Consider the following 52,034-nt stretch of genomic DNA (forward strand, 5'->3'; position numbering starts at 1 on the left):
CAGCCGATGGAACTCGACATCGTGGCGGGGGAAGCGCTGCGCCAGTTGGTGGCGCGGGGCCTCCAAGTCGAGCGCGCCTGGTGCGGCACGCTCCTCTCGGCGCTCGATATGCGCGGCTGCTCGCTTTCGCTCCTGCGGGTCGACGACGCGCGTCTGGCGTTGCTCGACGCGCCGACGCGCGCGCCTGCCTGGCCGGGCGGGGGGCACCTGAACCGGGACATCCACCTTCCCGCCGCCCCGTCCACGGCGGTGCCGACGGAGACCTTAGGCAGCGCCGTGCCGCAACCGAGAATGGAGGCGATGCGCCGGGCCGTCCTGGCGGCGGCTGCCGCCATCGAACAGGCCGAAGGCGAACTCACCGATCTCGACGCCCGCGCGGGTGATGGCGATCTTGGCGCCAGCCTGTCGCGCGGCGCGGAAGCCCTGCGGGCCTTGCCGGACAGCGTCTGGACCAGCCCGGACCGCGCCCTGACAGCCATGGCCGAAGCGCTGCGCCGGGCGATCGCCGGAAGCTCCGGCCCCTTCTATGCCACGGCATTGATGCGCGCCGCGCGCCATCTACAGACCCATCCCGCCAACCCGCGCGAAGCGGCCCCAGCCTTCGCGGCCGCCGCGCGTGCCATCGGCGAGCTCGGCGGCGCTGGCGAGGGCGACCGCACCATGCTGGACGCTCTCCTGCCGGCCGCCCGCGCCCTGAAAGCCGCCACCGAGCGCGGCGAGACGCCTGCCATCGCATGGGCCGAGGCAGCGAAGGCGGCGGCTTCCGGCGCCGAGGCGACACAGACCATGGCCCCGCGCCTCGGCCGCGCCAGCTATCTCGGCGCCCGTGCCCTCGGCATACCGGACGGCGGCGCGGTCGCGATCTCGATCTGGCTGAAGGCCATCGCCGGCGCGCTGTAGGGGGGGCGCATTCGCAGTCGGAGGGTGAGGTAGGGGCGAGTCCTATGGCGCTCGCCCCTACATCGCCAATCCGGCTCGATCATTTCCGACTCGCGATCGAGAATATCCTGCGTCCCGCTGAGCAGAGCCCGAAACGAGTTTTCCGTCTTGCGTCTTACTGCGAGCTGGAATCAGGCGTGACAGTCAGCAACGCGACAGACCGAACCCTCGCGTGCGCCAAGCAGTTTATAATTCGAGAGTCGGTCGGTTCCTTAAACGAGGGGAAGACAAGGAAGTGCCAGCTCGCTCGTCCCTGGAAAGTGTTGCTCGCCGGCTCCGATTCTAACGCCCGCTTAGCATCCGCTGCTTCAACGGCGCAGAATGACGCTGACCAATGCCGGACTCGCAAAGGTAGCGAGGCAGTATAAACTTCAGCTTGCAGCTAAGTTCAATAAGCCTGTTTTCATGAAGATAAATGGTGCCCAAGGGCGGAATCGAACCACCGACACTGCGATTTTCAGTCGCATGCTCTACCAACTGAGCTACTTGGGCAAGCAGTTTCGCTTCATTCGAAGCATCGCTGCGTTGGTGAGGGCCTTATAGGCGGCGCGAAAAATCCTGTCTAGCCTTTTTGCATGTCGGCGAGATGAAAAAGATCCGACGATCCGGCTTGCCAACCCGGGAACCATATGGCAAACAGCCGCCATCGAAGCGCTGCGGTAGCTCAGTGGTAGAGCACTCCATTGGTAATGGAGAGGTCGAGAGTTCAATCCTCTCTCGCAGCACCAGATATCTCAATCCCTTCAAACGATTATCTACGGGTTTGGTGCTGGCGTCTGCTTGGTCGTTCACGCCTAGTGCTCGTAGGATGTCGTATGGTCTTTGGGTCGCATCCTTGCCGGTGGCGGTTTTTTTTGCTGCACTTGCGAAGGCTGATGGCTGAGACGATTGTCTGCTTCGCCTGTCTCCGCGGTCTCTGCCGCTAAGACCTCTCTTCCCTCTCGATTCCAGGCTGGCATCGACTGCTTCGCCGTCGCATCAGAGTCGGCGCGCGTTCGCTCTTCTTCGCGGAATTTAGGTCGCGGCCAAGAAACACATTTTCGCGGCTAAAAATTCAGCTGGCTCGGAACGTGCTTTCGGTAATCGTTCGTTGAGCGAATTAAATCAATCCTCCCGCGATAGCTGATGTTCGGGAGGGCAGTGCATGCGCTGGACGATCAAGACCAAGCTGGGCGTGTCGTTCTCGGCTGTCCTTTTGATGATGGCTGGAACCGGCTATGTCGGCATCAATAGCCTTTCGCTCACCAACGCGATGATGACTGGATTTGCCAGTGGCCCCTATGTCCAGACGGAGCGCGCCGGCGGTATACAAGCTGTCGTCACCGATATTCAACGCGCGACGCTGAGATTGATATTGGCGCCCGACACCGATGCGAAAGCCATGGCCAAGCAGGATCTCGCCAATGACTGGCAGATGCTGGACGAGGACTTGACGAAGCTGCTGGGCGCGATGTCCGCCACCGACCAAGCCTCGAATGCCGATCTTCGAGCACTGACCGATAAGGTCCGGGCGGCCGCCAACGAGACCGCCTCGGTCGCCGAATTCGCGGAGCCGACGGCTGGCAACAGGGCGATGAACGAGACCAAGCCTTTGTCCGACGCATTTTTGGCAAGCTCGGCCGAACTCAAGAAGGCCGTTCTTCAGTCCGACGATAAAGCAGCCCTGGCGGCGCTCAGTCTTCTTTCGGACATCCAAGTCGAGGTGCTTCGCAGCCGAACCTCGGCGATCGCGGCCGTGGTGCGGACCGACCCGGCCCAGCTTCAGCGCATCAAGAAGGATCTGACGGCCGTATACGCGAATGTGGACCAGCTTTTCACAGCGCTGCTGGCAGTGCCGGCGGGTGCCGGGCATCAGGAGCTCGTCGCCAAGACCAAGGCCTCCTGGACGGACCTTCGGACTGCGGAGGAGTCGATCGTCGAGTTCGGCCTGAACAACCATTTCGGCCGCGCACTCCAACTCAACAACGAGACGCTGACGCCGCTTGCCGAAGCGCTGGACGACCGCGCCGATAAGCTGACGGAGCAAAGCGCTGCGGTTGCGACCGCCTATCTCGATGAAGCGCAGGACAACTACCTCGCGACGCGGAACATCCTCATCGCGTTTCTGGGTGCGGCTCTTGCGATCGGGGCGGGGGCCGCGATCTGGCTTGCGGCCTCGATCGGCCGTGGGCTTCGAAAAGCCGTTCGTCTCTCCAACGATATCGGCACGGGCGATGTTTCGCAGCAGGTCGAGGTGCGGGGGAGCGACGAGGTCGCCGAACTTCTCGTCTCGATGAATGCGATGAGCGCCCAGCTTTCCGCCATTGCCACCGATGTTACGGGGTCGGCTGCGCAGGTGGCGAGCGGGTCCACGCAATCGGCCGCGACGGCCGAGGCGCTTTCGTCCGGCTCGACGGAGCAGGCCGCCGCCTCCGAGCAGGCGTCCGCCGCAGTGGAGCAGATGACGGCGAACGTGCGACAGAATTCCGACAACGCCACGCAGACCGAGAAGATTGCCGCCCAGGCTTCGCATCATGCCGAGAGAAGCGGAGTGGCCGTCGCAAGCGCCGTCGACGCCATGCGCACCATCGCCGAAAAGATCGCCGTCGTGCAGGAGATTGCGCGCCAGACCGACCTTCTGGCGCTGAACGCCGCCATCGAGGCCGCCCGCGCCGGTAGCCACGGCAAGGGCTTCGCGGTGGTCGCCTCCGAGGTTCGAAAGCTCGCCGAGCGCTCGCAGTCGGCGGCGCAGGAAATCGGGCAATTGTCGGCGCAGACGCTGGTCACTTCCGAGGAGGCGGGCCGGATGCTCGACGCGCTGGTGCCCGACATCCAGAAGACCGCCGAACTGGTGTCCGAAATTTCGGCCGCCTGCCGCGAGCAGTCGGTCGGCATCGAGCAGATCAACCAGGCCATCCAGCAGCTCGATCAGGTGACGCAGAGCAATGCCGGATCGGCCAATGAAATGTCGGCGACGGCCAACCAATTGTCCGCCGAAGCGCGACGTCTGGAGGAGCGGGCCAGCTTCTTCACGCTGGCGCAGGCTCTCAAGCCTGCGGCCACTGCGGCGGCGAGCGAGACGACCGACCATGATCTGCAGGCGAAGGTTCGGCGGTTGGAAGTGGCCAACAGCGCCCGGCCGACAGGCCGCACGTCGTCGGCCGGTCCCGCATCCGACGGCTTCGATCTGAATCTGGACGGGTTCGAGAAGTTGAGCGCCTGATTATTGCCGCAGGCCGGAGGGCGGCGAAGGTGGCTCGAAGACTCCATCGCAGCCTCCGCGAGAAGGGATCAAGCCCTTCCGGCATAGACAGAGCTGCCTGCCGGAACGGCGCCAGACGGGATGAAGCACCAAGCCTTGGCGAGGTCCTGCTCTATCTCGGCATGGAAATCATCTGTTCCGACATCGTCGGTGAGCGGATGGGCACAGGTCGGAAGGGGAAAGGTCGCTCGGTGAGGGACGGCGGCGGTCGCTTCTGTCTCCGAACCGTCCGTAACCCCAAAACCCCCTTCGAGCGATGGGCTTGAAGGGGGCCGAATGGGAGCGGGCCTCTGGGTGCCTAGCGACAGCCCGCGTCCGGGGTGCGCTACATCGCGTGGGCGAGCTTCAGGAACGCCTCTTTTTCATCGCCCTCAGTGGGGTCGGTTTCGATCTCGGAAGACGATGGGCTGCGCATCACCAGCGGGGAACCGACTTCGTCTTCGTCCCGTGACGTGTCCGCGAATGCGTTCTGCGAGGTGAGAGTGTCCATGGTCTATCTCCTTCTCTCTTCGATAGCATTGCCGTCGTGGTTGTTCGGACTAACAGGCTCCGTTCGTTGCGGTCGCATGGATCCCGCGACCTGACCGGGAGGGTGACACGATCACGGGATGTTTGGCAATGACGCAATGTGTTGATGAAAGTTGCACGCAAGGCGGGCGACCGAATGGAGATCAGCGCATCCTGCAATCGATAGTTATGATGGCGCCCCAAGATGGTCCGAGGAGCCGGGCGCGCGAAGCCAGTCGCGAAGCCCGGTCAGGCGTCGTTCTTGGGCTCAAGACGCGCAGCGATCTGATAGCCGGTTTCCAGAAGAGTCGCGTCGATCAGCGCTCGCAGCAGGTCGTAGTCGAGCGATGCGGCGAGATCGCGCGCTTGCGTGAGATGGTCGACGAGCGATCCCTCGCGGGCTTTCCGGCTCCTGTCGGGGACGGGGCGGAGCGGAGGCGCGATGTCGGAAAGATAGCCCGAGATATAGGTCAGGCGCCCGTCCGCCGTGCGGAAGCACCGAGCGCGCGAGCGCACCCATCGCGTTCCGTGAAGGATGCTTCGGAGCCGGTAGTCGACCGTCATGGAATTCTCGCCCGCCATCGCGGCTGCGATGCCGCGCGTAAGGCCGGATCGATCGTCGGGATGGATGGCGGCCTGGAAGCGCTCGAGGGCGATGCCATGCTGGCCAAGCTCGCGGGGCACGTTGATATATTCGCAGACACGCTCGCAGGCGATCACGAGATTCGTGCTGACTTGCCAGTTCCAAATGCCGATCAGGTCGAGAAGGCCCGCGCCGTCCTTCGAGTCATCGTTCATTGAGACAACCCTTGGGCCTGTTCGGCATAAAATTCTTTTCTCGGAACGAGAACGGTCCTACGAAGCTTCCAGCGCAATGTCCACCATTCGGTGAGGTGCCGAACCATTCTCCATTCGTGCTCGGCACGAAGGGGCGGGATGGGGAGGAATGGGTTCGAGCGAAAGGTTCACGACGGATGCAGGCTCTGGTGAAGGACCCGATCGATCTCCATCTCGGCAAGCGCCTCGAGGCCTTGCGGCTGGCGCAGGGAAAATCCCTCCAAAGCGTCGCGAACGAATTAGACATCACCTACCAGCAGGTCCGCAAATACGAGAACGGCGAGAACCGGATCAGTGCCAGCACGCTCTATCGTCTGGCCAGGGTTCTGAACGTTCAGCCCAGCTTCTTCTTCGAGGGGATGGAGGGCGAACCCGCGCCGAACGGCGAGGCGGATTCGCAGGAAGTTCTGGAGCCGGCCTACGAAGACCTCCTCAACCGCATCAAGGATGGCGAGGTGAGGGACGCGCTTCGCCATCTCTTTCTGCGCATGGCGAAGCTGAACTCGCTTTGAGACGTTGAAAGCGCTCGAGCTCTAGCCGCGACGACCGGCCGAGGTGAGGCCGACGACAGCGGCGCCGCTGGCCAGGACGATCGCATCCTCGACGAAGCCGCTGGAGGACTGGCCGTAGCGCGCCATGGCCCGCCGACGCAGCGCCAGCCCGAGATAGGACGCGCCGATCGCGGTCGCGACAGCGAGGATCGCGCCTTCGCCCTGCCGCCCCCTCGGCGCGAGCATGGCCCCGGCGAAAGCCGCCGTCAGGCTGCGGGCGATCAGGCCGGCCGGCACGGTGCGATCCGGGGCGGAGCGCATCTTGTCGCCCGCCATCTCGCCGGCCGCGAGCGCGGCGGTACCCCAGGCAACCAGCGGATGCGCGAGAAGCTCGACGGCCGGCCCGCCTCGCGGCAGGGTCCCACGCTGCGCCGCGCCGGACAGGAGCACGAGCGGAGTCATGGCGCGCTGGCCGGCGACGAGGCCGATGAGAAGAGAACGAAGCATAGGCGGACAATCTCCAGGTGGGATCGGGTGGACCGATCCCACAACTCGCAGAGCGGTCGATCGTATCCACGGGATGCGGAGATGGGATCGCGCCGGATCGGCGAGAGGCGCGCGATCAGCGCCGTCGGACGGCTTGAGTGCGCCGCAAGAAAAACCAAGTCGATTTCGCGAGTGCAGTGTAGGGCTTGCACCCGGAGATAGCTTGTCAGCGGCCTGTTCGGGTGAAAAGGATGGGTCCCGCTTTGATCGGTGCGAAGGGTCTGCCCATGCCGTCGTCCAGGAAACTGGTGGAATTGGAGGCACTTCGCGGTATCGCCGCGATCACGGTGCTGGTCCACCACTTCATGCTCGGCTTTACCCCAAGGTTGCATGGCCTGTCCTATCCCGACCAGCCCTGGTCCCTGTTCGGCACGCCTGCCTTCGCCTTGGTGAACGGCTCGGCGGCCGTGGTCGTGTTCTTCGTCCTGTCAGGTTTCGTCCTGTCGCTTCGGGTCCTGCGGACCGGCAGCGCGGAGGTGGCGGCCCTGGCTGCGCTCAAGCGCTGGCCGCGTCTGGCCGGTCCGGTGATCCTTACCAATGCCATGGCCGGCGGCGCGATGGCGGCTGGCCTCTTCTCCAACCCCGCCGTCGCGCCGCTCGTCCCTTCGAAATGGCTGGCCTGGTTCTACACCTGGCCGAGCGCCGGCTTCGCGGAAATTCCCCAAAGCATCTGGGAAGGCGCGACGACCTTCTTCACCGCGCACAGTCTCTACAATTCTAGTCTCTGGACCATGCGCTACGAATTCGAGGGCAGTTTCCTCGTGCTCATAGCGGCACTGCTCTGGGCAAGGCTTCCCCGCTTTCAAACGCCGATTCTCAGCGCGCTCTGGCTCGCCGCGTTTCTCGCCAGTCCCTATCTCAGCCCCTTCGTCGTCGGCGTCGCCCTTGCGACGCGGCACGAGGCGGGACCGGGGCGGGACTGGACATGGCGCGGCACGGCGGCGGCCATCGTGGCCATCCTGCTGCTCGGCGGCTATCACGAGGCCATGGTCGGCTCGCGCCCGGAAGGGCTCTATGCCCCGCTCGCCCCTCTGGCGGCATTGGACCCTCTGCGCCTGCGCGTCGTGCTTCACACCTTGGCCGCCGTGCTGGCGCTTTTTCTGTTCCAGCGCTCCGCGCCGATCCGCCGGGCCATGTCGGGCCAGGTCGGCTCAACTTTGGGCTTCCTGTCCTTCGGCATCTATCTCTGCCAGATCATCGTGATCTGTTCCGCTTCCAGCGCCGTGTTCGAGGCGACCGTGAACTGGGGCCGGGGGATGCAGATCGGCGCGACCTTCCTCGTCACAGTTGCGGGAACCCTGGCACTGGCCGTGCCGGTCGCGATCTTCGATCGCTGGTGGATGGGGCAGGTCGGCCGGCTCTTCACCCTGGGCCACGCGCGCTACAGAGCCCGAGCGGCGGCGAGCGCCTGATCGAAGCGATCGCGGCCTCCCGGGGAACCTCGCCCCTGGCCATGCGTCCTCTTTGTAAAACAAGGAGGACGACGCATGTCGAACATCATCAATCAACCGGGGCAGGACCTGCCCGAGCCGATCCTGCCCGGTACCGGGGACGATGACGCCATCGGGCGGCCGGACGGCGGACCGGGCATCGGCCCCGACACGCCGACAAGGCCCGTGGAGCCGAACCCGGCGGGCGAGCCCGACCCGACGCGCCCGGCACCGCCGGTGCCCGGAATGCCCGGCGGCCTCTGACCCACCACGCGCCGGCGCTGGCGGCGTGTCCAAGGCCCGCCGGCGCCATTCGGCCCGCTCATGAGGTTTGACGGCTGCGCGCCGGTCTGCCAACGAGTTCGCCAATCGACTTCATTCGCCTTCGGAATGACATGGCTCTCGCGCGCCGCTTTCTTCCCTCCATGTCGCTACTGCGCGCCTTCGAGGCGGCGGCGCGGCTGCAGAGCTTCACGGCGGCCGGGGCCGAGATCAACCTGACCCAAAGCGCTGTCAGCCGTCAGATCCGCGCGCTAGAAGAACTCCTCGGCGCCGAGCTTTTCATCCGCGAGCGTCAGGCGGTGCGCCTCACCGTGGCGGGCGAGGTCTATGCGAGGGAAATCCGCGAGGCTCTGCAACGCATCGCGGGCGCGACCCTGACCTTCCGCGCCAACCCGGAGGGCGGCACCCTCAATCTCGCCATCCTCCCGACCGTCGGCACGCGCTGGCTGGCGCCGCGCCTGCCCGGCTTCCTGCGCGGGAACCCCGGCATCACGCTGAACCTGACGACGCGGCTCTCGCCCTTCGACTTCCGGCTGGAGGCGCTGGACGCGGCCATCCATTTCGGCGCGGCGGACTGGCCGGGGGCCGAGCTCGATCTCCTGATGAGCGAAACCGTGGTGCCGGCCTGCAGCCCGGCGCTGGCCGAGCGCCACGGCTTTCGCGCGCCGGCCGATCTTCTCGCCGCGCCGCTTCTCCATCTCGTGTCGCGGCCCGACGCGTGGGAGCGCTGGTTCGCTTTGCAGGGCGTGTCTTTCGGCCCGTTGCGCGGCATGCTGTTCGATCAGTTCGCGACCGCCGCGCAAAGTGCGATCTCAGGAATCGGCGTGGCGGTCCTGCCCGAATTCCTGATCGAGGACGAGTTGGCGCGCGGCGACCTCGTGCGCGCGCTCAACCTGCCGATGGAAAGCGCCGAGCGCTATTATCTGGCCTCGCCCACGACGCGCGCGACCTATCCGCCGCTCGACGCCTTTCGCCGCTGGATTCGCGCCGAGGCGGCCGGTAGCGCGGGGGAGGGCGGGTAAGAGACTGTTTGGAAACTCGGTCGGGTCGGTCCGACGTCTCTTTTCAGCCGACGCTTCGTTGCCAATCCTCGCCGATGCCGCCGGCATCGACTGCGTTTGGCGCCTCGCGACGCCAGAAAATCCCTCGCCGGCCTTCCACCGCCGAGTTTCCAAACAGTCTCTAAGCCGCCTTCCCGTCTCGAAACCCTGTCTGCCCCCCAAGACGAGACAGCGTGTTGCGGATGCGAAGGCGCCGCTGGCGTCGCGCGGTCGGCTGGCCTAACGTCCCGCCCATGCGCTTCTCCGCATCCGCTCGGCGGGCTCCCGCTCATGGGTTGTGGGGAGGCGCGCGGCTCGAATTTGGCATGAGGACCTAAGCCTTGAAGGTTTTCGACGGACACAACGACGCCCTCCTGCGTATCTATCAGGACCCGACGCCCACCACCTTCCAGGCCTTTCTCGACGGTGATTCGCAGCTGCATATCGACCTCGCCAAGGCACGGGCTGGCGGGCTGGCGGGCGGGCTCTTCGCCATCTTCCCGCCTTCGCCCATGGCGGGCGACCTCAGCGACCGGATGAGCGGACGGGGCTACGATCTGCCGTTGCCCACGCCGTTGGCGCACCCAGCCGGGGCCGACGCGACGGTGGCCATGGCCTCGATTCTTCTCCGGCTGGAAGCGGCGTCGAAGGGCGGGCTCACGGTCTGCCGCAGCGTCAGTGAGATCGAGTCGGCCATGGCGAAGGGGAGTCTCGCCGCCGTTCTTCATATCGAGGGCGCCGAGGCCATCGATCCCGAGCTTCACATGCTCGACGTTCTGTTTGCCGCTGGCTTACGCTCGGTGGGCATGGTCTGGAGCCGCAACAATCATTTCGCGCACGGCGTGCCCATGCGCTTTCCCTCGACGCCCGACACGGGCGAAGGCCTGCTGGAGCCGGGCAAGCGCCTCGTGAAGCGCTGCAACGAACTCGGCATTCTTCTCGATCTGTCGCATCTCAACGAGCGCGGCTTCTGGGACGTGGCCGAACTCTCGGATGCCCCGCTCGTCGCGACCCACTCCAATGCGCATCTGCTCTGCACCGTCAGCCGCAACCTGACCGATGTGCAGCTGGATGCCGTTGCCGCCTCGCGCGGCGTGGTTGGGCTGAACTTCGCCACCGCCTTCCTGCGGGAGGACGGGCGCATGGATTCCGACACGCCGCTCGATACGATGCGCCGGCATCTCGACGCGCTTCTGGAGCGGCTGGGGGAGGAGGGCGTCGCGCTCGGCTCCGATTTCGACGGGGCGACGATCCCCGACGCGATCGGCTCCGCCGCCGGGCTTCCCGCCCTGTTCGAGCATCTGTCGAAGGCCGGCTATGGCGATGCGCTACTGGAACGGATCGCCCATCGCAACTGGCTCTCGGTGCTCGGGCGCACTTGGAAGGCGTAACGTCCTGTCCACAGCTTGTGCACTGCACGCGCTTGCCGAGTCATTAAGCATGTCATAGCGTCCTCTCGTCGGGCGCGGGGAATGCGTGCTTCGCGCCGATCCGCTCACCGAACCCGACGAGGTTGCCCGTGTCGTTTCTGTCTTCCCGCCCGTTCGCCCGCCGCCTTCTTGCCGGAACCGTGCTGCTTGGCGCGGCGACCTTCGGCTCCGCGGCCCTGGCCGAGACGCCGGCCGACACGCTGGTGATCGCCAACGGCATCGACGACATGAAGTCGCTCGACCCGGCCGAGAGCTTCGAATTCTCCGGCCAGGATCAGATCAACAATCTCTACGAGACCCTGGTCGAGATCGATCCGGCGACGTTGAAGCCTATTCCGGGCCTCGCTTCGAGCTGGTCGGTTTCAGAAGACGGGCTGACCTACACGTTCAAGATGGCGGAAGGGCGCAAGTTCGCCTCCGGCAATCCGGTGACCGCCGAGGACGCGGCGTTCTCGCTGCAGCGCGTCGTCAAGCTCGACCAGACGCCGGCCTTCATCCTCACCCAGTTCGGCCTGACCAAGGACAATATCGAAACCAGCGTAAAGGCGGTGGACGCCTCGACGCTGCAGATCGTCACCGACAAGCCCTATGCGCCGTCCTTCCTCTACAACGCGCTGACGGCGGAGGTCGGCTCGATCGTCGACAAGGCCGTGGTCATGGAACACGCCGCCGAGGATTTCGGCAACGCCTGGCTCGACACACATTCGGCGGGCTCGGGCGCCTATGTCCTGCGCGCCTGGAAGCCGAACGAGTCCGTCGTGCTCGACGCCAATCCGAATTTCGGCCACGAGGTCGCGATGAAGCGCGTCTTCGTGCGCCATGTCGTGGAGCCCGCGACGCAGCTTCTTCTCCTGCAGAAGGGCGATGTGGACGTCGCCCGCAATCTCGGGCCGACCGACATCGCCTCGGTGGAGAAGGACGCCAATCTCAAGATCCAGACCGAGCTGCGCGGCCAGGTCTACTATCTCTCCGGCAACCAGAAGGACGAGATCCTCGCCAAGCCCAAGGTCATGGAAGCGATCAAGTATCTGATCGACTATGACGGCATCACCAGCCAGCTTCTGAAGGGCCAGGAGCAGACGCACCAGTCCTTCCTGCCCGCCGGCTTCCTCGGCGCGATCGAGGACAAGCCCTTCAAGCTCGACGTCGCCAAGGCCAAGGCGCTGCTGGCGGAGGCCGGATATCCCGATGGATTCGAGACCGAGATCCTGATCCGCAACGAGAAGGAGCGCGTCGACATCGCCCAGGCGATCCAGGGCTCGCTGGCGCAGGCCGGCATCAAGGCTTCGCTCCGTTCGGTGACGGGCGCCGAGGCGCTGTCGATCTACCGCGCCCGCAACCACAAGCTGACGCTGCAGACCTGGGGCCCGGACTATCCCGATCCGCAGACCAACGCCTCGGTCTTCGCCGCCAATGCCGACAATTCGGACGCGGGCGCCTTGGTCGGCAATCTCGCCTGGCGCAACGCCTATGCCGCCACGGAAACGACGCCCATGGTGGCGGCCGCCGTGGTGGAAAAGGACGAGGCCAAGCGCGCCGCCCTCTACGAAGAGATGCAGCGCCACGAGCAGATGGCTTCGCCCATCGCGGTCCTGTTCCAGCGCTCCGAGCAGCCGGCGCTGCGCAAGGGTGTCGACGGGTTCAAGACCGGTGGCGCCGTCGCCTCGGCCTTCTACTGGACCGTGACCAAGGCGGCGAAGTAGTCCCTTGCGACCCATCGGCATGAGGGCGGGTCTATGAGCCCGCCCGTTCTCGACGAGCCGGCGCTCGATCCCACGCGCGCCCCGACCGGCGGGGGCCTCGGCATCCCCCGCGCCCTCCAGCGCGGCGGGGGCCTCCTGTTTAGCCTCGCCATCACCCTGTTCGGCCTCCTCTTCGTCACCTTCCTGATCGCCCGCGTAGTGCCGCTCGATCCCGTGCTGGCCGTGGTCGGCGATCGCTCGACGCAGGCGCAGTACGATGCGGCGAAGATCGCGCTCGGCCTCGACCAGCCGCTGCCCGTGCAGTTCGTGCGCTATCTCGGCGATGTCCTGACCGGCGATCTCGGCCGCTCGAACCTCACCTCGCGCCCCGTGGTGGAGGACATCCGCGCCGCCTTTCCTGCGACGCTGGAACTCGCCACGCTCGCCACGCTGATCGGCGTCCTGCTCGGCGTGCCGGCCGGGGTCTTCGGCGCGGTTTATCAGGGGCGCTGGCCCGATCAGGTGATACGTGTCGTCGGGCTGCTCGGCTATTCCATGCCGGTCTTCTGGCTCGGACTGATCGCGCTTCTCGTGTTTTACGGACAACTCGGCTGGGTCGGCGGGCCGGGACGGCTCGATGTCTCGTTTGAGCTGGCCTACGAGTTCGACGTGACGCCGCTCACCGGCTCGATCCTGATCGACTCCGCCCTGTCCGGCGCTTGGGACGTGTTCTGGAACGCCCTGTCGCATCTCATCCTGCCCGCGCTGGTGCTCGGCTACTTTTCGCTCGCCTACATCTCTCGGATGACGCGGTCCTTCATGCTCGAACAGCTCAGCCAGGATTACGTCACCGCCGCGCGGGTGAAGGGCGTGTCGGAGCGGCGCGTCGTCTGGGTCCATGCGCTCGGCAACGCCATGGTGCCGCTCGTCACCGTCATCGCGCTGTCCTATGCCGCGCTGCTGGAAGGGTCGGTGCTGACCGAGACGGTCTTCGCCTGGCCCGGCCTCGGGCTCTACATCACGCAGGCGTTGTTCGCCGCCGACTTCAACGCCGTGCTCGGCGGAACGCTGATGATCGGCGCGGCCTTCATCGTGCTGAATCTTCTCTCCGACGTCGTCTACACGCTGGTCGATCCGAGGGCGCGATGAGCGAAATGACACGGACTTCCGGGTGGCTAGGCTGGCTGACCAGCGACAGCCCGCGCTCACGCTTTCAGGCGCGCGCCGTTTCGCTCTGGCAGGGCTGGCTGACGCTCAGGAGCAACGCCCTGGCGATGATCGGCCTTGCCCTGATCGTCCTTCTCCTGCTCATGGCCGCCTTCGCGCCCTGGCTCGCCACCCATGCGCCCAACATCCAGAACCTCGACACGCGGCTTCTGCCGCCCGGCGCCGGCCATTGGCTCGGCACGGACGAACTCGGCCGCGACGTCTGGAGCCGGCTCGTCTACGGCGCGCGCGTCACGCTCTACGTCGTGGCGCTGGTGGCGCTCACCGCTCCGGTGCTCGGCCTCGTGATCGGCACCGTGGCAGGGACGCTGGGCGGCTGGACCGACCGTGTCCTGATGCGGATCACCGACATCTTCCTGGCCTTTCCCCGCCTGATCCTGGCGCTCGCCTTCGTGGCAGCGCTCGGCCCCGGCATCGAAAACGCCATTCTCGCCATCGCGCTCACCGCTTGGCCGCCATATGCCCGCGTCGCCCGGGCCGAGACGCTGACCGTGCGCCGCTCCGACTATATCGCGGCCGCTCGGCTTCAGGGCGCCGGGACGCTGCGCATCATCACCGGCCATATCATGCCGATGTGCCTTTCCTCGGTGATCGTGCGCGTCACGCTCGACATGGCCGGCATCATCCTCACCGCCGCCGGCCTCGGCTTTCTCGGCCTCGGCGCGCAGCCGCCGCTGGCCGAATGGGGCGCCATGATCTCCTCGGGGCGGCAATATCTGCTGACGCATTGGTGGGTGGCGACCATTCCCGGCATCGCCATCCTGCTGGTCAGCCTTGCCTTCAACCTGCTCGGCGACGCGCTGCGCGACATTCTCGATCCCCGGAGCGCGAAGCAATGAGCGCGGGCGAGGAAACCATGCGCGAAGCATTGAGCGCGGGCGAAAAGACCATGCGCGTCGAAGGAAAGATGATGTCCAACGCCGGCGAGCCTCTCTTGGAGGTGCGCAACCTTCGCGTCGGCTTCGACACGAGGCGCGGCCTCGTGGAAGCCGTGCGCGGCGTCAGCTTCACGGTCGGGCGCGAGCGCGTGGCGATCGTGGGCGAATCCGGCTCCGGCAAGTCGATGACAGGGCGCGCCATCCTGCGCCTCGTGCGCCCGCCCGGCCATGTTGCGGCCGATACGCTTCGCTTCCGCGGCACCGATCTCGCCGCCCTCAGCGAGCGCGAGATGCGCGCCGTGCGCGGCCGGCGCATCGCCATGGTAATGCAGGACCCCAAATACTCGCTGAACCCGGTCATGCGGATCGACCGGCAGCTCGGCGAGGCGCTGCGCGCGCACGGCCGCATCTCCGGCGCGGACGCCAAGCGACGCATGGTCGCCATGCTGGAGGACGTGCAGATCCGCGATCCCGAGCGGGTCTTGCGCGCCTATCCGCACGAGCTTTCCGGCGGCATGGGCCAGCGCGTGATGATCGCCATGATGCTGATCCCCGAACCCGAACTCCTGATCGCGGACGAGCCGACATCGGCGCTGGACGTCACCGTGCAGCTCGAAATCCTTCGCATTCTGGACGATCTCGTGCGCGGGCGCGGCATGGGCCTCCTGTTCATCAGTCACGATCTGCGCCTCGTCTCCACCTTCTGCGACCGGGTGCTCGTCATGTATCGCGGGCGGATCGTCGAGGAGATCGCCGCGCGAAATCTGGCCGAGGCGAAGCATCCCTACACGCGGGGCCTGCTCGCCTGCCTGCCGCGCATCGGCGGCGGCCACGCGCCGCTGCCCGTGCTCGACCGCCAGCCGGAATGGGAGCGGGCATGAGCACCACACCGCGCATCGAGGTCCGCCATCTCGGCGTGACGCTGGGCGAAGGCCGCAGCCGCGTCGATGCCGTGAAAAGCGTCTCCTTCAAGGTCGCGCCGGGCGAGTCCTTCGGATTGGTCGGCGAATCCGGTTCGGGCAAGTCCACCATCCTGCGGGCGCTCTGCGGCCTCGCGCCGGTCAGCGCGGGGGAGGTGCTGATCGATGGAGCGCCGCTGACGGGGCGGCGCGACAAGAGCTTCGCCGCCCGGGTGCAGATGGTGTTTCAGGATCCCTACGGCTCGCTCCATCCGCGCCACACGATCGACCGCATCCTCGCCGAGCCGCTGTCGATCCACGGGTTGAAGGATCGCGACCGGCGCATTCTCCAGGCGCTGGCCGATGTCGGGCTCGACCCCGCCTTCCGCTTCCGCCTGCCGCACCAGCTGTCCGGCGGCCAGCGCCAGCGCATCGCGATCGCCCGCGCCTTGATCCTGGAGCCGTCGATCCTGCTTCTGGACGAGCCGACCTCGGCGCTCGACGCTTCGATCCAGGCCGAGGTGCTGAACCTCCTGACCCGGCTGCGGGCCGAGCGAGGGCTCACCTATCTCTTCGTCAGCCACGACCTCGCCGTGGTCGATCACATGTGCGAGCGGCTTCTGGTGATGCGGGCGGGGGAGGCGGTGGAGACACTGGACGAAGGGCGTCTGGCGCGGCGGGACGTGCGCTCGGACTATGCACGAACCCTGATGGTCGCCAGCGACGGCTTCGTGCGGCCCGGGGAAGGCGTCGCCGGGCGCTAAAGCTGGGGATGGCGGGGCGGCGATGCCGCCCCGCTCTCAGCTTGGAAGCCGTTCAGGCCACTTCCGGCATGCCGTCCAGAAGCTTCTCCAGCGTCACGGGATAGTTGCGCACGCGCACACCCGTCGCGTTGTGAACGGCATTCGCGATGGCCGCCGAGACGCCGCAGAGACCCAACTCGCCGACGCCCTTCGCCTTCATAGGCGAGGACAGGGGATCGGTCTCGGGCAGGAAGACCACCTCCTGATGTGGGATGTCGGCATGCACCGGCACCTCGTAGCCGGCGAGGTCGTGATTGACGAAGAAGCCGTGGCGCTTGTCCACCGCCAGTTCCTCCATCAAGGCGCCGCCGACGCCCATGGTCATCGCGCCGATGACTTGGCTGCGCGCCGTCATCGGGTTGATGATGCGGCCCGCCGCGCAGACCGCCAGCATGCGCCGAACGCGGATCTCGGCCGTGGCGATATCGACGCCGACCTCCACGAAATGCGCGCCGAAGGTCGATTGCTGGTGCCCCTTCGACAGGGCCTTGTCGAACTCGATCGTGTCTTCCACCACGATCTCGCCGTCCTTGGCCGCCTCGCTGAGAGCCGCGTCCCGGTTGCCGGCCCGCACCCGCCCGTCGGTGAACTCGGCATCGTCGGAGTTGAAGCCGAGCTTCTGCGCCACCGCCTCGCGCAGCTTGACGCAGGCGGCGTAGACGCCGGCGGTGGAGGAGTTCGCGCCCCACTGGCCGCCCGAGCCGGCGGATTTGGGGAAGCTGGAATCGCCGAGCAGCACCTGCACCCGGCTGAGCGGCAGGCCCATCATCTCCGCCGCCGTCTGGGCGATGATCGTGTAGGAGCCGGTGCCGATATCGGTCATATCGGTTTCCACGGTCACCACGCCGTCCCGCCCGAGGCGCACCCGCGCGCCGGAATCCATCACCTGGTTGTTGCGGAAAGCGGCGGCGACGCCGAGGCCCACCAGCCAGCGCCCGTCGCGCACCTGACCCGGCTGCGCCTTCCGCCCGTTCCAGCCGAAGCGCTCGGCCCCAATGCGGAAGCACTCCACCAGCTGACGCTGCGAGAAGGGGCGCTTGGGGTCCTCGGGGTCGACCTGCGTGTCGTTGCGGATGCGGAACTCGACGGGGTCGAGACCCAGCCTTTCCGCCATCTCGTCCATGGCGATTTCGAGCGCCATCAGGCCCGGCGCTTCGCCCGGCGCGCGCATGGCGTTGCCTTCCGGCAGGTCGAGCACGGCGAGGCGCATCGCCGTCATGCGGTTGGCGCCGACATAGAGGAGCCGCGTCTGCGCCACCGCCGCCTCCGGCGAGCCGTCGGGCTGGTCGCCCGACCAGCTCTCATGGCCCATGGCGGTGATCCGCCCGTCGCGATCGGCGCCGATGCGGATGCGCTGGATCGTGGCCGGGCGATGGGTCGTGTTGTTGGCCATCATCGGGCGCGTGAGCGCCAGTTTCACCGCCCGGCCAGCGGCCTTGGCGCCGAGCGCGGCGAGGATCGCATCGGCCCGCACGAAGAGCTTGCCGCCGAAGCCGCCGCCGACGAAGGGCGAGATGAGACGGACCTTCTCGGGCGCGACCTTCAGCGTCTTGGCGACGTCCGACGCGCCCCAGGCGATCATCTGGTTAGAGGTCCAGACCGTCAGCCGGTCTCCCTCCCAGAGCGCCAGCGAGGCATGGGGCTCCATCATCGCGTGGCTCTGGTCGGGCGTCGTGTAGGTCTCGTCCAGCTTCACCGCAGCCTTGGCGAAGGCACCGTCGAAGTCGCCGACCGAAGTGGCCGGCGGCGTCGAGCCGTCGTCCTCCGCCAGCGGCGCCGCGTCTCGCGCGGCGGCGAGGTCGAAGGCGCCGTCGCCCGCCTTATAGGAAACGCGGATGCGCTGCGCGGCGTCGCGCGCCTGCTCGAAGCTTTCCGCCACCACCACGGCGACGGCCTGGTGGTAATGGTCGACCTCTGGTCCAGCGAGCAGCTTCACCGTGTTCATGTCGCCCTGGCCGAGTTCGCCGGCATTCTCATACGTGACGATGGCAAGCACGCCCGGCGCGCGGCGCGCCTCCGCCGTATCGATGGCGGTGATGCGCCCCTTGGCGATGCCGGAGCCCAGCGCATAGCCGTAGGCGATGCGGTCCGCGACCTCGTTGTGCTCGTAGGCATAGGGCGCGGTGCCGGTGGTCTTGAATCGGCCCTCGATGCGGTCGTGCGGCTGGCCGACGACCGTCATCCGGTCGATCGGGTTGGTGCCGGCTTTGGTGTCGAACTTCATGGCGGTCAGCTCCTCGCTTCGGTCAGGACCGCACCGAGCGTTCGCTCGGTGAGCGGGATCTTGAAGGCGTTGTGCTCGGTCGTCTTGGCATCGGCGAAGAGCTTTTCCGCCACCGGCTTGGCGCCTTTGGAAAGCTCGGCATCCGCCGCTTCCACACGCCAGGGCTTGTGCGCGACGCCGCCCACGGCGACGCGGCCCGTGCCGTCCGGCTGCACCACGGCGGCGACCGAGATCAGCGCGAAGGCATAAGACGCGCGGTCGCGCACCTTGCGGTAGATATGCGTGCCGCCAAGGGGCTTGGGCAGCGTCACGGCAGTGATGAACTCGCCGGGCTCCAGCGCCGTCTCGATTTCCGGCGTGTCGCCGGGCAAACGATGGAAATCGCCGATCGCAATGGCGCGTGTGGTGCCGTCGGGCTTTACCGTCTCGACTTCGGCGTCCAGCACCCGGAGCGCGACGTTCATGTCGGACGGGTTGGTGGCGATGCAGGCGTCGCTGACGCCGACCACGCCGAGCTGGCGCGAATAGCCCTCCAAGGCCGAGCAGCCTGAGCCGGGCTGGCGTTTGTTGCAAGCCATGTTGGTGTCGTAGAAATAGGGGCAGCGCGTGCGCTGCAGGAGATTGCCCGCCGTGGTGGCGCGGTTGCGCAGCTGGCCGGAGGCGCCGGCCAGCACCGCCCGGGCGAGCACGCCATAGTCGCGGCGCACGCGCTCGTCGGCCGCCATGTCGGTGTTGCGCACCAGAGCGCCGATCCGCAGGCCGCCGGATTCGGTCGCCTCGATCCGGTCGAGCGACAATCCGTTGACGTCGATCAGATGCTGCGGCGTCTCGATCTGCAGCTTCATCAGGTCGAGTAGGTTGGTGCCGCCCGCGATGAACTTCGCGCCGGGATGGGCGCTGGCGGCCTTGGCGGCCTCGGCCGGAGTGGTGGCGCGCTCGAAGGTGAAGGGCTTCATGCAGGCCTCCCGGCCACGTCGTTCATGGCGTCCACAATGTTGGAATAGGCGCCGCAGCGGCAGATATTGCCGCTCATGCGCTCGCGCATCTCGGCGTCGCTCGGCTCGATCGCGGCCGTCAGGTCGCCGGTGACATGGCTCGGAATGCCATCCTTGATCTCCGCCAGAACCGAGACGGCAGAGCAGATCTGGCCGGGCGTGCAGTAGCCGCACTGGTAGCCGTCGTGCTTGACGAAGGCCTCCTGCATCGGGTGCATCGCGTCGGGCGTGCCCAGGCCCTCGATCGTGGTGATCTCGTCGCCTTCGTGCATCATGGCGAGCGACAAGCAGGAATTCATCCGCCGGCCATTGGCGATCACCGTACAGGCGCCGCATTGGCCGTGGTCGCAGCCCTTTTTGGTGCCCGATAGCTTCAGATGCTCGCGCAGCGCGTCGAGCAGCGTGGTGCGGAGGTCCAGTTCCAGTTCTCGCCGCTCGCCGTTCACCGTGAAGGAGACCTTTGAAACGCTTGGGGCGGGCGAGGCAGCGGTCGGCGCGGCCTCGGCGCGGGCCAGTTTGGGCGCCACCGTCAAAGCGGCGCAGGCCGTGGCCGATGTCATCAGGTCGCGGCGATTGAGGGCAAGGTCGGGAAATCTCGACATGTCTCACTCCTTTCGTGAGGGGCTCCGCCGGGGGCGGCCGCAGGTGCGGCGCCGCCCGGCAAAGGGCGAAGCGATGGGCTCGGCCAGCCGACCGGCCGAGAGCGGCAACACGCTCGTTCGCAGGCTCAACTTGTAACTGGTCTAAACTGATCCCGCGAAAACCACTGGCGCCCGACTGGTGTCGGAGGTCGCTTCACCGGATGACGTCGGTCAGGCTTGACGCCGATTGGAGCTTCTCAAGTGCTTCGACGCAGCGCCGCCCCCGGCGGAACAAGGCCCTCCGCCTTACTCTCGGAGTGTCGCCCATGTGCTGTCGGGGCCGATCCCGCCGCCGACAGGCCGCTCGGCGTCAGGCGGCCCTGCGTGAAAGGGACGCAGCTTTCACGCAAACGTGTCGGCGATCGGCTGTCAGGCTTTTCCGTACCGTGCTTTGGCCCGGGGCCTTTGCCTTTCTCGCCGCCGCTTCGGGTGCAGGATCATGCCGCCCACGCCCTTTCGATCGGCCGAAATGAACTAAATAGGAGGGGCAGCGTCAGCCGGTTCCTGCGGGTTGGCGCGTCGCAGCCTCGCTTTCCCGCCTTTCATGCAGAGAATGATCCCGTGACGATTGAACGCCCGGCGACGGTTTCCACCCCTGACGACGGGTCCCCTGCGTCTCCTTCCGTCGCTGAGGTGCTGGCCGAGGCTGACGCGCGCTACCGCGCCCTGTTCGAGGCGATCGACGACGCCTTCTGCATCATCGAGTTCATCGACGGGCCGAACGGCCCCGACAGCGACTATGTCCATGTCGAGGCCAATTCCGGCTACGAACGCCACACCGGCATTCCCGATATTATCGGCCGCCGCGTGCGCGACCTCGCGCCGAGCGACGCGGACGTCTGGGTCGCGCTTTATGGCGGCGTTCTGCGCACGGGCCAGCCGATCCGCTTCGAGCGCGAGTTCGAGCAGGCGGGGCGCCATATCGAGGTGGCCGCCGCGCGGGTCGAGCCGCCGAGCCTGCGCCGCGTCTCCGTTCTGTTTCGCGACATCACCGATCGCAAGCGCGCCGAAGCCGCTTTACGCGAAAGCGAGGCGCTGGCGCGCGAAAACGTGCAGCGCGTGCAACTGGCGCTGTCGGCGGGCGCCATCATCGGCACCTGGCTTTGGGACCTGCCGAGCGACCGCTTTACCGTGGACGAAGCCTTCGCCAAAGCCTTCGGCCTCGACCCCGCGCTCGGCCGGGAGGGTTTGAGCCTCGCGCAGGTCGTGGACACCGTCCACTCCGACGATCAGGAGGGCTTGGCCGCCGCGATCCGGGAGGCGATCGCGCGCGGCGGCGCCTACGCGCATCAGTATCGCACTCGCCGCGCCGACGGGAACTACTACTGGCTGGAGGCGAACGGCCGGGTCGAGCATGGGCCGGACGGCACGCCGCTGAACTTTCCCGGCGTCCTGATCGACATCGAGGAGCGGCGCGCGGTGGAGGCCGAGCGCCAGCGCATGACCGAGATGCTGCGCACTCTCAACGAGACGCTGGAGAAGCGCGTCGAGGAGAAGACGGCAGAGCTGATGGCAGCGGAAGAGGCGCTGCGCCAGAGCCAGAAGATGGAAGCGGTGGGCCAACTCACCGGCGGCCTCGCGCACGATTTCAACAATCTGCTCGCCGGCATTTCCGGCTCGCTGGAAATGATGCAGGCGCGCATTCGGCAAGGGCGGCTCGGCGAGATCGAGCGCTACATGATCGGCGCGCAAGGGGCGACCAAGCGCGCGGCGGCGCTGACCCATCGCCTGCTCGCCTTCTCTCGCCGGCAGACGCTGGACCCCAAGCCCACCGACGTGAACCGGCTGGTGGCCGGCATGGAGGAACTGATCCAGCGCACGGTCGGCCCGCAGATCACGGTGGAGCGGGTGGCGGTGGGCGGCCTCTGGCCGACGCTGGTGGACCCCAACCAGCTCGAGAACGCGCTGCTGAACCTTGCCATCAACGCCCGCGACGCCATGCCGGACGGCGGCAAGCTGACGATCGAGACGGGCAATCGCTGGATCGACGATCGCACCGGCCGCGAGCGTGACCTTCCGCCCGGCCAGTACATCTCCATGTGCGTGTCCGACAACGGCACCGGCATGCCGGCGGACGTGGTGGCGCGGGCCTTCGACCCGTTCTTCACCACCAAGCCGATCGGCGTCGGCACAGGGCTCGGCCTGTCGATGATCTACGGCTTCGCGCGCCAGTCCGGCGGGCAGGTGCAGATCTATTCCGAGGTGGGGCAGGGGACCATGGTCTGCGTCTATCTCCCTCGCCACCATGTCGAGGAAATGAGCGAGCCGCAGGCGCCGCCGCAGGTGCCGGAGCGCACCGAGACGGGGGAAACCGTTCTGGTGATCGACGACGAACCGCTGGTGCGCATGCTGGTGGTCGATGTGCTGGAAGACCTCGGCTACACCGCGATCGAGGCCGGCGACGGGCCGGAAGGGTTGAAGGTGCTGCGGTCCGATCAGCGGATCGACCTTCTCATCACGGATGTCGGCCTACCCAACGGCATGAACGGCCGGCAGGTGGCGGACGCAGCGCGCGAGCTGCGCCCCGATCTGAAGGTGATGTTCGTCACTGGCTATGCCGAGAACGCCGTGCTCAGCCACGGCCATCTCGCCCCCGGAATGCAGGTCGTCACCAAGCCTTTCGACATGACGGTCCTGGCCCGGCGCATCCGCTCGATGATCGCGGACTAACGGTCGGCGCCCGCCCGAATGAGTACGGGCGGGGCGCCGAGCCGGTGTCAGAAACCTTGCCGGCGCTCCAGCGGGCGCCCCACGGCGAGGATCAGAACGGCGCCCAGCGCCACGGCCAGCGCGGTGTAGACGAGAACGCCGGTCGGGCCGACCCCGTCGATCAGGACGCCGCCAACCAGGGCACCGCTGGCGATCGCCACCTGAAAGGCCGAGGACAGAAGGGCGCCCGCGCTTTCGGCGAGATCGGGCGCCACGCGGGCGTTCCAGATCGAGATCGAGACGGGGAAAGCGCCGAAGGCGAGGCCCCAGAGCGTGGTGGCCGCGAAGGCGACTGCCGGGTTTGAGCCGCCGAGAACCAGGATCAGCGTGGCGACCGCGATCAGGAACGAGGCGATGGCGACGGCCCAGGCCGGGCTGCGCTCGGCGATCTTGCCGCCGCCGATATTGCCGAAGAATCCGCCGATGCCGAAGGCCAGGAGCGCCATGGACAGGGTCGAGACCTCGAGCCTCGGCACCTCCTCCAGGAAGGGGCGGATGAAGGTGAAGCCGGCGAAATGACCGGACACGACGATGATGACCGTGGCGAAGCCGATCACCACGGCGCGCCGCGACAGGGCCGCACGGAAGAGCGCAAGGCCTGGCGCCCCCGAGGCGGGCAGCGAGGGAAGCGCCAAGAGTTGGACGAGAAGCGCCAGCGCGCCGAGCCCCGAGGCGGCGAGGAAGGTCGTACGCCAGCCCCAAAGCGCGCCCAACGCCGAGCCGAGCGGCGCGGCGAAGACGGTCGCCAGCGACACGCCCATGATGATGATCGACATGGCGCGTGGCACCAGGGCGGGCGGCACGAGGCGAAGCGCTAGCGCCGTCATCATCGCCCAGAAGCCGCCGAGCGCGAAGCCCAGGACCCCGCGCGCCACGAGCAGCGCCTCGAGGCTGGTGGCCATGGCCGCCAGGATGCTGGAGCCGACCAGCATGGCCATCAGCGCCCAGACGATCGTACGCCGATCCACCCGGCCGGAGGCGAGAACCAGAAGCGGCCCGGCAAAGGCCGCGACCACCGCCGTCGCGGTGATGGCTTGGCCCACCGCGCCGTTGGAAACGCCGAGATCGGCGGCCATGGGGGTCAGAAGGCTGACGGGCAGGAACTCGGCCGTGACCAGACCGAAGACGCCGAAGGAGAGCGAGAAGACGGCGGACCAGACGGGACGCTCGGCCGGCTCCGGCCCGGCGGCGGACAAGTCCATGTCACGTGGGAGGGTTGCGTCGGACATCGTGGGCATTCCTGTTTGTGCAGTGCACCTTGGCCGGCACGCTACGCTCGCCTCCTTGGCGTTTCCATGCTAGATAATCTCTTATGCTTGACCGATCCTCCAAAATCGCTGCATCCGATCCGCTGACCGACATGCTGCGGGGCCTGCGCCTCGACGGCGTGGAGTATGGCCGCTGCCGCCTGTCGGGGGAGTGGAGTTTCCACTACCCCGCGCAGGAGCACGCCCATTTCCACTTCGTGGCGGGCAGCGGATGCTGGCTCCAGGCGCCGGACGGCGAATGGAGCGCGCTGACGGCGGGCGACGCCGTTCTCGTGCCGCGCGGCGCCGCGCACACGCTGGCCAGCCGACCGGGCGTCGAGCCCCGCGCGTTTCCGCGCCGCGAATGCATGGCCATCTGCGAGAGCATGTTCGACTATGCCGAGGGAGAGGCGGAGAGCGAAGGGGTCTGCGTCCTGTTCTGCGGCTCGATGCGCTTTAACCTCGACGCCCTGCATCCTTTGATGAAGATGATGCCCGACCTGATGCGCGCGCGCGAACTCATGGTGAGCGAGCCGGCCATTCCCCATCTTCTGGCGGCGATGGTTTCGGAATGCGCGCTGAACCGCGTGGGGGCGAGCGGCATTCTCGCCCGGCTGGCGGACGTGATGGCCGCCCAGATCATCCGCTCCTGGGTCGAGCACGAGTGCGGGGATTCCAAGGGCTGGATCGCCGCGCTGCGCGATCCGCATCTGGGCACGGTGCTGGCCGCGATCCATGCCGAGCCCGAGCGGGATTGGAGCGTGTCCGATCTCGCGGCTCTCATGGGCACCTCGCGCTCGGGCTTCGCTGCGAAGTTCACCGCGACGGTCGGCATCACCCCGGCCCGCTATGTCGCGGAGGTGCGGATGCACCAGGCCCGCCAATGGCTGGCGCGCGACCGGATGCGCATCGCGGAAGCGGCGCAGCGGCTCGGCTACGATTCCGAGGCCTCGTTCAGCCGCGCCTTCAAGCGCATCATCGGCGCCGCGCCGGGCAGATCCCGCGCGGCCGCCGCGCGGGCCTGAGGCGCGCTCCTTTCGTTCTACCGCTCCGGCTTTCAGTTGGGCCGAACCCTGTCAGCCCCCAGCCGCATCGAAGCGCGTCTGCGCCGACCGGATAGCCGGATGGCTGCGCTCCGCCCAGCGCACCAGTTGCGCGAGCGGGTCGAGAAGGGTGCTGCCCAAGTCCGACAGCCGATATTCTACGCTGGGCGGCTTGGTGGCGAAGACCTCCCGCTCCACGAACCCGTCCCGCTCCAGACCCCGCAGCGTCTGAGTCAACATGCGCTTGGAAATGTCGGGCAGAAGGCGCGCGAGGGCGCTGAAGCGGCGCGGGCCGGCCGCCAGCGCGATCAGGATCAGCATCGACCATTTGTCGCCGACCTGATCGAGCACGCTGCGGACCGGGCAATGCGCCGGGTCGAAAAGCTGCGACTGCCAATAGGCGAAACGCTCGGCAAGATCGGGCCGGCCGGCGGGAAGCTCGGTTCCCTCGCTGTTCCCTTGTCTCAAGAAAGTGCCTCCTTTTCATCAGGGTCGGTCTCGATTAGTTCCCTTGTCTCATAACCGAACCTGAAGGGGAACCATCATGGCCGATTCCAACGAACCCACGATCTTCGTCACGGGCGCCACGGGCCAGCTCGGCGGGCTGGTGATCGAGGCATTGCTCGCCAAGGGGCTGGGGGGCCGTCTCGTCGCCGGCGTGCGCTCCACCGAGAGCGAAGCGGCCCAGCGCCTTCGGGGCAAGGGCGTCGAACTGCGGGTCGCCGACTACAGCCGGTCTGAGATGCTGGATGCGGCCTTCGCTGGCGTCGACCGGCTGCTTCTCGTATCCTCCAGCGAGGTCGGCCAGCGCGTGCCCCAGCATCGCAACGTCATCGAAGCGGCCAAAAAGGCCGGCGTCGCGCTGATCGCCTACACCAGCCTGCTTCACGCCGACACTTCGCCTCTCGGCCTTGCCGACGAGCATCTGCAGACGGAAGAGGCCTTGAAGGCGTCTGGCCTGCCTTTCGCGATCCTGCGCAACGGCTGGTACACCGAGAATTACGCGGCCTCGATCGCCCCGGCGCTCGCCCATGGCGTGCTGCTCGGCAGCGCCGGCGAGGGGCGCATCGCCTCGGCCGCGCGCCGCGACTATGCCGAGGCCGCCGCGGCCGTGCTGACGGCCGAGGGGCAGGGCGGCAAGGTCTATGAACTCGCCGGCGACGAAGCCTATACGCTGGCCGAGTTCGCAGCCGCCATTGCCGATGCTTCGGGCAAGCCGGTGGCTTACAAGGATCTGCCGGAGGCCGACTACAAGGCCGCGCTCGTGGGCGCCGGCCTGCCGGACGCCTTCGCCGCGCTGCTGGCCGATTCCGACGCCGGCGCCGCCAAGGGCGCGCTGGATGACACGAGCCGCCAGCTCAGCGGACTGATCGGCCGCCCGACGACGCCTTACCGCACCACGATCGAGGAAACCGTCGCCTCGCTCTGAGCGCGACCGGGCAAGGCCGCTCCGCGAACAGCGGTTCACGGAGCGGCCGCTCGCCTGTTCAGTTCTTCTCCGCTTCGCAGAGCCGTTCGACATCCGCCATATAGGCCTTGAGGTCGATCTTCCGCAGCGAGTTCTCGCTCTGGTAGCGCACCGTGCCGAAGATCGGCCGGCGTGCCCAGGGCCGGTCGTGCAGCCCGTAGACCCAGGCGACATTGGTGAAGGAATTGGGGTCCCGCCCATCGAGGAAGTAGCGATTGTTGAGGCGCAGCGTGCGCGCGAAGCCTTCCTCCGGCGTCTTCGACCAGTGGAGGATCTTCTTGCCCCAGTACATGCGCAGGTGATTGTGCATGAAGCCGGTTTCGCGCATCTCCGCCATCGCCGCGTTCCATCCCTCGTCGTGGGTGCGCCCCTCTGCCAAGTCCTCCTCGGTATAGACGGGATCGCGCCGGTCGCCGGCCTGTTCGGCCAGGGTCTTGCGCGCCCAGTCCGGCACGGCGTCCTCGTAGCGGTCGTAATGCCGGGTGTAGTGGACATGGTTCATCGCCAGCTCGCGGCGCACCACGAGCTCCTCGATATAGGCGTCCTTGTCCTCCGCCGTGCCGGCCTTCGCCGCGCGCACGGCCAGCGCGATCTCGACCGGTGAGATCTGCCCGAAATGCAGATAGGGGCTCATGTGCGAAGCCGCGCCCGCCTCGGGCTTGCCACGTCCGGCGCCATATTGGGCGAAGGGGCCGGCGAGATAGGCCTTCAGGCTCTTTCGCGCCTCGCTCTCCCCGCCGCGAAAGCGCTTCACCGGCGGCACCGACCGGTCCAGCGTCATGCCGGCCAGAACCTTGTCCGGGTCCGACAGGTCGATCGCGCCCTTCCAGTGCATGTCCCCAGCGGCGTGGATGACCTTGCGATGGGCCAGCGGGTTCAGGAAATCCTCCAGCTGGCGGCGGATCTTGGGGCGCAAGGTGCGGGCGGCGTGCTCGTGCTTGTTCGACGCCACTTCCACGGGCACCACGACATCGCCCTCCACCTGAACGACGCGCGTCTCGACCCCGTTCACGATCTCGCCATACCAGCGCTTCTGGATCGCGAGATAGCCGCGATCCAGAACCAGGAGCGCGGCGTCCTTGGCGAGGTCGATGGCGATCTCGGCCGGCGAAGCCTTGCGCAGGACGAAGCCGACGCCGCGCTCGGCAAGGCCCCGCGCCGCGTCCGACAGCCCTTGCAGAAGAAAGGCATAGTGCCGCGCATTGGCTTCGGGAAAACCGTTGGACCCGTCGAGCAGGCCGAAGCAGGCGACCACGGGGAGCCCGCGCCGGTTGGCCTCGTCGATCGCCAGTTCCAGCGCCGGATTGAAGCGGGAGCGGTTTGCCTGCTGAAGGAGATAAAGGACATAGCGCCCCTTCGCCTCGGGGTCGCCCTCCTTCAGAATGCGGATGCGGGCGGGCTCGATCGTCATGGGCGAGAGGGTCTCCTGTCGGGGGCGTTCACGTTGTCTCAGTTGCGCACGGCGCCGAAGACAGACCAGTCCGTGCGCCGCGACAGAAGCTCCAGCCCGTGCGTGCCGAGCCAGCTATTGCCCATCGGATCGAGCGCCGGCGACCAGACGCCGATCGAGGCCTTGTGCGGCGCGACCGCCAGAATGCCGCCGCCGACGCCGGACTTGGCGGGCAGGCCGACGCGATAGGCGAAGTCTCCCGACCCGTCATATTGGCCGCAGAGCATCATGATCGACAGGATGCGCCGCGCCCGGCGGGCGGCGGAGAGCCCGCGCCCGCTCGCCTCCTCGCCCGGGTCGTCCTGCATCAGGAAGCGGCCGGCCTTGGCGAGGCCCCGGCAGGTCAGCGTGATCGCGCATTGATGGACATAGGCTTCCATCACGTCCTCGACGGCGTGGTTCAGATTGCCGTGATGGCGGGCCATCAGCATCAGCGAGCGGTTGAGATCGCCGCCCGAGCGGTCGCTTTCCATCACCGCCTCGCTGAGCTCGAGCGTCTCGCCCTCGATCAGGCTCTGCACGAAATCCACGACATGGCGGTTCGGCCCCGATCGCCCCTTCATCCCGACCAGGACGTCGCAGACGACGAGCGCCCCGGCATTGATGAAGGGATTGCGCGGAATGCCTTTCAGCCGCTCCACATCGATGATGGAGTTGAACGGATCGCCCGAGGGCTCGCGCCCGAGCCGCTTCCAAAGGTCGTTGTTCAAGGCTTCAAGCGCCAGTTCCAGCGCGAAGACCTTGGAGATAGACTGGATGGGAAAGCCGGTCCCGGCATTGCCGGCGGAGACGAGATCGCCCTCGCGGGTGAAGACGGCGATGCCGAACCTGTCGAAATCGGCGCGGCGCGGTTCCGGCCGATCCTTGGCCTTGGCCGCTTCCACCGCTTCCTCGTAGAGGCCGGGCGCGGCCTTGCGCACCTTCGCCACCACGTCGTCCAGAATAGCCCGCAATTCGTCCCTGCCTTGAATCTCGTCCGTCATTCCATGCCTTCTCATCCCTCGCTGCGGGAGACGCCTGGGACGTGCGTCCGGTTCCGTTCTGCCTCTTAGCCCTGCTTGCATTCGGGGCGAGGGGAAGCGATGGAAGCTGGCTGCAAAGGCAAGCCGAGGAGAGCCACGATATGCACCGCAGCGCTGCCCGAGATTTCCAACGGGCGAGAATGGCGACCTTCGCCGCCGCCCTCGCGCTTCTCTCCTTCCTGCCGATGACCGGCGCGCGGGCCGAGCCATCGTCCGCCGCGACGCGCCACCGCGTCGACATCTCAGCCAAGCCGTGGAACGCGGTCGGGCAGGTCAACACCATGGCCTATTCCCGCTGCACCGGCGCCCTGATCGCGCCCCGGTTGGCGGTGACGGCGGCCCATTGCCTGTTCAACCGCGCGAACGGGCGTTTCCTCGCGCCCGGCTCGGTGCATTTCGTGCTGGGCTACGACCGGGGGCGCTACACGTTCCAGACGACGGCGAGCGCGATCCGCATGGACCCGGCGCAGGACGGCACGCGCTCGCTGGCGGCCGCGCCGCGCGATTGGGCGCTTCTGGAGCTCGCCGACCCCGCGCCGGAGAGCATCGAGCCCTTGGGTCTGGCCGACGCCCTGCCTCCCGCCGAAAGCCTCCTGACGGCCGGCGGGTTCGGGCGCGACCGCGCCTATGCGCTGACCGTGGCCGACGACTGCCGCGCCCTGGCCGGGGGCGGCAGCGCGCTGATCGTGGCGCGCTGCTCGATCGTTCAGGGCTATTCCGGCGGCCCACTGATCGACGACGCCGGTCGCCTCGCCGGCATCTCCGTCGCCATCGGCAAGACCGAGGCGGGCGAAGTGCTCTTCGGCGTGCCCGCCAGCGCTTGGCGCGGACGCCTGGAGCATTGAGTTCAAGATCATTTTCACGCGCCGAGGCGTCGTCGCCTCGGCTCCACTGACGCTAGCGGCAGGTCCTCAGCTGTGCGGCGTAGCGGCGCTCCATGGCCTGGGCGCGCTTGGCGCCGCGCATGGCTTCGGCGCGCTCGCGCCAGACGCCCCGTCCATAGCCGGCATGGCCAGAATGATAGGCGAGGTAGAGGCGATAGGCGTCGGTCTTGGCGATGCCGAGGCGCCGGTTGCTGTCGGCATGGTACCAGGCGATGAAGCGGATCGCGTCGGCGAAATCGTTGCGGCGGTCGCCATAGCGGCCGGTTCGCTTCTGATATTCCGTCCAGGTGCCGTCCAGCGCCTGCGCATAGCCATAGGCGGTGGAAATCCGCTTGCCCGGAATGAAGCCGAGATACCAGCGGCGCGGCGGGCGGGCGCCGGCTTCGAAGTTCGATTCCGCCTGGATCGTCGCCATCAACACGGACACGGGCACGCCGAACTCGGTCGAGGCGCGCTCGGCGTCGCGTCGCCAATCCGTCAGCAGGCCGCTGCGCTCCTCGAAGATGGCGCAGGTGTTGGCGGTGTTGCGCGGGATCGAGGCGCAGCCGGACAGCAGCCCGAGGGCAACGAGAAGCGGAAGCAGGCGCTTGGCATGATGGCTCATGCCGGGAGGCTAAGGCTGTGTGGGTTTCCGAAACGTTGACCATGGCAAGTCTTCACAGGATCGGCATCGGGAATGGCGCAGGGCGCGCCGCCGGGGCGCTCGGCGCTTCTGGTCCTGCGACACGTTCGGCCGAGCGGCCGATCCCTTGCATTGCGAGCGATTCCCACAAGCCGTCCTTAAGCTTCATCGGCGACCCTTAGGGTTCAAGCGGATGAGGGATGCGCGATGAAGGACCTGTCGAATTACCAGCTGACCTTCAGCGACGAGTTCAACACGCGCAGCATCTCGCAGAACGGCGCGGGAACCGTCTGGGCCGACATTCGCCCCGAATGGCGCTTCGACGCGCAGTCCGACATCGGCTTCGGCCGCTCCTCCTTCGTCGATCCCGGCTCGGGCTACGATCCGTTCAAAGTCGAGAACGGCATTCTCACCATCACCGCCGTGCCCGACCGCACGCCCTTCGGCATGTCCGGCAGCTGGGAGTCCGGCCTCATCCACACGCGCGGCTCGTTTCAGCAGACCTACGGTTATTTCGAGATGCGCGCCGACCTGTCGGAGACGAAGGGCGCCTGGGACGCCTTCTGGCTGCTGCCGACCAAGCAGATCAACGAGGGCAAGAACGGCGGCTGGCAGGAGCTCAACGTCGTCGAGCACTACGGCAACAACCCGACAGGCGTCTACAGCTGGCTGCATACGACGGATTACCACGCCGATCGGAGCGCCGAGCTTCAGGTCTACAGCGAGCATGCCAACCAGACGCAGGGCTTCCACACCTACGGCATGGACTGGAACAAGGACACGATCAGTTTCTACTACGACGGCCAGCTGATCGGCACCAAGGCGACCCCGAGCGACATGCACGGGCCGATGTTCATCCTCGCCAATCTCGCCGTCGAGGCCAATGCCGATCCCTCCGGCCCGGCGCCGCAGACCCAGATCGACTATATCCGCGCCTATGCCGAAAAGCCGGCCTCCGTGGAGCCGCCCGCCTATCACGAGGGCGCGGTCTACCGGTTCTTCAACAAAGACAACGGAATGCATTTCTTCACGTCGAGCGCGGCCGAGCGCGACGCCGTTATCAAGACCCTGCCGCAATATCGCTTCGAGGGCGAGGCCTTCGACGGGGCGGGGGCCGGCGCGGCCGGCACGATCGACGTGTTCCGCTTCTTCAACAAGACGACGGGCGCTCATTTCTACACGGCCAACGTCGCGGAGCGCGATCAGGTGATCCGCACGCTCGCCAATTTCGACTACGAGGGCGTCGCCTACAAGGCCTATGCCAGCGGCGAGAACGGCGCGCACGAGGAGCTCTATCGCTTCTACAACAAGCAGACCGACGCCCATTTCTACACCGCCAACGAGGCGGAACGGGACGCCATCATCCACACGCTGCCGAGCTACAGCTATGAGGGCGTCGCCTATTACGTCGACTTCGCCTGACGGCGCGTAGACGTCGCCGCGAAGTTCCGGCGGGCAAGGCAGGCAGCCTTCCCCGATGGCGCAGAACTGGGCGCGGGGGACGCCGCGCCATGCCGCGGCCGGGGCGAGGATTGCACCCTTTCGGAGGGGCATACACCTGTAACCCGAGGGTGCGAAGCAGTCTGGCGGTCCGCGATGATCATCACCGATCGGATCGTTTCGATAGACGGTTTCAAGCCGATGTGGGGGGCTATGCGAAGCAAGTATGGGTCCGGGTTTCGCATCGCTTTACGGCAAAACCTGCATTCGGCTACCGAAGCAAGCATATGATGTAACGCCGATTTTACCCCGCTCCTCTATCCTATGGAGCAGGCGGGGGTGACCATGATCGTTGCGAAAAGATTTTTTCGGTGGCTGACCCTCCGCTCGGTCGATCCTACCCCCGCGCAAGCGCAATTCGGCGAACTTCAGCGGCAGATTCCACTGCTCTATGCCCTGCTCAGCGCAAGCGCCGTGGCCGTCGCCTATACCCATTTCGGCACGGCGCCGGACTGGATGACGGTGTGGATCCCTTGCCTCCTCGTCTCGGTCAGCGTCGTTCGCATGGTCAAATGGCTGCGCAAGCCCGCCGTGCCCTTGTCGGGCGAGGAGACGCTTCGCTCGCTGCGGCGGACCACCGTTCTGGGCACGCTCATCGCGCTGGGCTGCATCTGCTGGTCGCTGGGGCTTGGCCGATATGGCACGGACCACCTGCACGCCCATGTCGCCATCTTCGTCGCCATCACGGTGATCGGCTGCATCTTCTGCCTGATGCACCTGCCGCAGGCGGCCATGCTGGTGACGGCGATCGTGACGCTGCCCTATCTCGCCTGCTACGTCTCGCCGAGCGACGCCGTCTACAGCGCCATCGCGCTCAACATCCTGCTCGTCACGCTGGTCATGATCCGCGTGCTGCTCAACACGTTCAACGGCTTCACCAAGCTGATCCGCACCCAGGCCGAAACCGAGCGGCTGAACCGCGAGGTCACCAAGCTCGCCCACACCGACATGCTGACCGGCCTGCCGAACCGGCGGCTGTTCTTCGCGCAGGCCGACAGCGACATCGCGCGGTGCCGCGCCGCCGGGCTGGACCTCGCCATCGGCGTCATCGACCTCGACCGCTTCAAGGCCGCCAACGACACGTTCGGCCATCTCCTGGGCGACCAGATTCTGGAATCCGTCGGCGCTCGTTTGGCCGAGACCTTCGAGGGCAAGGCCATGGTGGCGCGCCTGGGGGGCGACGAGTTCGCCTTCGTGGCGGAGGGGGAAGAGGCCGCTGTCCTGGCGCTTGCCGCGCGGGCCTGCGAAGCCTTGTCGAACCCGTTTCGGCTGGGAGAGATCACCGTCTCGATCGGCGCGTCCTGCGGCATCGCCACGACGCGCGACGTGCCGGGCACGGCCCGCGCCCTTTATGACGGGGCCGACTATGCGCTCTACATGGCCAAGAACGAGCGGCGCGGCTTCGCCATGCTCTATTCTTCCGAGCATGCCAGCCGCATCCGCTCCGAGCGCGAAGTGGAGGGCGCGCTTCAGACGGCCGATCTCGATGCCGAGATGGAGGTCCATCTCCAGCCGATCAGCAGCCTTGCCGACCGAACCACGATCGCCGTCGAGGCCCTGGCGCGCTGGGACAGCCCGCGCCTGGGCAAGGTTCGGCCGGACGTGTTCATTCCGCTGGCGGAGCGCGCCGGCATCATCCATCGCCTGACGCTGACGCTGCTGGGAAAGGCGCTGGGCTGCCTGGATCGCCTGCCGCCTGAGGTGAAGCTCTCGTTCAACCTGTCGGCCCACGACATCACCTGCCAGGAAACGGTGCTGGGCATTCTCGCCCTGGTACGGCGCTCCGGCGTCGAGCCCTCGCGGCTCATCATGGAACTGACGGAAACGGCGGTGGTGCGGGACTTCGACGCGGCGGAAACCTCCATCCGCCTCCTGCGCTCGCTCGGCGTCGGCATCGCGCTGGACGATTTCGGCACCGGCCAGTCGAGCCTGAGCTACCTACGCCGGCTTCCCATCGACAAGGTGAAGATCGACAAGAGCTTCGTTGCCGGCGCGGGAGACGGGGAGGGGCGCGAACTCCTGTCGGCGGTGGTCGCCTTCTGCAAGTCCATGCATATGCAATGCGTGGCGGAAGGGGTCGAGGACGCGTCCCAGCTCGACTTCCTGGAGGCGATCGGCTGCGACCTCTACCAGGGCTATCTCCTGGCCAAGCCCATGCCGATCGACCAGCTCGTCGCCTGGCAGGCCACGCGACCCCGGCCGGCAAGGCGCAGGGTCTCCCTTTCTCCGCTCGACCGGCGACCCGCGCCCGAATTCCGGGGCGATTGACGAACTTCCTCCGGCATCGCCGGCGCAGGCCGCATCGAACGGCCGCCATCCCGCCTTGCGAGAACGAACATCGCGGCCGGGCCAGCATCCCTAGTCGAAAAAGACGGCAGAGCCGCCGGATTTGGGAAAGTTCGACGCTGCGAAAGGAAAGTGAAACGGTAGACTGATGGGGCTCCGGTCCCGTCGGCTGGCCTTCCGCCACCGCCTTTCGGGACTTCCACCGCCTCCGGCGGCCAACGACGCGGCTGGTCTCCGCGGAAAGGAAGTCATGCCCCGCTTCTCCCGTCGCACGCTGCTCGGCTCCGCCGTCGCCCTCGGCCTCCTTTCGCTGGCCCCGGCGCGGGCGGAGGACCTGTCCTTCACCGTCGCCTACCAGACGGTGGTCGAGCCCTCCAAGGTTCCGCAGGCGGACGGCGCGTACGAGAAGGCCGCGAAGGCCGCGATCGACTGGCGCAAGTTCGATTCCGGCGCGGAGGTGATCGCCGCCATCGCCTCCGGCGCGGTTGATATCGGCTATGTCGGGTCCAGCCCGCTCGCGGCCGCCGCCAGCCGCGAACTGCCGATCGAGACGATTTTCGTGGTCGGGCTGATCGGCGACTCCGAAGCGCTCGTGGCGCGAGAGGGGTCCGGCATCGCGTCGATCAAGGATCTCGCCGGCAAGAAGGTCGCGGTGCCCTTCGTCTCCACCACGCATTACAGCCTTCTCGCCGCGCTGGCGCATGAAGGCGTCGATCCGAAGAGCGTCGACATCCTCAATCTGCGCCCGCCCGAGATCGCCGCCGCCTGGGCACGGGGCGACATCGACGCCGCCTATGTCTGGGACCCCGCGCTCGGACAGATCAAGGACAGCGGCAAGGTCGTGGTGACATCCGCGACGGTCGCCGATTGGGGCGCGCCGACCTTCGACGCCTGGATCGTCCGCAAGGATTTTGCACAGGCGCATCCCGACGCCGTGCGCGCCTTCGTCGCCACAACGAGCCGGGCTTACGAGACCTACAATGCCAAGCCGGAGGCCTGGGGGCCCGCTTCGCCCGAAGCCGCCAAGATCGCCCGCCTGTCCGGCGCGAAGGTCGAGGACGTGCCCGCGCTTCTGAAGGGCTATGTCCTGCCTGGTCCGGCCGAGCAGGTGTCGGCCGATCTGCTCGGCGGCGGCACGGCGGCGGCGATCGCCAAGACCTCGGCCTTCCTGAAGGCGCAGGGCAAGATCGACGCGGTGCTGGACGATTACCGCCCCTATGTCACCACGCGCTTCTTCGAGCGCTCCCAGGCCGGAAACTAGCGGCCCTTCCATAGAGCGGCGCGCTGTCCTCCCCGGCGCGCCCTCATGGGACTGTTCCCGCACGGGGCGGGAGCAGTCCCCCTTTTCATTTTCGCTCCCGGAGGCAAGGCCATGCGCCAGCTCTCGATCGAGTCCGTTTCGCTGCGATACGCGCCCGAGGGGCCGCTGATCCTGCGCGACGTCTCGCTGACGGTCGGATCGGGCGAGGTCGTTGTGCTGGTCGGGCGCTCGGGCTGCGGCAAGACCTCGCTGCTGAACATGGCGGCCGGCTTCCAGGCGCCCTCGGCCGGGCGGGTTCTGGTGGACGGCGCGCCGGTGACGAAACCGGGCGCGGACCGGGCTGTGGTGTTTCAGGACGACGCGCTGTTTCCCTGGATGAGCGTCGGAGAGAATGTCGCCTTCGCGCTCAAGCTGCGCGGCGTGCCCGCGCGCGGGCGGCGGCGCGAAGCGGAAGCGCTGCTCCAGCGCATGGACCTTGCGGGTCAGGCCGATCGGCGGATCTGGGAATTGTCGGGCGGCATGCGCCAGCGTGTCGGCTTGGCGCGGGCGCTCGCCGCCAAACCCGACTTCCTCCTGATGGACGAGCCGCTCGGCGCGCTCGACGCCATGACCCGCGAAGCCATGCAGGGGCTGCTCCTTCAGGCGTCGGCCGGCAGTGGCGCGGGCGTCCTGCTCGTCACGCACGGGATCGACGAGGCGCTGGTTCTCGGCACGCGGATCGTCGTTCTGGCGCCGGGGCCGGGCCGCGTCGCACGCGTGCTGGCGGTGGATTTCGGCGCCCGGCAGCTGGCGGGCGAGCCGCTGCGCGACATTCGCCGCGACCCGCGCTTTGCCGCCGCGCGCGAAGCGCTGGCCGACGCGATCCATGAAAGGGTGGCCGCATGAGCGCCGTCGATCCGTCCGAAGCGCTGCCCGACGTTCTGACCGTGCCGGACCTGCCAGCCACCGATCGGGGCGAGGGAGCACGCGCCGCGAGGCTGCCCTTCGCGCTGCGCGGGGGTTTCGTCAGCCTCGCCACGATCCTCCTCGTGCTTCTGGCATGGTGGCTGGCAGCGAGCCTGCGCCTCGTGCCGCCGCTCTTCCTGCCCTCGCCGGAAGCTGTGCTGGCCAAGCTGGTGGTGGTCTGGCGCGAGGGCTATGTCGACGCGACGCTGCCGAGCCATCTCCTGGCCAGCGTCGGGCGCGTCTTCGGCGCGCTTGCGGGCGCCGCCGCGATCGGCGTGCCGATGGGTCTTGCGATCGGCCTCAGCCCCTTCGCGCGCGGCGTCATCGATCCGCTTCTGGAATTCGTGCGTCCGATCCCGCCCCTCGCCTATCTCCCGCTCGTCGTCATCTGGGTCGGCATCGGCGAGGCCTCGAAGCTTCTGGTGATCGGGCTCGCCATGCTGGCGCCGATCGCCATCTCGACCGCGACCGGTGTGCGCGCCGTCTCGCGCGAGCGCGTCAACGCCGCCCGCGCGCTCGGCGCCAGCGGCGGCCAAGTGATCCGTCACGTCGTCCTGCCGAGCGCCCTGCCGGGCATTCTCACCGGTCTTCGCATCGCGCTCGGCGCCGGCTGGTCCACCGTCGTCGCGGCCGAGCTGATCGGCGCGCGCGCCGGCCTTGGCTTCATGATCCAGTCCGCCTCGCAATATCTGGCGACCGACATCGTGGTTATGGGCATTCTGGTGATCGCCGCCGTTGCCTTCGCGCTGGAGGCGACGTTGCGCTGGCTGGAGCGGCGCTTCGTGCCCTGGGCCGGGCGCGTCGGCGGATAGGGGAAGCGCGGGATGACCAACGGGCCAAGCCCCTGGAGCCGGGCCGAGGGCGTGGTCGCCCTGGTGGACGGCATTGCTGCGACGGATTTCTGGTGGGCGCGGCTGCGGCGCGAGGCGGAGGCCGTTCTGGGCAAGGAGCCGGCCCTGGCCTCGCTGGTTCTGTCCACCATTCTCGGCCAGTCCTCCCTGGAAGGGGCGCTGATGCAGCGCCTGGCGAGCCGCATCGCGGGAACGCTGCCGATCGACCTTCTGCGCGTCATCTTTCTGGAAACCGCCGAGGAGAGCGCGGGGATCGGCCACGCGCTGCGGCTCGACCTCGCGGCGTTGGTCGACCGCGATCCCGCGACCGCCAGCGCGCTCGACGCGCTTCTTTATTTCAAGGGCTTCCACGCCGTGCAGACGCATCGCATCGCCCATCGGCTCTGGCTGAAGGGTCGCCGCGACCTCGCGCTCTATCTGGCGGATCGATCGGCCGAGGTGTTTCAGGTCGAGATCCATCCCGCCGTTTCCATCGGCGGGGGCATGTTCCTCGATCACGCGACGGGCGTCTCGATCGGCGAAACGGCCGAGATCGGCGACAATGTCTCCATGCTGCAGGGCGTCGTCCTCGGCGCCTCGGAGGCGCCGGGCGAGACGGTGGACGGGCGGCGCCATCCTCGCGTCGGGCACGGCGTGCTGATCGGCGCCGGCGCCAAACTGCTCGGGCCGATCGCGATCGGGCATTGCTCGCGCATCGGCGCGGGCTCGGTGGTCACCCAGTGCGTGCCCGCCAACACGACGGTCGCCGGTGTCCCGGCGCGCATTGTCGGCACGGCGGGCTGCGCCGAACCCTCAAAGACCATGGACCAGATGGTCTTCGACGTCGGCCTCTAGCTGCCGCTTTCAAGGCTTCGCCCCGGCTGGACATGAGGCCGGTCCGCCCGATCTTTCCACGCGTGCCTTCGCCCCGTCATGGAGCCATCGATGTCACCTCCCAAGCAGTTGAAGCTCGGGGCCTTCATGCGCCCGGTCAGCATCCATGCCGGCGCGTGGCGCTATCCCGGGGCGTGGCGCGACGCCAATTTCAACTTTCAGCGGCTGCACTATCTCGCCCGGCGGCTGGAAAGCGCCTGTTTCGACGCCTTCTTCATGGCCGACCATCTCGCCGTTCTCAATATCGGGCGCGAGGCGCTGCGGCGCTCGCACACGGTGACCTCGTTCGAGCCCTTCACGCTCCTGTCGGCGCTGGCGAGCGTGACCAGCCGCATCGGCCTCGTCGCCACCGCGTCCACGAGTTTCGACGAGCCCTTCCACGTCGCCCGCCGCTTCGCCTCGCTCGACCATCTGAGCGGCGGCCGGGCGGGCTGGAACATCGTGACGACCTCGAACCCGGACGCTGCCCTCAATTTCGGTCTTGAGGAGCATCTCGACCATGCCAGCCGCTACCGAAGGGCACGCGAGTTCTTCGATGTGGTGACGGGCCTGTGGGACTCGTTTGCCGACGACGCCTTCCCGCGCGAGGCGGCGAGCGGCACCTATCTCGACCCGGAGCGGATGCATGTGCTCGCGCACAAGGGCGAGTTCTTTCATGTGCGCGGGCCGCTCAACATCGCGCGGCCGGTGCAGGGCTGGCCGGTGATCGTGCAGGCGGGCGCCTCCGAGCCCGGCCGGCAGCTGGCCGCCGAAACGGCCGAACTCGTCTTCGCCGCGCCGACCCGGCTGGAGGACGGGCGCGAGTTCTACGCCGACGTGAAGGGGCGCATGGCGCGGATCGGCCGCGACCCAGACCATCTGAAGATCCTGCCCGGCGCCTTCGTCGTGGTGGGCGAGAGCGACGCGGAGGCGCGAGAGAAGCGCGAGCGGCTCGACGCGCTGGTGGACTACGAAAGCGCCATCGACGCGCTTTCCAGCCAGCTTGGCACCGACGCGCGCCGTTTCGACCCCGACGGGCCGCTGCCCGCCATTCCCGACACCAACGCCTCCAAGAGCGGGCGCGAGCGGGTGGTCGAGATGGCGGCGCGCGAAAACCTCACCGTGCGCCAGCTGGCCCGCCGGCTCGGCGGCTATGGCGGCCTGTCCTTCGTCGGCACGCCGGGGACGATCGCCGACGCCATGCAGGAATGGCTGGAGACGGGCGGCTCGGACGGGTTCAACGTCATGTTCCCCTACCTGCCGGAAGGGCTCGACGACTTCGTCGACAAAGTCGTGCCGGAATTGCAGCGGCGCGGCATCTTCCGCCGCGCCTACGAGGGGGCCACCTTACGCGAAAATCTCGGCCTGCCACGGCCGCCGAACCGGTTCTTTCCCGGCTGACCCCGCAAGCGTTTCGGACCTTAGCCATGTCGCATTCCGCCCCGACCCAGAATCAGACTCACGCCCCGAGCGAACCGGAGTTCGATCGCCTTTCGCCACCCTTCCGTTCGGTGCTCGATCTCATCGGGCAGACGCCGATGGTGGAGCTCACCCGCTTCGACACCGGCCCTTGCCGCCTGTTCCTGAAGCTGGAAAGCCAGAACCCGGGCGGCTCGATCAAGGACCGGATCGCCCGCTCGATGATCCTCGACGCCGAGTCGCGCGGCCTGCTGCGCCCCGGCGGCACGATCGTGGAAGCCACCGCCGGCAATACGGGCCTCGGCCTGGCCCAGGTCGGCGTGCCCAAGGGCTATCGCATCGTGCTGGTGGTTCCCGACAAGATGTCGCGCGAGAAGGTGCAGCATCTCCGCGCGCTCGGCGCCGAGGTGCATCTCACCCGCTCCAATGTCGGCAAGGGGCATCCCGAGTACTATCAGGACATGGCCGAGCGCATCGCGCGCGAGACGCCCGGCGCCTTCTACGCCAACCAGTTCCAGAACCCCGCCAATCCCAGGGCCCATGAGGGCACGACGGGGCCCGAGATCTGGCGCCAGCTGGAGGGGGACGTGGACGCCGTGGTGGTCGGCGTCGGCTCGGGCGGCACGCTGACCGGGCTCGGCCGCTTCTTCTCGCGCGTTTCGCCCAAGACGGAGATGGTGCTGGCCGACCCCGCCGGCTCCGTGCTCGCGCCGCTGGTGCGCACCGGGCACATGGAGGAGGTCGGAAGCTGGACGGTGGAGGGGATCGGCGAGGATTTCGTGCCCGACAATGCCGACCTCTCGCTGGTCTCCAAGGCCTATAGCGTGACCGACCGGCAGAGCATGTCGGCGGTGCGCGCCCTGTTGGCCAAAGAGGGCATTCTGGGCGGCTCGTCCACGGGCACGCTGCTGGCGGCGGCGCTGCGCTATTGCCGCGAGCAGGACCGGCCGAAGCGCGTCGTCAGCTTCGTCTGCGATTCCGGCAACAAATATCTCTCCAAGGTCTTCGACGATGTCTGGCTGGCCGAGCAGGGGCTGACCGAGCGCGAGCATCATGGAAACTTGAGCGATCTCGTGGCGCGGCTGCACCTGCGGGGCGAGACGGTCTTCGTCTCGCCCGCCGACAGCCTGCTCGACGCCTATGGGCGGATGCGCCGGGCCGACGTGTCGCAGCTGCCGGTTCTCGACGAGGGGCGGCTCGTCGGCATCATCGACGAGGGCGACATTCTCGCCCGCGTCGAAGGGCCGGTGGAGGGGCGGTGGGATCGCTTCAGCTCGGCCGTGCTCGGCGCCATGACCGCCGATGTCCACACATTGCAGGCGACGCAGACGCTGGACGCGCTGCTGCCCGTCTTCGACCGGAACGAGGTCGCCATCATCATGGACGGCGAAAGCTTCGTCGGCCTCGTCACCCGGATCGACCTGATCAACCACCTGAGGCATGCCCCATGAGCCAAAGCCGCAACCGCCCCGCCTTCGCCACCCGCACGATCCATGGCGGGCAGCAGCACGACCCGGCCACAGGGGCGGTGATGGTGCCGATCTACGCCACCTCGACCTATGCGCAGGAAAGCCCCGGCGTCCACAAGGGCTTCGAATACGCCCGCTCGCAGAACCCGACGCGCTTCGCCTTCGAGCGCGCGGTGGCCGATCTCGAAAGCGGCAGCGCCGCCTTCGCCTTCGCGTCGGGGCTGGCGGCCATCGCGACGGTGCTGGAACTCCTCGATTCCGGCGCGCATATCGTGGCGACCGACGATATCTATGGCGGCACGTTCCGCCTGCTGGAGCGGGTGCGCAAGCGCTCGGCCGGGCTCGAGGTCAGCTTTGCCGACTTCACCGACCCGAAGGCCGTGGAAGCGGCGATCCGGCCCGAAACGCGGCTTCTCTGGATCGAGACGCCGACCAATCCGCTGCTACGCATCGTGGATCTGGAGGTGATCGCGGAGATTGGCCGCCGGCGCGGCCTCCTGACGGTGGCCGACAACACGTTCTGCAGCCCGGCGCTTCAGCGGCCGCTGGAACTCGGCATCGACATCGTGGTCCATTCCACCACGAAATATCTGAACGGCCATTCCGACATGGTGGGCGGCTGCGCGGTGGTGGGCGAGAACCGCGATCTGGCCGACCGGCTGAAGTTCCTGCAGAACGCCATTGGCGCGATCTCCGGCCCGTTCGACAGTTTCCTGGCGCTGCGCGGCATCAAGACCCTGGCGCTGCGCATGGAGCGCCATTCCCAGAACGGGCAGCGCGTCGCCGAATGGCTGGAAGCGCGCGCCGATGTCCGCCGCGTGCTCTATCCCGGGCTCGCCAGCCATCCCCAGCACGAGGTCGCGCGGCGGCAGATGGCGGGCTTCGGCGGCATGATCTCGGTGGAACTCGACCGCGATCTCGCCGGCACCAAGCGCTTTCTGGAGCGCACGCGTCTTTTCACGCTGGCCGAAAGTCTCGGCGGCGTCGAAAGCCTGATCGAGCACCCCGCCACCATGACCCATGGCAGCATTCCCGCCGAGCAGCGCGCCGCGATCGGCATCTCGGATTCGCTCGTGCGCCTGTCGGTCGGCATCGAGGACGCGGACGACCTGATCGCCGATTTGGAGGGGGCGCTGTCCGTCTGAGGCTTCCCGGCAAGGGCAGAGCCGTCATGTCGGCTCTGCCGCCGGTCGAACTGGGGTTTCGGCCGCTGCGCCAAAGCTGCTATGGCACGGGCGTGACCGAGATCCTTTCCCCCCTTTCGCCGCGAGCCGCCGTCTATGGCGCGCCGCCCGCCGACCTCGTGGACGTGCCGGACGGCGCCTTGCAGCTTTCGCCGTTGCGGCCCGGCGGCGGCGCCTTCGAGGCTCTGGCCGACGGCGCGCTGGACGCGCTGACCGTTGCAGCCCCGCCCGGCTCGATCGAGCGCCGCTATGTCCTGGCCCAGGCGCTGCGCACGCTCGCGCTCGGCGGCGCGCTGACAGTGCTCGCGCCCAAGGACAAGGGCGGCCAGCGCCTTCGCGCCGAGCTGGAAGGCTTCGGCTGCGAGGTCGCCGAGCGCTCTAAGGCGCGCCAGCGCATCTGCGGCACGCAGAAGCCCGCCGATCCGAACGGGCTGGCGGAAGCCATCGCGGAAGGCTCGCCCAGCTTTGTCGAGGCGATCGGCCTTCATTCGCAGCCCGGCATCTTCTCGTGGAACCGCATCGACCCCGGCTCGGCGCTGCTTCTGCGCCATCTGCCGCCGCTCGCCGGGCGGGGCGCCGATCTCGGCGCGGGGCTCGGAATCCTGTCCAAGGCCGTGCTCGCCTCGCCCAAGGTCGAGGCCTTGACGCTGGTCGAGATCGATCGTCGCGCCGTGGAGGCGGCGAGGCTCAACGTCGCCGACCCGCGCGCCGCCGTGCTCTGGGCTGACGCGCGCGAAACGGGCCTCGGCGATCTCGACTTCGTCGTGTCGAACCCGCCCTTCCACGCCGAGGGGATCGAGGATCGCGGGCTCGGCCAAGCCTTCATCACGGCCGCCGCTCGCATGCTGCGCCGCTCCGGCGCGCTGCTTCTCGTCGCCAATCGGCACATGCCCTACGAGGACGTGCTGCGAACGAGTTTCCGCAGCGTCGAGACGCGAGTGGAAGAGGCCGGCTACAAGATCTTCGAAGCGCGCAAATGACCAAGACCCCGACCTCCCGCCTCGACAAGCTGCTGGCCAACATGGGCTATGCCTCGCGCCGCGAGATCCAGCTTCTGGCCAAGAACGGCCGCATTTTTCTGGACGGCGCGCCGCTGGCGCGGGCCGACGAGCGCATCGCGCTCACGCCCGATCTCGAAACCCGGCTTCGGGTGGACGGCGAGGCGCTGGACCCGCTGCCGGGCTTCATCCTGATGGTGAACAAGCCGCTCGGCGTCACCTGCTCCCATAAGGAAGCGGGGCCGCTGGTCTACGATCTCCTGCCGTCGCGCTGGCGGCGGCGCGATCCCGCCATCTCGACGGTGGGCCGGCTCGACAAGGAAACCTCGGGCCTTCTTCTGATGACCGACGACGGCGCGCTGCTCCATCGCATCATCTCGCCGAGCCGGCATGTCGCCAAGCGCTATCGCGCCCATCTCGCCCGGCCGCTCACAGGCGGCGAGGCGGCGCTCTTCGCCTCCGGCACGATGATGCTGGAAGGCGAGACCAAGCCGCTCGCCCCTGCCGAGCTGGACGTGGTGGGCGAGCGGGAAGCCGTCCTGCAGGTCCACGAAGGGCGCTATCATCAGGTGCGTCGCATGTTCGCGGCGACCGGCAACCATGTCGAGGCGCTGCACCGCGAGTCGGTCGGCGGCCTCGCGCTGCCGGCCGATTTGGAGGCCGGGGGCATCCACCGCCTCGGCGAGGCGGAGGTCGCCGCCATCTTCGCCGGCTCCTGAGACTGCCTCAGGCCCGGGCGGGCGCTTCGGGCTCGCCCAGCGACAGCATCAGCCGGTTGGCCCAGTTGAAGAAGGCGCTGGCGAAGACGAGGTCGACGATCTCGTCGTCCGCCAAGCCCGCCGCGCGCAGCTTGGCGATCTCGACCTCGCCGAAGCGCGTCGGCGTTTCGGTCAGCCGGGAGGCGGCCTCCACCACCGCGTCCCATCGCGGGTCCAGCCGAGCATCGGTGCCTTCCTTCAGGAGACGATCCACATCCGCCGCGCGCTTGGAATGGCGCGTGGCGAAGCGGGCATGGACGGAGGCGCAGTAGATGCAGCCGTTGACGCGGGAGACGGCGGTGGCCGCCAGCTCGCGCTCGGCCCGGGGCAGGCCGCCCTCGGTGTTGTAGAAGATGTCCTTGTCGGTGCGGGTGCGCGCGCCCAGCACGTCGGGGTCCCGCGCCAGGAGGCGGAAATAGGCCGACTGCGCGCGGCTGCGTTCCGTCAGGCCCTCGTAATGGCGCTCGGTCAGCTCTTCCACGGCGAGCGGCGCCAGCGACGGCAGCCAGCCCAGCTCCTCCTGCGTGAAGGCGTTGGGCTCTCGGTTCTCGGGATGGTGCAGGAGATCTGCGGCGGGCGAGGGGCGAAGCGGGGCGTTCATGCGGCGTCTCCGGCGCGGGCCAGCGCGCGCAGGCCGATCGCCGCGCGGATCTGGAAGGCGAGAAAGGATACGAGCTGCGAGAGGGTGACGATCGCGTCCGGCGTCCACCCGGCCGAGAGCAGGCGGCCGAGGTCTTCCGCCTTGGCGTCGCGCGGGTGGAAGACGAGGAGATGGGCGTGTTCCAGCCCGGCGGCCAGCCGCTCGCCCAGCCCAGCGATGGCCGCTGCGTCCGCGCGGTAGCGCAGCCCGGCGCGGTCTTCGCCGCTGAGAGGGCCGGGCGGATAGGCGCCATAGGGGCCGCTCGTGCCGGCGCGCTCGGCCTCGCGCTCGATCGCATCCGCCCGGCCGCCGTCGCCGAGGAGCGCGCGGTAATGGGCGGTGACGCCTTCGTCGCCGTGCAGCGCGGCGACGAAGGCCGCGACGGCGCGCCGGTCTCCCGCCTCGAAATCGCCGGGCTCCTTCGGGTCGAGAAGCAGCGCGTAGCTCGCTTGCGCATTCTCTCGCGCCACCGCGCGGCGGCTGCGGATGGCGTCGAGCGCCGAACCGGGCGCGATGCCGGCCAGCTCGTCGATCAGGTCCCGCCTTTGGTCGGTCATGGGGTCGCTCTCCTCCGGGGTAGTGTCAGATGGCGCGCGCCAGGGCGAGACGCGCGGATTCGCGCCAGCCGAGCGCCGGTGCGACGCGCGTGGCGAACAGCTCGATCGAGCGCAGGATGAAGGAATGGGGCGGGTCGATCGAATGCACCTGCACCGAGACCTCGCTCGCGTGCTGGAGCGTCTCGTCTCTCACCAGGCTCTCGGCCACCTCCTCGGGCGTGCCGACATGGCTGTCGAAGGTCCGCAGGAGATCGTCCAGCGTGTCGCCCAGGATGATGTGGCCGCTCGCGGCGAAATGCGCGGCGACACGGCGAAGGCCCGTTTCCGCCAATCGGCGTGCCTCGTCCCGATCGTCGGCCACGAAGACGCTGCGCGAGGCGAGAATGCGGGGTGCGATGCCGGCGGGCAGCGCGCCGAGATAGGCTTCCACGATCGGCAGCTGCAACGCGGCCAGCGAGGCCGCCGGCGCGTCCTTGGGACGTGGCTGGGTGCGCGAAAGAAGCAGACCGTCGCCCGCCCCGCCCGCGCGCTCGCCCCCCGCCGCCGAGAAGGTCGCCTGCCAGACGCGCGCGTCGAGATTGCCGGCCGGGGGATAAAGGCGGTTGCCGGCGCCGAGATCCTCCCCGCGCAGGGCGCGGCGGAGCGTTTCGACCTTCGCGCCGTAGATCGGGCCGCGCTGCTCGCTGTCGAGACCGAACGGCGCGAAGGAGGAGGGCGTGCCGCCCGCTCCGAGCCCAAGCTCCAGCCGCCCGCCCGACAGATGGTCGAGAACCGCCGCGTCTTCCGCGACGCGGATCGGCTCGTCCATGGGCAGGGTGACGATGCCGGTTCCCAGCCGGATACGCGAGGTGGCGGCGGCCGCCGAAGCCAGGAACACGAAGGGCGAGGGCAGGCCGCCCTCGTCGCCGTTGAAATGGTGCTGCGCCACCCAGGCCGCGTCGAAGCCGACCCGCTCGGCCTCCACCACCTGCGCCAACGCCAGCCGGTAGCGCTCGGCGGGCGGCGCATCGTCCAGAAGCCGCGTGAAGAACCCGATGCGTTTGGTCATGCGAAAGCGCCTTCTGCGGACGGAACTTCGTGTCGCCGGCCCGGAATGGCCTCGACGAGCTGGCGCGTGTAGCGCTCAGTGGGATGGCGGAACACCGCCTCCACCGGCCCCGCCTCCACGATGCGCCCGGCCTTCATGACGCTGACGCTGTCGGCGATGGCCCGCACCACGGCGAGATCGTGCGAGATGAACAGATAGGTCAGGCCGAGATCGCGCTGGAGTTCGCCGAGCAGCGACAGGATCTGCGCCTGCACGGTGACGTCGAGCGCCGAGACGGCCTCGTCCAGCACCAGGATCGAGGGCGAAAGGATCAGCGCGCGGGCGATGGCGACCCGCTGCCGTTGGCCACCTGACAAGGCGGCCGGGCGCCGCTCGGCGAGCTCGAATGGGAGATGCACCCGCTCCAGCATGGCGGCGACGCGCCGGCGGCGCTCTCCCTTCTCGATCGGCTCGAAATTCAGGAGCGGTTCCTCGACGATGCCCTCCACGCTTTGGCGCGGATCGAGCGAGGCGAAAGGGTTCTGGTAGACGAGCTGGATGCGGCGGCGGAACTGGCGCAGGCGCTGGCCGGACAGGCGCGTCACGTCCTCGCCCTCCACCGTGACCCGCCCGGCGGTCGGCTTCAGAAAGCCGGCGACGGCCCGTCCCGTCGTGGTCTTGCCCGAGCCGGATTCGCCGACCAGCGCATGGGTCGTGCCGCGCGCGACGGAAAAGCTCACCCCGTCCACGGCCGGCAAGCCGGCCCTTGCACCGCCGAACGCATGCACCAGCCCGTCCACCACGATGGCGGGATCGGCGTGCCGAGCGGGCGCGGGAAAGGGCCGCCGGGACGGCGAGAAGACCGGCGCGTCGGTGAGGAGGCGTTTGGTGTAGGCCTGTCGCGGCTCAGCCAGCAGGGTCCGCGCCGGCCCTTCCTCCTCGATCCGCCCGCCGCGCATGACCACGATCCGATCCGCCCGGTCGGCGGCGACGGCGAGATCGTGGGTGACGAGAAGGACGGCCGTGCCGTTTTCGCGGCTGAGATCGTCGATCAGATCGAGGATGCGCTTCTGCACGGTGACGTCGAGCGCGCTGGTCGGCTCGTCCGCGATCACCAGCGCCGGCTTCAGTGCCAGTGCGATGGCGATCAGGACGCGCTGCTTCATGCCGCCGGAAAGCTCGTGCGGATATTGCCGGAAACGCAGCTCGGGCTCGGACAGGCCGACGCGGGCGAGCAGCGCCAGCGCCTCCTCGCGGTTGGCCACCTTGTCGCGTCTGCCATGCAGGCGGAAGATCTCGGTCAGCTGCGCGCCGATCGTCTGCACGGGGTCGAGCGAGGAGCCGGGGTCCTGCGGCACCAAGCTCACGACCCGGCCCCGGATCGCCGCGAGGCGCCGGTCGGGCCAGCGGGTGATGTCCTCGCCGTTCAGGAGGATGCGCCCCGCCTCGATCCGGCCGTTGGCGGGCAGAAGGCCCATCACGGCCTGCGCGGTCGTGGTCTTGCCCGAGCCGGACTCGCCGACCAGCGCGACGACCTCGCCGGGCGCGATGCTGAGGCCGACATCGCGGACCGTGGGGCGCCCGTCATAGGAAACGGTGAGGTTTTCGATCCGCAACAGCGGCGGTGCGGCGTCTCTCGCGGCGTTCAGGGGGGCGTTCATCGGCTTCCTCCCGATAGGGCGCGGCCGAGCCGGTTGGCGGCGAGCACGACCGCGATCGTGGCAAGGCCGGGAAAGACGGTGAGCCACCAGGCGCGCGCCATATAGTTGCGCCCTTCGGCGATCATCAGACCCCATTCCGGCGTCGGCGGCGGCGCGCCGTAGCCGAGAAAGCCGAGCGTGGAAATCTGCAGGATGGCCCAGCCGAGCTGCAGCGCGGCATAGGCGAGGACGGTCGTCAGCGAGTTGGGCAGCACGTGGCGCCAGAGCACCTTGGCGAAGCTGCCGCCCGAGCCGAAGGCGGCCTCGACATAGTCCGAGCGCCGGACGCCGAGCACTTCCGAACGCACCAGCCGCGCGAAACTGGCGATCGAGGTGATGCCGACGGCGACCGCGACCTGGGCATGGCCGAAGCCCAGGATGACGATGAAGGATAGAGCCAGAAGCAGGCTCGGGATCGCCAGCATGACATCCACGATCCGCATCAGGGCGGCGTCCGCCCGCCCGCCCAGCGAGCCGGCGATGAGGCCGATCAAGGTGCCGAAGCCGAGGCCGACGGCGACTGCGATCACCGCGCCGGAGAGCGAATAGCGCGTGCCGTAGACGAGGCGGGTCAGAACGTCCCGGCCGAGTTCGTCCGTGCCGAGCCAGTGCAGGGCGCCGGGCGCTTTCAGTTGGTTGCCGGGAATGCCCGCAATCGGGCTCGCATCGGTGAACAGCGAAGGCACGAGCGCGAAAGCCGCAGCCAGCGCGAGCACGGTCAAGGCCAGCGCCAGGCCGAGGGGGAGGCGGCGGCGCTTCGCCATCGGCTTCGCCGGACGATCCACGGTGAGCGGCGCTTCCATCAGGGTCGAGCTCATGCCGGCACCTCCGCGCCGTGCCGCAGGCGCGGGTCCACGATCGGATAGGTGAGATCCACCAGGAGGTTGATCGTGACGAAGGCGAGCGCCGAGATCACGACGATGGCCTGCAACACGGCCGTGTCCTGGTTGCGCACCGAGCGCACGGCGAGGCTCCCGAGCCCGTTCAGGCCGAACACGGCCTCCGTCACCACGGCGCTGGTCAGGAGTTCGCCGACCAGAAGGCCGCCGATGGTGAGAACGGGCAGGAGCGCGTTGCGGACCGTGTGGTGAAAAAGGACATGCGCGGGCGATGCGCCCTTGGCGCGGACGACCGCAACGAAGGGCTGGGCGGAGGCCGCTTCCAGACTGCGGATCAGCACCTGCGCGATGTGGGCGGCGATCGGCACGGCGATGGCGGCGACCGGCAGCGCCAGTCGTTCCCAAGGGCCGGGCGCGATCACCGACACGAGGCCGAGCCGGAACGAGAAGACCTGGATCAGGACGACGCCGATCCAGAAGACGGGAATGGACACCATCAGCCCCGGCAGCGAGGCGAAGGTTTCGCGCAGGAAGGCGAAGGGCGGCAGGGTGGCGAGAAGGGCGATCGTCACCGCCAGCGTGAGGGCCGCCGCGAAGGCCAGCCCCGAGAGCCAGAGCGTCGCGGGCAGATTGGCGGCGATCTCCTGCGCGACCGAGACGCCGGAGACGATGGAGAAGCCGAACTCGCCCCGGAGGAAGCTCAGAAGCGTCTGCCCATATTGCTGCCAGACCGGGGCGTCGGCGCCGTAGAAAGCGCGGATGCCGGCCACCGCCTCGGGGCTGAGACCCATGTCGCCGCCGACGAAGCGGATCAGGATCGCATCGCCCGGCATGAGCTGCAGGAGCACGAAGGAGAGGGTGAAGGTCGCCCAGAGCACGAAGAGCGCCTGGGCGAGGCGCTGGCCGAGGAAGCGCGCGCTCATTTGTCGAGCCACGCGCCGTAGAAGCTCGGCCGGCCCACCGCCTCGAAACCCAGGTCTTTCACGTAGGGCGCGGCGCCGTAGACCTGCGGCTCCTCGAAGATCGGGATCGCATAAGCCTCGTCCACGACGTAGGTCTGCACTTCGGCGACAAGGGCGAGGCGCTTGGCGCGATCGGTCTCGGCGGCGATGGCCTCGAGCAGCCCGTTCAGCTTGTCGTCGTGGAAGCTCCTCACCTTGTCGCTGACGCCGCCGGTCTGCAGCAGGACGTTGCGGTTCTTCGGGTAGTACTGGCTCTTGATGACGTCGGGATCGGCGCGGCCGACCATGGCCGGGGAAACGGCGGTCTTGGCGGGGTCGAGATTGTCGGCGACCGCGCTGCCGGCGTCGCCGCCCAGCACGGTCAGCTTGACACCGAGCGTCGCCCATTGTTGCGCGACGAGTTGCAGCATGGCCCGGTTCTGCGGCTGGGGCAGGGATTCGTAGGCGGTGAAGGCCAGGGGCTGGCCGTCCTTCTCGCGCAGGCCGGACGCGCCCAGCGTCCAGCCCGCCTCGTCCAGAAGGGAAGCGGCCTTGGCAGGGTCGAAGCCGAGCTTGGCGGAAAGGTCGACATAGCCCGTTGCCGTCGAGGCGATGATCGAGGTCGCCTTGGGATAGTTGCGGGAATAGAGCGTCTTGACGATCGCGTCCGTGTCCGTGCCGTGCAGCAGAGCCTGGCGCACGCGCACGTACGCGACCAGCGGATTATCGGGCCGGAAGACGATGCTGTTGTTGACGCCGCGCGTCGAGGGCGCGTGGATGGCGAAACCCTGCGAGGTTACCTGCTCCTCGTCATAGGCCTGGATCTGACGCACCACGTCGCCCTGTCCGGAGACCAGCGCGCCAATGCGGACCCCGTCCTCCGGCACGATCACGTAGCGGATGCCGTCCAGAAGTGCGCGGCCCTGGTGCGGATGCCGGGCCGGACCCCAGCTATAGTCCGGGCGCGCCTTGAGATCGAGTTCCGTGCCGATCGTCTCGCTCGCCACCACGAAGGGGCCAGACCCGATGATCCTCGTGGCGTCGCCCAGCTCGGCGAAGCCGCGCTGGAGCGTCGCGGGGGCGACGAGCCCTGAGCCGATCACCGACGTGCCCTGGAGGAAGCCGGGGCTCGGCGCCTTGAAGTGGAACCGCACCGTCTGCGGGTCGATCACCTCGGACCGGGCATAATTGTTGAAGACCTCGGAAACGGGAAAGTTGCGCTCCTTCACGCCGAGGCCGAACGTGTCGTAGTTCAGAGCCACGGCGGCGGCGTCGAGCGGCGTGCCGTCCGAGAAGGTGACGCCGGGCCTGAGGTGGAACGTGTACTGCGTGGAGTCCGCATTGACTTCCCAGGAGGCGGCGATCCAAGGCTCGATCTCCAGCGTCCGCGGGTTCTGATAGGTCAGCTTGTCGGTGATCTGGTTGAGAATGCCGCCATTGGGGTAGAAGCCCCCGGCCGGCGGGTAGAGGTTCGTGTGCGGCTGCTGCTCGAGATAGATCAGCGTGCCGCCGGCCTTCGGCGCCCCTTGCGCGAAGGCGGCCGAGGACGCCATCGCGAGACCTAGTGCCATGAGGCCGAAACCGCGCCGCGTGAGGGTCAGGAAGGGGGGTCGGCTCATGGCATTCCTCGTCGGGCAAGAAGCGGCGCCCCGTCGCGCCGGCACGCGGCCGGGCGACGGGACGAGGGAGCCCAGGCCCTGCAAGGCCGCTGTTGGACCTCCCTCACTGAGCCTTATTGTCTACTCTATTGGTGGATTTTGAAGGCCGGTGGTTTCGTTGCGGCGAGACGCGCCGAAACATCCTTCCGCCTTGGCCGCGTTCGAGAGAATGGGCTTGCCGGGGAAGAGGCGGCCTAGATCGCGCGCTCCTCGCGTGTCGATCGCCTGGATCGGCGGCGGGCTGGACAGGCCGTTCCTATCGAAGAATTAATGAAGATTCCCATGCGCCGAGGGGCGTGCCGTCATAGTCCTGCGCTTCAATCGGCCTGTTGGCGGGCTGGCGACTCGCGGCGACCCGCGAGCGCCGGAGCCGACGGGCATCGCGCACAAGAGCCGGACCGAAATCGACATGAGCGCAGGCAGGACGATCGTCATTCTCGGGCTGGGTCTGGCGGCCGCCGTCGCTGGCTATGCCGGCCGCGAGGGCTGGCTGGCGCCGGCCTTGGCGCGCCTGCCAGGACTGGGAGCGCAGACCGCGGCCCAGCCGGCGCGCGATCGCGCCGTGCCGGTGGTGGCGGTGCCGGCGGTCACGGCCGACAGGCCGGTCTATGT

General features: G+C 68.0%; 46 protein-coding genes and 2 tRNA genes. 29 read left to right on the top strand and 19 right to left on the bottom strand.

Annotation, left to right across the window (positions count from 1 at the left end; translation table 11 throughout):
* Nucleotides 1–900: DAK2 domain-containing protein (locus AUL32_RS02805; protein WP_156421299.1), on the top strand; the 900-nt coding region annotated here is incomplete at its 5' end.
* Between the two features lie 455 nt (nt 901–1,355).
* Here the strand turns inward: AUL32_RS02805 and AUL32_RS02810 are convergent.
* Nucleotides 1,356–1,431 (bottom strand) — tRNA-Phe (locus AUL32_RS02810).
* Nucleotides 1,432–1,592: 161 nt separating this feature from the next.
* Between AUL32_RS02810 and AUL32_RS02815 the strand changes: the two genes are divergently transcribed.
* Nucleotides 1,593–1,667, top strand: a tRNA-Thr gene (locus AUL32_RS02815).
* 416 nt (nt 1,668–2,083) lie between these two features.
* A complete protein-coding gene (locus tag AUL32_RS02820) occupies nt 2,084–4,141 on the top strand; it encodes a HAMP domain-containing methyl-accepting chemotaxis protein (RefSeq protein WP_062111573.1) in 2,058 nt (685 codons plus the stop codon).
* Between the two features lie 364 nt (nt 4,142–4,505).
* Here the strand turns inward: AUL32_RS02820 and AUL32_RS24960 are convergent, their stop codons facing one another.
* Together AUL32_RS24960 and AUL32_RS02825 are read right to left on the bottom strand one after the other, a co-directional pair.
* Nucleotides 4,506–4,670 (bottom strand): hypothetical protein, encoded by a 165-nt coding sequence (locus AUL32_RS24960; RefSeq protein WP_156421300.1) that lies wholly within the window; start codon nt 4,668–4,670, stop codon nt 4,506–4,508.
* A gap of 266 nt (nt 4,671–4,936) precedes the next feature.
* The gene (locus AUL32_RS02825; protein WP_061974728.1) at nt 4,937–5,485 is read right to left on the bottom strand and encodes a PAS domain-containing protein; all 549 of its coding nucleotides are present in this window, start codon (nt 5,483–5,485) and stop codon (nt 4,937–4,939) included.
* A 176-nt stretch (nt 5,486–5,661) separates the two neighbouring features.
* Between AUL32_RS02825 and AUL32_RS02830 the strand changes: the two genes are divergently transcribed.
* The gene (locus AUL32_RS02830) at nt 5,662–6,036 is read left to right on the top strand and encodes a helix-turn-helix domain-containing protein (protein WP_061974730.1); all 375 of its coding nucleotides are present in this window, start codon (nt 5,662–5,664) and stop codon (nt 6,034–6,036) included.
* A 21-nt stretch (nt 6,037–6,057) separates the two neighbouring features.
* Here the strand turns inward: AUL32_RS02830 and AUL32_RS02835 are convergent, their stop codons facing one another.
* Nucleotides 6,058–6,522 (bottom strand): hypothetical protein, encoded by a 465-nt coding sequence (locus tag AUL32_RS02835; protein WP_062111576.1) that lies wholly within the window; start codon nt 6,520–6,522, stop codon nt 6,058–6,060.
* 266 nt (nt 6,523–6,788) lie between these two features.
* Between AUL32_RS02835 and AUL32_RS02840 the strand changes: the two genes are divergently transcribed.
* The 9 genes from AUL32_RS02840 to AUL32_RS02880 all read left to right on the top strand — a co-directional run bounded on the left by AUL32_RS02840 (nt 6,789) and on the right by AUL32_RS02880 (nt 16,193).
* Nucleotides 6,789–7,973, top strand: coding sequence for an acyltransferase family protein (locus AUL32_RS02840; protein WP_192847413.1), 1,185 nt, complete (start codon nt 6,789–6,791; stop codon nt 7,971–7,973).
* A 75-nt stretch (nt 7,974–8,048) separates the two neighbouring features.
* Nucleotides 8,049–8,255, top strand: a complete 207-nt coding sequence (locus AUL32_RS02845; RefSeq protein WP_061974736.1) for a hypothetical protein — start codon at nt 8,049–8,051, stop codon at nt 8,253–8,255.
* 131 nt (nt 8,256–8,386) lie between these two features.
* Nucleotides 8,387–9,295: a LysR family transcriptional regulator gene (locus AUL32_RS02850; protein ID WP_062111580.1), complete on the top strand. Its 909-nt coding sequence runs from the start codon at nt 8,387–8,389 to the stop codon at nt 9,293–9,295.
* A gap of 359 nt (nt 9,296–9,654) precedes the next feature.
* Nucleotides 9,655–10,704: a dipeptidase gene (locus tag AUL32_RS02855; RefSeq protein WP_062111582.1), complete on the top strand. Its 1,050-nt coding sequence runs from the start codon at nt 9,655–9,657 to the stop codon at nt 10,702–10,704.
* A 128-nt stretch (nt 10,705–10,832) separates the two neighbouring features.
* The gene (locus AUL32_RS02860; RefSeq protein WP_244497622.1) at nt 10,833–12,446 is read left to right on the top strand and encodes an ABC transporter substrate-binding protein; all 1,614 of its coding nucleotides are present in this window, start codon (nt 10,833–10,835) and stop codon (nt 12,444–12,446) included.
* A gap of 33 nt (nt 12,447–12,479) precedes the next feature.
* Nucleotides 12,480–13,574: an ABC transporter permease gene (locus tag AUL32_RS02865; RefSeq protein ID WP_082659197.1), complete on the top strand. Its 1,095-nt coding sequence runs from the start codon at nt 12,480–12,482 to the stop codon at nt 13,572–13,574.
* Nucleotides 13,571–14,491 carry a nickel transporter permease gene (gene nikC, locus AUL32_RS02870; protein ID WP_062111586.1) on the top strand — a complete coding sequence of 307 codons (921 nt, stop codon included), beginning with the start codon at nt 13,571–13,573 and terminating at the stop codon, nt 14,489–14,491. The genes AUL32_RS02865 and nikC overlap by 4 nt, the downstream gene beginning before the upstream one ends.
* 71 nt (nt 14,492–14,562) lie before the next feature.
* Nucleotides 14,563–15,411, top strand: coding sequence for an ABC transporter ATP-binding protein (locus tag AUL32_RS02875; protein WP_082659211.1), 849 nt, complete (start codon nt 14,563–14,565; stop codon nt 15,409–15,411).
* Entirely contained in the window at nt 15,408–16,193 is a 786-nt protein-coding gene (locus AUL32_RS02880; protein WP_062111588.1) for an ABC transporter ATP-binding protein, read from the top strand. The genes AUL32_RS02875 and AUL32_RS02880 overlap by 4 nt, the downstream gene beginning before the upstream one ends.
* Nucleotides 16,194–16,245: 52 nt before the next feature.
* Here AUL32_RS02880 and paoC read toward each other — a convergent pair whose 3' ends face one another.
* From paoC to paoA, 3 genes are read right to left on the bottom strand one after another with little or no spacing between them, the layout of a single operon-like run.
* Complete coding sequence (gene paoC, locus AUL32_RS02885) at nt 16,246–18,456, bottom strand: aldehyde oxidoreductase molybdenum-binding subunit PaoC (protein WP_062111590.1); 2,211 nt, start codon at nt 18,454–18,456, stop codon at nt 16,246–16,248.
* Between the two features lie 5 nt (nt 18,457–18,461).
* Nucleotides 18,462–19,412, bottom strand: a complete 951-nt coding sequence (locus tag AUL32_RS02890) for an FAD binding domain-containing protein (protein ID WP_062111592.1) — start codon at nt 19,410–19,412, stop codon at nt 18,462–18,464.
* The gene (gene paoA / locus AUL32_RS02895; RefSeq protein WP_062111594.1) at nt 19,409–20,053 is read right to left on the bottom strand and encodes an aldehyde dehydrogenase iron-sulfur subunit PaoA; all 645 of its coding nucleotides are present in this window, start codon (nt 20,051–20,053) and stop codon (nt 19,409–19,411) included. Before paoA ends, AUL32_RS02890 begins: the two co-directional genes overlap by 4 nt.
* A gap of 600 nt (nt 20,054–20,653) precedes the next feature.
* On the opposite strand from paoA, the gene AUL32_RS02900 reads away from it, so the two are divergent.
* Complete coding sequence (locus AUL32_RS02900) at nt 20,654–22,762, top strand: response regulator (RefSeq protein ID WP_306302884.1); 2,109 nt, start codon at nt 20,654–20,656, stop codon at nt 22,760–22,762.
* 47 nt (nt 22,763–22,809) lie between these two features.
* On the opposite strand, the gene AUL32_RS02905 is transcribed toward AUL32_RS02900, so the two are convergent.
* Nucleotides 22,810–24,030, bottom strand: coding sequence for an MFS transporter (locus AUL32_RS02905; protein WP_082639622.1), 1,221 nt, complete (start codon nt 24,028–24,030; stop codon nt 22,810–22,812).
* An 83-nt stretch (nt 24,031–24,113) separates the two neighbouring features.
* Between AUL32_RS02905 and AUL32_RS02910 the strand changes: the two genes are divergently transcribed.
* A complete protein-coding gene (locus AUL32_RS02910; protein ID WP_062111599.1) occupies nt 24,114–25,073 on the top strand; it encodes an AraC family transcriptional regulator in 960 nt (319 codons plus the stop codon).
* A gap of 51 nt (nt 25,074–25,124) precedes the next feature.
* Here the strand turns inward: AUL32_RS02910 and AUL32_RS02915 are convergent, their stop codons facing one another.
* The gene (locus AUL32_RS02915; RefSeq protein ID WP_062111601.1) at nt 25,125–25,559 is read right to left on the bottom strand and encodes a winged helix-turn-helix transcriptional regulator; all 435 of its coding nucleotides are present in this window, start codon (nt 25,557–25,559) and stop codon (nt 25,125–25,127) included.
* A 76-nt stretch (nt 25,560–25,635) separates the two neighbouring features.
* Here AUL32_RS02915 and AUL32_RS02920 point away from each other — a divergent pair, with 76 nt between their 5' ends.
* Nucleotides 25,636–26,520 carry an SDR family oxidoreductase gene (locus AUL32_RS02920; RefSeq protein WP_062111603.1) on the top strand — a complete coding sequence of 295 codons (885 nt, stop codon included), beginning with the start codon at nt 25,636–25,638 and terminating at the stop codon, nt 26,518–26,520.
* A gap of 58 nt (nt 26,521–26,578) precedes the next feature.
* Here AUL32_RS02920 and AUL32_RS02925 read toward each other — a convergent pair whose 3' ends face one another.
* Nucleotides 26,579–27,970, bottom strand: a complete 1,392-nt coding sequence (locus AUL32_RS02925; protein ID WP_062111605.1) for a deoxyribodipyrimidine photo-lyase — start codon at nt 27,968–27,970, stop codon at nt 26,579–26,581.
* 38 nt (nt 27,971–28,008) lie between these two features.
* The gene (gene glsA, locus AUL32_RS02930) at nt 28,009–28,992 is read right to left on the bottom strand and encodes a glutaminase A (protein ID WP_156421301.1); all 984 of its coding nucleotides are present in this window, start codon (nt 28,990–28,992) and stop codon (nt 28,009–28,011) included.
* Between the two features lie 179 nt (nt 28,993–29,171).
* Between glsA and AUL32_RS02935 the strand changes: the two genes are divergently transcribed.
* Nucleotides 29,172–29,876: a trypsin-like serine peptidase gene (locus AUL32_RS02935; protein WP_062111607.1), complete on the top strand. Its 705-nt coding sequence runs from the start codon at nt 29,172–29,174 to the stop codon at nt 29,874–29,876.
* Between the two features lie 52 nt (nt 29,877–29,928).
* Here the strand turns inward: AUL32_RS02935 and AUL32_RS02940 are convergent, their stop codons facing one another.
* Nucleotides 29,929–30,519: a transglycosylase SLT domain-containing protein gene (locus tag AUL32_RS02940; RefSeq protein WP_062111609.1), complete on the bottom strand. Its 591-nt coding sequence runs from the start codon at nt 30,517–30,519 to the stop codon at nt 29,929–29,931.
* A 225-nt stretch (nt 30,520–30,744) separates the two neighbouring features.
* Here AUL32_RS02940 and AUL32_RS02945 point away from each other — a divergent pair, with 225 nt between their 5' ends.
* From AUL32_RS02945 to AUL32_RS02995, 11 genes are all read left to right on the top strand, one after another.
* Nucleotides 30,745–31,959 (top strand): family 16 glycosylhydrolase, encoded by a 1,215-nt coding sequence (locus tag AUL32_RS02945; protein WP_062111611.1) that lies wholly within the window; start codon nt 30,745–30,747, stop codon nt 31,957–31,959.
* Nucleotides 31,960–32,322: 363 nt separating this feature from the next.
* A complete protein-coding gene (locus AUL32_RS02950; protein WP_244497624.1) occupies nt 32,323–34,305 on the top strand; it encodes a putative bifunctional diguanylate cyclase/phosphodiesterase in 1,983 nt (660 codons plus the stop codon).
* Nucleotides 34,306–34,573: 268 nt separating this feature from the next.
* Nucleotides 34,574–35,584: a taurine ABC transporter substrate-binding protein gene (gene tauA / locus AUL32_RS02955; protein WP_062111614.1), complete on the top strand. Its 1,011-nt coding sequence runs from the start codon at nt 34,574–34,576 to the stop codon at nt 35,582–35,584.
* Between the two features lie 111 nt (nt 35,585–35,695).
* The gene (locus tag AUL32_RS02960; protein ID WP_062111616.1) at nt 35,696–36,469 is read left to right on the top strand and encodes a taurine ABC transporter ATP-binding protein; all 774 of its coding nucleotides are present in this window, start codon (nt 35,696–35,698) and stop codon (nt 36,467–36,469) included.
* The gene (locus AUL32_RS02965; protein ID WP_062111618.1) at nt 36,466–37,341 is read left to right on the top strand and encodes an ABC transporter permease subunit; all 876 of its coding nucleotides are present in this window, start codon (nt 36,466–36,468) and stop codon (nt 37,339–37,341) included. The genes AUL32_RS02960 and AUL32_RS02965 overlap by 4 nt, the downstream gene beginning before the upstream one ends.
* Nucleotides 37,342–37,353: 12 nt before the next feature.
* Nucleotides 37,354–38,214: a serine O-acetyltransferase EpsC gene (epsC, locus tag AUL32_RS02970; RefSeq protein ID WP_062111620.1), complete on the top strand. Its 861-nt coding sequence runs from the start codon at nt 37,354–37,356 to the stop codon at nt 38,212–38,214.
* Nucleotides 38,215–38,304: 90 nt separating this feature from the next.
* On the top strand, nt 38,305–39,633 hold the full coding sequence (locus tag AUL32_RS02975; protein ID WP_062111622.1) for an LLM class flavin-dependent oxidoreductase: 1,329 nt from the start codon (nt 38,305–38,307) through the stop codon (nt 39,631–39,633).
* A 26-nt stretch (nt 39,634–39,659) separates the two neighbouring features.
* On the top strand, nt 39,660–41,102 hold the full coding sequence (locus tag AUL32_RS02980) for a pyridoxal-phosphate dependent enzyme (RefSeq protein ID WP_062111624.1): 1,443 nt from the start codon (nt 39,660–39,662) through the stop codon (nt 41,100–41,102).
* On the top strand, nt 41,099–42,265 hold the full coding sequence (locus AUL32_RS02985; RefSeq protein WP_062111626.1) for a cystathionine gamma-synthase: 1,167 nt from the start codon (nt 41,099–41,101) through the stop codon (nt 42,263–42,265). Before AUL32_RS02980 ends, AUL32_RS02985 begins: the two co-directional genes overlap by 4 nt.
* A gap of 26 nt (nt 42,266–42,291) precedes the next feature.
* On the top strand, nt 42,292–43,284 hold the full coding sequence (locus AUL32_RS02990; protein WP_082659205.1) for a class I SAM-dependent methyltransferase: 993 nt from the start codon (nt 42,292–42,294) through the stop codon (nt 43,282–43,284).
* Complete coding sequence (locus AUL32_RS02995; protein WP_062111628.1) at nt 43,281–44,021, top strand: pseudouridine synthase; 741 nt, start codon at nt 43,281–43,283, stop codon at nt 44,019–44,021. The genes AUL32_RS02990 and AUL32_RS02995 overlap by 4 nt, the downstream gene beginning before the upstream one ends.
* Nucleotides 44,022–44,028: 7 nt before the next feature.
* On the opposite strand, the gene AUL32_RS03000 is transcribed toward AUL32_RS02995, so the two are convergent.
* Genes AUL32_RS03000 through AUL32_RS03030 form a run of 7 tightly spaced genes read right to left on the bottom strand, consistent with a single transcriptional unit; the run spans nt 44,029 to nt 51,383 of the window.
* On the bottom strand, nt 44,029–44,661 hold the full coding sequence (locus AUL32_RS03000; protein WP_062111630.1) for an alkylhydroperoxidase domain protein: 633 nt from the start codon (nt 44,659–44,661) through the stop codon (nt 44,029–44,031).
* A complete protein-coding gene (locus AUL32_RS03005; RefSeq protein WP_062111638.1) occupies nt 44,658–45,257 on the bottom strand; it encodes a CMD domain protein in 600 nt (199 codons plus the stop codon). The genes AUL32_RS03000 and AUL32_RS03005 overlap by 4 nt, the downstream gene beginning before the upstream one ends.
* A 25-nt stretch (nt 45,258–45,282) precedes the next feature.
* Nucleotides 45,283–46,305, bottom strand: coding sequence for a putative FMN-dependent luciferase-like monooxygenase (locus AUL32_RS03010; RefSeq protein WP_062111640.1), 1,023 nt, complete (start codon nt 46,303–46,305; stop codon nt 45,283–45,285).
* A complete protein-coding gene (locus AUL32_RS03015; RefSeq protein WP_062111642.1) occupies nt 46,302–47,945 on the bottom strand; it encodes a dipeptide ABC transporter ATP-binding protein in 1,644 nt (547 codons plus the stop codon). The genes AUL32_RS03010 and AUL32_RS03015 overlap by 4 nt, the downstream gene beginning before the upstream one ends.
* Entirely contained in the window at nt 47,942–48,787 is an 846-nt protein-coding gene (locus AUL32_RS03020; protein WP_156421303.1) for an ABC transporter permease, read from the bottom strand. Before AUL32_RS03020 ends, AUL32_RS03015 begins: the two co-directional genes overlap by 4 nt.
* 11 nt (nt 48,788–48,798) lie before the next feature.
* A complete protein-coding gene (locus AUL32_RS03025) occupies nt 48,799–49,746 on the bottom strand; it encodes an ABC transporter permease (protein WP_062111644.1) in 948 nt (315 codons plus the stop codon).
* Entirely contained in the window at nt 49,743–51,383 is a 1,641-nt protein-coding gene (locus tag AUL32_RS03030; RefSeq protein ID WP_062111646.1) for a TIGR04028 family ABC transporter substrate-binding protein, read from the bottom strand. The genes AUL32_RS03025 and AUL32_RS03030 overlap by 4 nt, the downstream gene beginning before the upstream one ends.
* Before the next feature lie 448 nt (nt 51,384–51,831).
* On the opposite strand from AUL32_RS03030, the gene AUL32_RS03035 reads away from it, so the two are divergent.
* Nucleotides 51,832–52,034, top strand: a 203-nt coding sequence (locus tag AUL32_RS03035; protein WP_156421302.1) for a hypothetical protein, incomplete at its 3' end; no start/stop codon positions are given.

The sequence above is a fragment of the Aureimonas sp. AU40 genome, from assembly GCF_001463785.1.
GTDB lineage: Bacteria > Pseudomonadota > Alphaproteobacteria > Rhizobiales > Rhizobiaceae > Aureimonas.

Bases quoted from the DNA above. Each gene is read 5' to 3' on its own strand.
- AUL32_RS02820 (WP_062111573.1), top strand. From the start codon at position 2,084: ATGCGCTGGACGATCAAGACCAAGCTGGGCGTGTCGTTCTCGGCTGTC.
- AUL32_RS24960 (WP_156421300.1), bottom strand. From the start codon at position 4,670: ATGGACACTCTCACCTCGCAGAACGCATTCGCGGACACGTCACGGGAC.
- AUL32_RS02825 (WP_061974728.1), bottom strand. From the start codon at position 5,485: ATGAACGATGACTCGAAGGACGGCGCGGGCCTTCTCGACCTGATCGGC.
- AUL32_RS02830 (WP_061974730.1), top strand. From the start codon at position 5,662: ATGCAGGCTCTGGTGAAGGACCCGATCGATCTCCATCTCGGCAAGCGC.
- AUL32_RS02835 (WP_062111576.1), bottom strand. From the start codon at position 6,522: ATGCTTCGTTCTCTTCTCATCGGCCTCGTCGCCGGCCAGCGCGCCATG.
- AUL32_RS02840 (WP_192847413.1), top strand. From the start codon at position 6,789: ATGCCGTCGTCCAGGAAACTGGTGGAATTGGAGGCACTTCGCGGTATC.
- AUL32_RS02845 (WP_061974736.1), top strand. From the start codon at position 8,049: ATGTCGAACATCATCAATCAACCGGGGCAGGACCTGCCCGAGCCGATC.
- AUL32_RS02850 (WP_062111580.1), top strand. From the start codon at position 8,387: ATGGCTCTCGCGCGCCGCTTTCTTCCCTCCATGTCGCTACTGCGCGCC.
- AUL32_RS02865 (WP_082659197.1), top strand. From the start codon at position 12,480: ATGAGCCCGCCCGTTCTCGACGAGCCGGCGCTCGATCCCACGCGCGCC.
- nikC (WP_062111586.1), top strand. From the start codon at position 13,571: ATGAGCGAAATGACACGGACTTCCGGGTGGCTAGGCTGGCTGACCAGC.
- AUL32_RS02875 (WP_082659211.1), top strand. From the start codon at position 14,563: ATGTCCAACGCCGGCGAGCCTCTCTTGGAGGTGCGCAACCTTCGCGTC.
- AUL32_RS02880 (WP_062111588.1), top strand. From the start codon at position 15,408: ATGAGCACCACACCGCGCATCGAGGTCCGCCATCTCGGCGTGACGCTG.
- paoC (WP_062111590.1), bottom strand. From the start codon at position 18,456: ATGAAGTTCGACACCAAAGCCGGCACCAACCCGATCGACCGGATGACG.
- AUL32_RS02890 (WP_062111592.1), bottom strand. From the start codon at position 19,412: ATGAAGCCCTTCACCTTCGAGCGCGCCACCACTCCGGCCGAGGCCGCC.
- paoA (WP_062111594.1), bottom strand. From the start codon at position 20,053: ATGTCGAGATTTCCCGACCTTGCCCTCAATCGCCGCGACCTGATGACA.
- AUL32_RS02905 (WP_082639622.1), bottom strand. From the start codon at position 24,030: ATGTCCGACGCAACCCTCCCACGTGACATGGACTTGTCCGCCGCCGGG.
- AUL32_RS02910 (WP_062111599.1), top strand. From the start codon at position 24,114: ATGCTTGACCGATCCTCCAAAATCGCTGCATCCGATCCGCTGACCGAC.
- AUL32_RS02920 (WP_062111603.1), top strand. From the start codon at position 25,636: ATGGCCGATTCCAACGAACCCACGATCTTCGTCACGGGCGCCACGGGC.
- AUL32_RS02925 (WP_062111605.1), bottom strand. From the start codon at position 27,970: ATGACGATCGAGCCCGCCCGCATCCGCATTCTGAAGGAGGGCGACCCC.
- glsA (WP_156421301.1), bottom strand. From the start codon at position 28,992: ATGACGGACGAGATTCAAGGCAGGGACGAATTGCGGGCTATTCTGGAC.
- AUL32_RS02935 (WP_062111607.1), top strand. From the start codon at position 29,172: ATGGCGACCTTCGCCGCCGCCCTCGCGCTTCTCTCCTTCCTGCCGATG.
- AUL32_RS02940 (WP_062111609.1), bottom strand. From the start codon at position 30,519: ATGAGCCATCATGCCAAGCGCCTGCTTCCGCTTCTCGTTGCCCTCGGG.
- AUL32_RS02945 (WP_062111611.1), top strand. From the start codon at position 30,745: ATGAAGGACCTGTCGAATTACCAGCTGACCTTCAGCGACGAGTTCAAC.
- AUL32_RS02950 (WP_244497624.1), top strand. From the start codon at position 32,323: ATGATCGTTGCGAAAAGATTTTTTCGGTGGCTGACCCTCCGCTCGGTC.
- tauA (WP_062111614.1), top strand. From the start codon at position 34,574: ATGCCCCGCTTCTCCCGTCGCACGCTGCTCGGCTCCGCCGTCGCCCTC.
- AUL32_RS02960 (WP_062111616.1), top strand. From the start codon at position 35,696: ATGCGCCAGCTCTCGATCGAGTCCGTTTCGCTGCGATACGCGCCCGAG.
- AUL32_RS02965 (WP_062111618.1), top strand. From the start codon at position 36,466: ATGAGCGCCGTCGATCCGTCCGAAGCGCTGCCCGACGTTCTGACCGTG.
- epsC (WP_062111620.1), top strand. From the start codon at position 37,354: ATGACCAACGGGCCAAGCCCCTGGAGCCGGGCCGAGGGCGTGGTCGCC.
- AUL32_RS02975 (WP_062111622.1), top strand. From the start codon at position 38,305: ATGTCACCTCCCAAGCAGTTGAAGCTCGGGGCCTTCATGCGCCCGGTC.
- AUL32_RS02980 (WP_062111624.1), top strand. From the start codon at position 39,660: ATGTCGCATTCCGCCCCGACCCAGAATCAGACTCACGCCCCGAGCGAA.
- AUL32_RS02985 (WP_062111626.1), top strand. From the start codon at position 41,099: ATGAGCCAAAGCCGCAACCGCCCCGCCTTCGCCACCCGCACGATCCAT.
- AUL32_RS02990 (WP_082659205.1), top strand. From the start codon at position 42,292: ATGTCGGCTCTGCCGCCGGTCGAACTGGGGTTTCGGCCGCTGCGCCAA.
- AUL32_RS02995 (WP_062111628.1), top strand. From the start codon at position 43,281: ATGACCAAGACCCCGACCTCCCGCCTCGACAAGCTGCTGGCCAACATG.
- AUL32_RS03000 (WP_062111630.1), bottom strand. From the start codon at position 44,661: ATGAACGCCCCGCTTCGCCCCTCGCCCGCCGCAGATCTCCTGCACCAT.
- AUL32_RS03005 (WP_062111638.1), bottom strand. From the start codon at position 45,257: ATGACCGACCAAAGGCGGGACCTGATCGACGAGCTGGCCGGCATCGCG.
- AUL32_RS03010 (WP_062111640.1), bottom strand. From the start codon at position 46,305: ATGACCAAACGCATCGGGTTCTTCACGCGGCTTCTGGACGATGCGCCG.
- AUL32_RS03015 (WP_062111642.1), bottom strand. From the start codon at position 47,945: ATGAACGCCCCCCTGAACGCCGCGAGAGACGCCGCACCGCCGCTGTTG.
- AUL32_RS03020 (WP_156421303.1), bottom strand. From the start codon at position 48,787: ATGGAAGCGCCGCTCACCGTGGATCGTCCGGCGAAGCCGATGGCGAAG.
- AUL32_RS03025 (WP_062111644.1), bottom strand. From the start codon at position 49,746: ATGAGCGCGCGCTTCCTCGGCCAGCGCCTCGCCCAGGCGCTCTTCGTG.
- AUL32_RS03030 (WP_062111646.1), bottom strand. From the start codon at position 51,383: ATGAGCCGACCCCCCTTCCTGACCCTCACGCGGCGCGGTTTCGGCCTC.